A 57671-nucleotide genomic window follows, 5' to 3' on the forward strand; every position below is an offset into this window, starting at 1 on the left:
ATATGTAAGCTCGGTAATTCTGCCTCCACCTGCGATATTGATAAAGTATCGGTCATTCATCCTACCGATATCAACCGGAATGGTATCTCCTTTAACAATGATATCCGTCGCTTCTAAAATATCCCGTGAAATATGAAGAGCGCGGGCAAAATCATTGGTTGTTCCAACTGGAATAATACCAAGCTTTGGTCTGTATTCTTGCTCAGCAAGCCCATTCACTACTTCATTAATCGTCCCATCTCCACCGGCAGCGATGACTAAGTCATATTTTCGCTCAACTGCAATCCGTGCTGCAAACGTAGCATCTCCCGCTGCAGTGGTTGCATGACAGGAAGTTTCATAGCCAGCGTTTTCAAGTTTTTGCAATACTTCTGCCAGATGCTTTTTGAAGATTTCTCGACCAGAAGTAGGATTATAAATGATCCTTGCACGTTTCATATCCATCATCCTATTATAAAATAATTCATTCAAGTTAAGTTTGAAACTTTACCATCATTTAACATAATCTCTGCAATGAATTTCGTCAAGTATTTACGAAATAAAATTGTAAAGTAAGTTCAACAACCACATGCTATCTCATTCCAATTATGCCCTTTTGTTTTATAAAATCAACTTGGCATTTTATAAAAATGCACTCATAACACCCTACGTAACTTATCTCTATATGAAAAAACATATTCTGACAGTTCATCTAACATAGCCAGAATCCTTTTTCTAGGATAATTAAAGGACATTTAAAAAGATATAAATCATTACCAATAAATACTATTAAACTATTCGTTTCTTGGGATAAATTTAGATTGTATACAGTATTCATTAGATGATAAAATATTATTTAAAAATTGTTTATTTTTTTAATAAAGAGAAAGGTGGAAAACTATTGTCAAATGCAATTTTACAGCTAATTTCAATTTCCATATACATGATTGGAATGTTACTAATTGGCTGGTATGCCTATAACAAAACAAAGAATTTAACAGATTATATGCTTGGTGGACGTTCTTTAGGACCAGCTGTAACTGCTTTAAGCGCTGGAGCTGCAGACATGAGCGGCTGGCTCTTAATGGGCTTGCCCAGGAGGAATCTATGTAACAGGCTTAGCTGACGCCTGGATCGCAGTCGGACTAACGATTGGGGCCTATCTAAACTGGCTTTTAGTCGCACCGAGACTTCGTTCCTATACTCAGGTTGCGAATGATTCGATCACTATTCCAGGGTATTTAGAAAACCGCTTCAAAGACAGCTCCAATATGCTTCGTATCGTATCTGGTATTGTTATTCTCATTTTCTTTACATTCTATGTATCTTCAGGGATGGTATCTGGAGCCGTGTTCTTCGAAAACTCCTTTGATGTTGGCTATTATACAGGTTTATTAATCGTTTCAGCTGTCGTCGTTGCCTACACCCTTTTCGGTGGCTTTTTAGCCGTTAGCTGGACTGATTTTATCCAAGGGTTGATGATGGTTATTGCACTACTCCTCGTTCCTGGCTTAGCCATCTTCCATACAGGCGGTCCACAAGAAACGATTGAGACGATTAAAATGGTTGATCCTCATTTACTTGATTGGTTTAAAGGAACAACAACTGTTGGGATTATCTCAGCTATGGCGTGGGGTCTTGGCTATTTTGGGCAACCTCATATTATCGTGCGTTTCATGGCCATCACGACGATTAAAGAAACAAAAAATGCTCGGTTTATCGGGATGAGCTGGATGATATTCTCTCTTCTTGGAACCATTCTTATGGCTCTGATTGGGATTGCCTTCTTTGAAAAAAACACTCAATACACGCTTACAAATCCTGAAGCCATTTTCATTGAATTAGGACAAATCCTTTTCCATCCGTTATTTTCTGGATTCTTGCTTGCAGCTGTATTAGCAGCGATTATGAGCACGATTTCTTCCCAACTAATTGTTACGTCAAGTGCATTAGTCGAAGATTTGTACCGCGCTTTGATTCGCAAAAACGCTCCTGACCGCGCCTACATTTTTTGGGGTCGTGTCGCTGTGCTTGTCGTTTCCGTTGTGGCGGCATTGCTCGCATTAAACCAGGACAATACGATTCTTAATCTGGTTGCCTATGCATGGGCTGGTTTTGGTGCTTCGTTTGGTCCTGTCATTCTATTAAGCTTATATTGGAAAAAGATGACCAAGTGGGGTGCACTTTTTGGAATGATTGTCGGGGCAGTCACCGTTATTATTTGGAAAAATGTTGGTTTAGGAGAAACCCTGTATGAAATCGTACCCGGCTTCGTCTTAAACCTGCTTGTCATCGTTATTGTAAGTTTCCTAACCTACAAGCACAACGAGGAAATTGAAGCGGACTTCGCAGAAACGGTAAAGCTATTAAAGGATTAGGCTTTGTAAAATAAAAAAGAAAGCTGGTTGATCATCTCAACCAGCTTTTTCTATTTATCTTTTATTGATTTCTTCCACTAATAGCTTGTTTACCATTTGTGGATTGGCTTGTCCTTTTGTTGCTTTCATGATTTGCCCAACTAAAAAGCCCACTGCCTTTTGCTTACCATTTTTGAAATCATCAATCGATTGTGGATTAGCATCCAACACTTCGCCAATTACCTTCAAAAGCGCACCCTCATCAGAAATTTGAACAAGGCCTTTTGCTTTGACGATTTCCTCAGCATTGCCGCCGTTTTCAATTAACTCTTTAAAGACGGTCTTTGCGATTTTAGACGAAATGGTTCCATCGACAATCAGTTTGATTAACCCAGCAAGTCCAACTGGTGTTAAGGCTATTTCGTGAAGCTCCTTGCCTTCCGCTTTCAAATAGGCTGAAACCTCGCCCATAATCCAGTTTGATGCTTGCTTCGCATCCGCTCCAGCATGAACAGTTGCATCAAAGAAATCAGACATCTCTTTCGTAACCGTTAATACTGCCGCATCATACTCTGGTAACCCTAATTCTTCCGTATAACGCTTGATTCTCGCATCTGGAAGCTCAGGGATTTCAGCACGAATCCGTGCCTTCCATTCTTCATCAATATAAATATCCGGAAGATCCGGTTCAGGGAAATAGCGATAATCATCTGAACCTTCTTTCACACGCATTAGCAAGGTTGCACCTGTTGCTTCATCAAAACGTCGCGTTTCCTGATCAATCACTCCACCGGCAGACACGACTTCGCGCTGACGAACTTCTTCGTACTCTAAGCCTTTACGGACAAAGTTAAAGGAATTAAGGTTTTTTAGCTCCGTTTTCGTACCGAATTCCTCTTGTCCAACAGGGCGAATCGAAATGTTGGCATCACAACGTAAAGAGCCTTCCTCCATCTTACAATCAGACACGCCAGTGTATTGGATAATCGACTTTAATTTTTCAAGATAAGCATATGCCTCATTAGGTGTACGAATATCCGGCTCAGAAACGATTTCAATTAATGGCGTTCCTTGGCGATTGTAATCACATAATGAGTACCCGTTGCCGTGGTTAAGCTTGCCCGCATCCTCTTCTAAATGGATCCGCGTAATGCCGATTCTTTTTTTGTAGCCATCCACTTCAATGTCAATCCAGCCATGCTCACCAATAGGCTTATCAAATTGTGAGATTTGATAGGCCTTTGGATTATCTGGGTAAAAATAGTTTTTGCGGTCAAATTTCGTTTCAGTTGCGACTTGGCAATTTAGGGCCATACAAGCCTTCATCCCGAAATCTACAACTTTGCGGTTTAATACCGGCAAAACACCTGGATATCCTAGGTCAATGACACTTGTATTCATATTTGGCTCTGCGCCAAAATGGTTTGGGCTGGCTGAAAATATTTTTGAATCTGTTTTTAATTCTACGTGAACCTCTAATCCGATCACTGTTTCAAATTCCATTGTTTCTCACCCCTTACAGTTCAGGTTTTTGTTTATGAAAATCAGTTGCTTGTTCAAAAGCATGGGCAACACGATAGACCGTTGCTTCATCATAATGTTTACCGATAATTTGTAAGCCTAATGGCAGACCATTCGAGAATCCGCATGGGACCGAAATTCCCGGAACACCTGCTAAGTTTACAGGAATCGTTAAAATATCATTCGCATACATCGTTAATGGATCAGCTGTCTTTTCACCAAGCTTGAACGCAGGTGTTGGTGTTGTTGGACCAACAATTACATCATATTTTTCAAATACCTTTTCAAAATCCTGTTTAATTAATGTTCGTACCTTTTGTGCTTTTTTATAATAAGCATCATAATAACCTGAGCTTAACGCAAATGTTCCAAGCATAATTCGACGCTTCACTTCATCACCAAAGCCTTCAGCACGAGTATTCTTGTACATATCAATTAAATTCTCTGCGTTTGGTGTACGATAACCATAACGAACCCCATCAAAACGAGATAGGTTGGCTGATGCTTCAGAAGAAGACAATAAATAATAAGTTGCTAACGCATATTTTGAGTGTGGTAGAGATACTTCTTCCCAAGTTGCGCCTAGCTTTTCTAGTACTTTTAACGAAGCTAAAACAGACTCACGCACATCCTGTTGAACACCTTCTCCAAGGTATTCCTTTGGAACTGCTATTTTAAGCCCCTTCACATCACCCGTTAAGGCTCCTACGAAACTAGGAACAGCAAGGTTGGCTGATGTAGAATCCATTTGGTCATGTCCAGAAATCGCTTGTAATAAATATGCATTATCCTCAACGGTTCTAGTCACTGGACCAATTTGATCAAGCGAAGAAGCGAATGCTACAAGACCAAAGCGTGAAACTCGTCCATAGGTTGGCTTTAAGCCTACAACACCACAATAGGCAGCTGGCTGACGAATCGAGCCACCGGTATCAGATCCTAGTGAAAATAGGACTTCTCCTGCGGCAACGGCAGCTGCAGAACCACCTGAAGACCCACCTGGTACCGTTTCAAGATTCCATGGATTTTTTGTTTGCTGAAAACCTGAGTTTTCCGTTGATGAACCCATTGCAAATTCATCCATGTTTAATTTTCCGATTGTTACGGTTTCTGCTTGATGAAGCTTTTGCATAACCGTTGCATCATAAATCGGATCGAAGTTTTCAAGAATTTTACTCGCACAAGTCGTACGAAGGTTTTTTGTGACAATATTATCCTTTATTCCAATCGGCATTCCGAATAATAACCCCTTCGCGTCATCTGTACCAAGCTTCTCGTCTAATTGTTTAGCAATCTGACGAGCGTTTTCTTCATTTAATGTTAAAAATGCTTGTACTTGACCCTCCACTTTCGCAATCCGTTGATACGATTCTTCAACTAGATCTGAAACAGTCAATTCTTTTTTATGTAATAACTCATGAAGGTCAGCGATACTTTTATCAAATAAACTCATTGGTTTTCCCCTCCTTACTCAATAATGGCCGGTACCTTAATTTGTCCATCCTGATGTTTTGGTGCATTTTTCAATACTTCTTCTCGTGCTAGGCCTGGTTGCGGAACATCTTCACGTAAGACATTCTTTAATTCTAAAACGTGAGAGGTTGGTTCCACGTTTTCCGTATCTAGTTCGTTTAATTGTTCAGCGAAAGTAATAATAGCATCTAATTGCTTCGTGAATTTTTCAGCCTCTTCCTCTGTAATGGCAAGTCTCGCCAAATGGGCGACATGCTTTACTTGTTCCTCAGATATTCTTGACATATTCGTCACCTCCAAATAAGTTCGAGCAGTTACACAATACTAAGATGATAACAAACTTTTCCGCACTAAAGCAATATAGTTTGCCCATCTTTCCAGCTTTACCCTTTGCCTATTTTACCATGAAAAAAGCAAATATACTTTCCTTAATCAAACGTTTGATTACACACTAAAAAACAGACCTGCATTATTGTAGATCTGCTTTTTGTTGAGCTCCTATTTAAAAATATTTTTGATTGTAGATAAAAGCCCTTTTTCCTCTTGCTGTTGGACTGGTTTCGATATTTCCTTTTTCTGTCCAATGAAGATCTCTTCCTTATCAATCGCCGTTTCAGCAGCCAATACGAGTCCCAATTCCGATTGATAGTCTTTATTTGTCACAATCGTGTATTCCAGCTTAACATTTCTGGCAATTGTCATATACTTACTAAGATATGAATAATCCAAATGTCCATTTAAAAATAAATGGGCAGAGGTGTGTTCCTTCATTAATAACTCTACCTGCGGAAATACCTCTTTCTCCATCACCTGCTCCGTCGTTAAGGCGATAATTACCCGCTCTCTTAACGCAGTTAAAAATTTTCGTCGTTCATCAGGCTTTATCTCCTTTACTCCATGAATCCCCTGCAGCAGATAATCATCCATCTTTGAATTCGACACCCAAAACCCTCCCCTCATCCAATTACTACTATGTATGTAGCATTCCATAAAAAAGTGCAATTAACACTTTAAAGCGATGGGGGACTGTCCCCCATCGCTTTAAAAATTTTATGCTTTCAAAAAAAAATCCTTCTCCCCATTAACGGAGAGAAGGAACATATAGGAGAAATAGGAGTAAAAATCACAAGGTAAAAATCACAAGGCAAAGAATAAACTAAACGATTTAAGTATTACTTCGTTGCTTGGAATTGTTCTTCTTCAGTTGAGCCTTTAAGAGCTGTAGTAGAAGAAGTACCACCAGAAACGATCATAGAAACTTGGTCGAAGTAACCAGTTCCAACTTCGCGTTGGTGACGAGTAGCTGTGTAGCCATCTTTCTCGCTTGCAAACTCAGCTTGTTGAAGCTCAGAGTATGCAGCCATACCGCGATCTTTGTAACCTAACGCAAGGTTGAACATGCTGTGGTTTAATGCATGGAAACCTGCAAGTGTAACGAATTGGAATTTGTAACCCATTTTTCCAAGTTCGATTTGGAATTTAGCAATTGTTTCATCATCAAGCTTAGCTTTCCAGTTAAATGATGGTGAGCAGTTGTAAGCAAGTAATTTGCCAGGGAATTGCGCATGGATTGCATCAGCAAATTGCTTTGCTTCCTCAAGATTTGGCTCAGAAGTTTCACACCAGATCATATCAGCGTATGGAGCATAAGCAAGACCACGTGCGATTGCTTGGTCAATACCAGCTTTAGTGCGGAAGAAACCTTCTGGAGTCCGTTCGCCAGTGATGAAAGCTCCATCGTATTGGTCAACATCGCTAGTGATAAGGTCAGCTGCATTAGCATCTGTACGAGCGATTAATACAGTTGGAACACCCATTACGTCAGCTGCAAGACGAGCAGCAATTAAGTTTTTAACAGCCGTTTGAGTTGGAAGTAATACTTTTCCGCCTAAGTGACCGCATTTTTTCTCAGAAGAAAGTTGATCTTCAAAGTGAACGCCTGAAGCACCCGCTTCGATCATACCTTTCATTAATTCAAATACGTTTAATTGTCCGCCGAAACCAGCTTCAGCATCCGCAACGATTGGAGCGAACCAGTCAATTGAGTTGTCGCCTTCGCCGTGTGTGATTTGGTCTGCACGTTGTAATGCTTGGTTGATGCGTTTAACAACAGCTGGAACGCTGTTTGCTGGGTATAAGCTTTGGTCAGGATACATGTTACCAGAAAGGTTAGCATCCGCTGCTACTTGCCATCCGCTCAAGTAGATTGCTTTAAGACCAGCTTTAACTTGTTGAACAGCTTGGTTACCAGTTAATGCTCCAAGTGCATTAACGAAGTCCTCTTCGTTCACAAGCTTCCAAAGTTTTTCAGATCCACGACGAGCTAAAGTGTACTCGATATCGATTGAACCACGTAGTTTTAGAACTTCCTCAGCAGTATAAGGTCTAGTAACACCTTTCCAGCGTGCATCTAGTTCCCAGCTTTCTTGTAATTGTTTTGCTCTTTCGTTTGTCATGATTAAATCCTCCTTTGTTTTAAATACCCCTTTGTTTGTAAAACCTAGTAAACTATTAATCTTAAGATTTCACATATGAAAAATGAGAAATCTAACAAGACTTATTAAGAGTGTGATGGTCGAAAGCAAAGCCCTCCCAAATGGTCATCTGAACATCCGCTCAATCCACACTCAAAAATACTGTTCGATCATCCTTCAATGCTTGAAGCCTTGATTTCTCAATACTTCTATTCATAACTTTTCAAATGTTATAACACAGTGAATTCTTGATCTGTTTGTATTATATAACAGGATTTTTAGAAATGGAACCTCTTTTATTAGATTTTTCTGAATTTGTTTTCGACAAAATATTCTAAAGATTCGACACATTAACCAAGGCAGTTTTATTCATACATAAAGCAGTTTTTCTTTGATTAAAATAAAAAAGATCCTATCCCTTAATGAGATAAGATCTAATCTAAAAAATAAAACTCTACTAATTTATCCTTAAAAAAGTTCTGAGGTTGTCTTTGCTTGCATGTGGAGCAACAAGTAATCTGGACCGCCTGCCTTTGAATCCGTTCCAGACATATTAAAACCACCAAACGGCTGATACCCCACAATCGCACCGGTACAACCGCGATTAAAATAGAGATTGCCAACATGGAAATCTTCTCGTGCTTGTTCAATATGTTTCCGATTTTTAGTAATGACCGCACCTGGTTAACCCATATTCCGTATTATTGGCCAGTTCAATCGCATGGTCGAAATCCTTTGCTTTTGAAAAACCAACGACAGGTCCAAAAATCTCTTCCTGCATTAACCGAGCTTTTGGATCTAAGTCTGCAAAAACAGTAGGCTTTATGAAGAAGCCCTTTGAGCTGTCTCCAATTCCCCCTGCCACGAGTCTTCCTTCCTTCTTCCCAATTTCAATATATTCTATGATTTTATTAAATGCATTCTCATCGATAACTGGCCCCATAAAAGTATGAAAATCTTCAGGATTACCGACCGATAATTGATTGGTCAGCTCCACAACTCGGTTAAGGACAGTATCATAGATGTCCTCAACAACAATCGCTCGTGAGCATGCAGAGCATTTTTGGCCAGCAAAACCGAACGATGAAGCTACAATCGATTGTGCTGCTAATTCTATATCTGCCTCACTGTCGACCACTATCGTATCTTTACCGCCCATTTCCGCAATGACCCGTTTTAACCAAATTTGCCCATCATTTAAGACAGATGCTCTTTGATTTATCCGTAGCCCAACATCTCTTGAGCCAGTAAAACTAATAAATCGGGTATCTTTATGGTCAACCAAATAGTCACCCACCTCAGCACCACTTCCAGGGACAAAATTAAGAACGCCCTTTGGAAGTCCTGCAAGCTCCATTACCTCCACGAATTTAGCAGCCACAACAGGTGTCGTCGATGCAGGCTTCAACAAGACAGTATTTCCTGCAACAATAGCTGCGACAGTTGTACCAGCCATAATCGCCAATGGGAAATTCCATGGAGAAATAATAATTCCAACACCCAATGGGATGTAGTCATATCGATTATATTCGTTCGGACGGCTAGCTACCGGTACTCCATCTTTGATTCGGATCATTTGTCGTCCGTAAAATTCAAGAAAATCAATTGCTTCTGCTGTATCTGCATCCGCTTCTCGCCAGGGCTTGCCTGCCTCCTTGGTCAGTAGTGCAGAGAATTCATGCTTTCGGCGCCGTAAAATGGCTGCAGCTTTAAATAGGACATCCGCTCTCATTTCAGGCTTTGACTTGCGCCACGATTTAAATGTATCAACTGCTACTTTCATCGCTTTTTCCGCAAGCTCACGGTTTGTTTTGGAAACTCGTCCGATAACCTCTTGTTTGTTCGCTGGATTATAGGATACAATTTTCTCTTCCGTTGAAATGTATTCGCCCCCAATAATTAATGGATAATCCTGCCCTAAATAGCTGCCGACTGTCTGTAAACCTTGAAAATATGCCTCTTGATTTTCCTTATTCGTAAAATCTGTAAAAGGCTCATGTTTGTAAGGTTGTACCATTTTACCGCCTCCTATTTTAGCTGAATTCTCTCTTATTCTATCATTACTCTTACAAACCGCTCAAATATGGCCATAATTTATTTATAATGACTGGCTTAGATTTTGATTTCCGCTCCAGGCACTCAGCGCCGCGCGGGGCGGTCCGGGAGCCTCCTCCCATGCGGCAGCATTTTCGAGGAGTCTCGCGCCTTCCGCTCCAATCAACAGTATATTTACAATCAACAACAATCTTTAACACGCACACAAAAAGAAGGCAAACCCAACTCGGTCTGCCTTCCATTTTTATGCTAAGAGTATCATTTTTATGCACTATTTACTGATAAATATGGACAATTGGTTCGTTTTGATCCGCCTTGCGGATGATCAGCGCCTCAGGACCATTTACAGATGTAATCGAAACCTGCACCGTTACATAATTTGGAAAATGATCCATTACAAGTCCCGTTACATATTGCGTAAAACCAACGCCTTCTGCTTTTCCGTAAAATTGAATCGGAATGCTAATTGATAATTCATTCAGCTGGTTTCCAACATAAAATGCTTTGCCGATTACCCCATTAAAGTTAGGAAAATACGCTTCTACATCCTGCTTAAAGTTTTGGAAGAACGTCACATCATCTCGATGATCCTTCGTCGCTTCCTCTGAAGGGAACAAGTAATAATTTTCATCGATTGATTGCCAGCTACCTAGAGAGTTACTTCCCTTTGAGACATTTGCATAAGCGAAGAAATTCCCAGGTACAACAGAGGAAATGGCTTCTTGCTCAAATAGCGCAATGGTAACAGGTACTTCCTCAAGACCCTCAACACCGCGGATTCTCTTTGCCACCTCAGCAGCAATTTCTTTTCCCTTTCGCTCTAACTCTTCATGGGGGATTTTTCGTTCATAAGTCGCCCCATATTGAACCGTTTGGTAATAGTAAACTGAATTCAATGCAAGACCAAGTACGACCCCACCAAGTCGAACCTTGCCATCGTCATCCTTAATTAAATAATTATGCTCTAAAATATGAGCTAAATAAATCGGATTTTTTTCGTTTCGCTCTTTAATATCACCGACTCCATCATCTAGTGGATTTAACCCGATATTTTCTGTTTCCTTTAGTCCTTCAGCTGCTAGCTGTTCCGGAGTAAATTGTCGATTTAACCATAGACCAACCGTCTTTTTCTTTAAATATTGGCCTTCCTGGAACAAATACTTATCAGGGTCAAAATCCTTCAATGCGACCCGCATTAATCCAGTCTCAAACTCATTAATATCATATCGTGTATTAAGATTATTCACCACTAGCCCACGTGCTTCCCCGGGTTTGAACGGCAAGATCGTTCGATAATATTGATCAGAGATTTGATATTTTGGAATAATTGCTTCTTCTTTTGAGTCATCCTTGCTATTTTGAACTACTTCTTCTTGTTTTTTAAAATTAGGAGCACAAGCAGTCAGCAATAGAATGAGAGATAAAGCAACCATTGCTAGTTTTTTCATGGGTTTCCCTCTCTTACTTATTTAATTCTTCCAACATTCTCGCTTCATCCCAAATCTCGATGCCCAATTCCTCAGCCTTTGATAATTTTGAGCCAGCATCCTCACCTGCAATGACAAGATCAGTTTTTTTGCTTACACTGCCGGCTACATTTCCACCAAGAGATTCAATTTTTTCCTTTGCTTCATTTCGATTTAACCTTTCAAGCTTTCCTGTTAAAACGATTGTCTTTCCTGCAAATATGGAGGAAGAAGCTTCAGCCGCAACACGTTTAGGTCCCTTGTAGGTCATGTTCACAGAAGCAGCTGCTAATTCTTGTAACAGTTCCTTTACTTCATCCTGATTAAAATACGTGACAACAGAATCAGCCATTTTATCGCCAATTTCATTTATTGCCTTTAGTTCCTCATTGGATGCTAAAGCAAGATTGCCCATTGTTTCGAATTCTTGAGCAAGTGTTTTTGCTGCTTTTGCTCCAACATGGCGAATTCCTAGGCCAAACAACAGCTTTTCAAGTGAATTATCCTTCGACGACTCAATTGCTGCTAACATTTTTTGAATTGATTTTTCACCCATGCGTTCTAAACCAATAAGCTGATCACGTGAGAGCTTATAAATATCCGCAACATCATGAATGAGGTTTTCTGCAAATAATTGACTGATAACCTTTTCACCTAAACCCTCGATATTCATTGCGTTTCGAGATACAAAATGGATAAGACCCTCTCTTATTTGTGCAGGGCATTTCGGATTAATACAACGAAGTGCTACTTCATCCTCAAACCGTACCAAATCACTTTCACATTCTGGACAGTGTGTCGGCATGACAAACACCTGCTCCAAACCGGTACGGCGTTCTACTAACACATTCACAACCTCAGGAATAATGTCACCTGCTTTTTTAACAACCACCTGGTCACCAAGGCGGATATCCTTCTCCCGAATTAAATCCTCGTTATGCAAGGAGGCACGCTGCACCGTCGTCCCAGCGACACGCACCGGCTCTCAGAATCGCCGTTGGTGTAATCACGCCAGTTCGCCCAACATTCAGCTCAATATCCTTTAACGTTGTGACAACTTCTTCTGCCGGAAATTTGTAAGCAATGGCCCAGCGTGGACTTTTGGCCGTCGTTCCTAATACTTCTTGCTGCTCAAGCGAATCCACCTTTATCACGATACCGTCGATTTCATACGGTAGGTTCGGTCTTTTTTCAACCCATCCTTCAACAAAATCAATAACCGCTTCAATATCGCCGCATTTTTTCCGCTCCTGATTAGTCTTAAACCCAAGTGAATCAAGCTGGTCTAGTCCTTCACTATGCGAGGCAACCCCTAATTGCTCGGCTCCAGCTATTCCATATAAAAAGACATCTAAATTTCGCGATGCTGCGATTTTTGGATCTAACTGGCGTAATGAACCAGCAGCCGCATTCCGTGGATTGGCAAACGGCTCTTCTTCTCGTTCTGCTCGAATTTTGTTTAATGCTTCAAAGGAGCGCTTTGGCATATACGCCTCACCACGCACTTCAAGGGTAACAGCCTCCTTTAATCGAAGTGGAATGGAGCCAATGGTTTTAAGGTTGGCCGTAATATCTTCACCAATAGAACCATCGCCCCTCGTTGCCCCTTGAACAAAGATTCCATCTTGATAATAAAGCGATACAGCCAAGCCGTCGATTTTCAACTCACATACATAGGAAAAATCATCGCCAACAATTTGACGGATTCTCCGATCAAAATCACGTAAATCCTGGGCACCAAAAGCATTTCCTAAGCTTAGCATCGGTACACGATGGACTACCTTTGAAAACATTTCTAGTACTTCTCCACCCACTCTTTGCGACGGGGAGTCTGCACTCTTCAGCTCAGGATAGTGTGTCTCAAGCTCAATTAATTCCTGCATGAGCCTATCATATTCAGCATCTGGAACGGTAGGACGATCCAACACATAATACTCGTAATTGTATTCGTTTAATAATGTATGCAGCTCGTTAACACGTTTTTTTTCGTTTTGAAGGTCCATAAACGCAGCCCTTTCTCTATGCTTTTTTGATCGGTGCAAATTTAGCTAACAAACGTTTAATTCCTACTGGGCTTGGAAAGGCGATATCTAATTCCATTCCTTCTCCTTCACCCTTCACACTTACTACTGTGCCAATTCCCCATTTACCGTGCGAAGCTTTATCACCAACACGCCAGGAAACACTATCTCCACCAGATGCCGTCGGTGCCACATTCGGGCGCATAACAATTTTTCGCTGTGGTTGCTTCGCAAAAGATTGAAATGAAGAAATAGATTTACGTTCTGGTTCGATGCCTTCAATTAAATCCTCTGGGATTTCCTTTATAAATCTAGAAGGAGCATTCGAATTGGTGCGACCAAATAATGTTCGCATTTGCGCATTCGTAATAAACAATTGCTCCTCGGCACGGGTGATCCCAACATAGGCAAGACGGCGCTCCTCCTCCATTTCCGCTTCCTCTTGAAGCGAACGGCTATGCGGAAACACACCTTCCTCTAAGCCCATTAGGAAGACAACTGGATATTCTAAACCCTTGGCTGAATGAAGGGTCATTAATGTGACGGTATCCACTTTCTTTTGTCCCTCATCATCCAGACTATCAATATCCGCCACTAAAGCAAGGTCTGTTAAAAAGGCAATCAAACTCTTGTCATCATTTGAGTCTTCAAAATTCTTTGTAACGGACAATAGCTCGTCTAAGTTCTCTAGTCGGCTTTGCGACTCGAGCGATTTTTCTGCCTTCAACATCTCGCGATAGCCTGACTTATCTAATAGTTCCTCCACTAGCTCCGTCACCGATAAAAACTCCTGCATTCTCGTATAGCCACTAACTAAATCACGGAATTCTGCTGCAGCCTTAGTCACTTTTGGACTTAATCCAATCAATTCAACCGATTCTAACGCTTGAAATAGAGAAAGGTCATGAGTTTGTGCAAACTCTGCAATTTTATCAAATGAGCTTGAGCCAATTCCCCGCTTCGGAACATTGATCACACGTGTAAAAGCAATCTCATCATCCGGATTGGCAACAAGTTTTAAATAAGAAATGATATCCTTAATTTCTTTACGTTCATAGAACTTAATTCCGCCTACAATCGAGTAATCTATATTTGATTTTAGTAATACTTCCTCGATGACACGGGACTGAGCATTGGTTCGATATAAAATCGCAATATCTGAACGTTTATATTTGCTACTATCCACCAGCTCTTTGATCTTCCCAGCAACAAATTGCCCTTCACCCTTCTCGCTATCCGCACGGAAATAAGAAATTTTATTTCCATCTGGATTTTGTGTCCACAAGTTCTTAGGCTTTCGATTTAAGTTGTTCTTAATAACCTCATTTGCCGCCAACAGAATTTTCTTAGTTGAACGATAGTTCTGTTCAAGTAAAATGACCTTTGCGTTCGGATAGTCTTTTTCAAACGATAAAATGTTAGCGATATCCGCACCACGCCAACGATAAATCGATTGGTCAGAATCTCCGACCACACAGAGATTTTTAAACCGTGAGGCAAGCTGTTTAACCAGCATATACTGAGCTCTGTTTGTATCCTGATACTCATCTACATGAATATATTGAAACTTGCGCTGATAGTATTCAAGCACTTCAGGCACACGCTGAAATAATTGAATGGTCATCATAATCAAATCATCAAAATCTAACGCGCTATTTTTTCGCAGGCGTTTTTGATATTCTGTATAAACCTCAGCGACCTTTTGATCGAAATAACCCCCGGCATTTTTCGCGTAGCTTTCAGGGTCGATCAGTTCGTTTTTCGCAGAACTAATGGCTCCGAGCATGGCACGTGGGTCAAATTGCTTTGGATCAATATTTTTATCCTTTAAAATCGACTTCAGCACTGATAGCTGATCCGTTGTATCTAGAATCGTAAAGTTTCGATTAAAACCGATTCGGTCAATATCACGGCGCAAAATCCTTACACACATCGAGTGAAAGGTTGAAATCCAAACTTCATCTGCTGCACCACCCATCAAGCTTGAAATACGCTCTCTCATTTCCTTTGCAGCTTTATTGGTAAACGTAATCGCCAAGATATTATAGGGATTTACCCTTTTTTCCACAATTAAATAAGCAATTCGGTGCGTAAGCACTCTCGTTTTTCCACTTCCAGCGCCGGCCATAATCAGAAGGGGGCCATCTGTAGCTTTTACTGCATTTTTCTGTTCTGGGTTCATCCCATTTAACAATTTATCTGTTAAAAATTGCATCTACTATCTCACCACTCATCAATTGTTTTATTATCAGGCACTAGTAAAATTGCCTCTTATATAGTATTTCGCTCTATTTTAATCAAACGTTTGATTAACGCTTAATTACTTGTACTGTCGCCAAGGCTTCGTTCAAATCATCATATACGACATTTCCAACAACAATAACATCGGCATGTTCGGCCATTACCTTTGCCTGTTCGACGGATTTGATACCCCCACCATAAAAAAAGGTTGCCTTCTCTAAATGGCGTTTCACTTCCTTCACCCAATCAGGATTGCCATAAGTACCACTGTATTCTAAATAAAAAATTGGCATACTAAACATTTTGTCCGCCATCATTGCATATGCAACAACATCATCTAATTCTAGTGCCGTATTCGCATCTGTAACCTGAGCTGCTTTACAAGCTCCATTTAAAATACAATACCCTTCAACGAGAATTTCATCCCAATTCATTAGTTCGCCAAATTCCTTCAATGCCTGATGATGAAGTCCTGTAATCCATTTAGTATCCTTGCTATTTAAAACCGAAGGAATGAAATACAAATCGAACCCTGGCGTTACCGTTTCTATATCCGAGACCTCTAAACAACATGGTACATTATATCGACGAATGCGCACCATTAAATCCAGCACCTTATCAAGCGTAACCCCATCAGTGCCCCCCACTATAATTGCATCTGTTCCGGATTCACAAACTCTCTCTAGCGCTTCGTCGGTCATTTCTTTATCCGGATCAAGTTTAAATACATGGCGCCACTCGCGTACATCGTACATCCTTTAAAGCCCCCATTCTAATTTCCATTTCACCATTATATCATTTGTTCATATGTTTTAAAAAACAAAACTGGGAGCAAGTTAAACCGTATACCTTAACCCATAAAAAAACACCAAAGGGACTCCCCTTTGGTATTCTTTCATGTCTAATCTACTCTTCACTTGTTTCTGTTTCTGGCTCATTCACCCGGTCTAAAGCCATTTCATACGCGTCATTTCCATAGTTCAAGCATCGCTTTACACGAGAAATGGTCGCTGTACTTGCGCCTGTCTCCGTTTCAATCTTATGATAGGTTTTTCCTTCACGGAGCATACGTGCAACCTCTAGTCGTTGCGCTAATGATTGGATTTCATTAACTGTACACAAATCATCAAAGAAACGATAGCATTCTTCCACATCTTCTAGAGCAAGAATTGCCTTAAACAACTGATCAAGCTCTCTACCACGTAATTTATCAATTTGCATCATTGAGTACTCCTTTAATCATTCTCATTCATTTACTTCCATTTGGACTGAACCTGCTAGTCCAGGGCTTGAAGGAACAACATTAATCCAAGTTTTACCTGGGACAAAGCCAATCACCGTTCCATTTAGTGCAGGAACAATCCTGCCATTCTCACTTTTCCACTCAACTTCCCTTAATAAGCCCTTTTGTAGCAAATAGGCTCTCCCGCCAGATGTCAAATCGATTTTGCGTCTACCCGCATCATCAATCGTTTGATGGTCAGTCTCGACAATGAAAATATTGTCCAAAAGGACAGGTTCACCTGAGTCATTATTAACGGTTTGTTCACCAGCTGAAAAACGTTTATATTTACCAGTTGCATCATCATATTCGTAGGTTGCTGAAAAGGTTGGATTATTATAATAGGACACAGTAACCTTTTTTACCGCTTGGCCTTCTATACTTTTTTGCTCGTCTTTTGTTAGAAACTTCATTGGTTCTGGTGGGTTTTCCATTGAAAAATTATTCTTTTTTGCACCTTCAAGAATTTTCTCATATGTGATATACGAATTATGTGGCGCCACTCGATCCGATGACCGTTTAAATAGCGTACCATCATATTGCATCCCATTTAAGTTATCAATGAAGCCAGCATCAAGCATTTCCTTTGCATCAAAGCTATACCCGTGAGCGATAAAAAGACTATCATAAGCCTTCGCAAGCCTTATATAATATTCTCTAGCACTGCGAACAGGTCCGATTTTTTCAGGCATCTCACTTTGAAAGATAGCCAGAAACCTCGTTACATTGCCTTCAGCCAGGATTTCATAAACAATATCTGCCTGATTTAAACCAGTTTGCGGCCTTGCTTCAGAATGATTATTAACCATTACCGCAATAGACCTGCCTCCAATATCCTCATTCGTTGCCATACCGGTTAATGGAAAGTGGTTTGAAATTTCAACATTTTCCTTTTGTGCATTTTCAATGTCATTTTTTTTATGCTCTGTTACAGTTTTCACATTGGTTTGATTACATCCTGTAAGAAGAAGGAAAAGAGCTGCTATCACAGCAAAATATCTCCTTAGCATCCATTACACCTCAATCCACAAAAATGATGCGCACCTTTTATTGGTATTTCTTTGCTTTGCCACTTTTATATTTTAACGCATTATCGTTGGAAAGAGTATCATTTTATTCATGACATCGTACATTCCTTGCTGAGTCACTCTAATGTACGGCAAATGAGTGGCAGATAAAAACAACATTGAGTAGATTGGATCCGCAAATGTATAGCCACATTTCTGTAAATAGGCAAACAGCTTATTCTCCTCAAGAATCAACTCTTCAACATTTTTATCAGACATGATTCCCATTAGGTGCAGCGGTATTTCTTGAGTGATCTCACCATTTTCACAGCACACGATTCCTCCACCTAATTCTTTCATTCGTTTAAAGGCTGTAAACATATCTTGTTTGCTTTTCCCAATTAAGATAATATCACCTGTATTAGAAAAGGAACTTACTAAACCAGATAAATGGCTTGCAAATCCTTTTAATAATGTATTAATTCGCCATTTCCCATTCCGATCCACAAGCATAAAGAAGCACTCATCATGGTCCTTCGATAATTGATCTGGTGAACAATCAATACTAATGGAATACGGCTTCGTAATGACGGAATTCTCCATTTTAATTCCAAACGGCATCGAGAATTGCATATCATCCCATGTTAAATCCCAGTCAATGGTTAACGCCTTCATTCCAACCTGATTCCAATCAAAATGCTGAGGGATGACCACTTCTTCACCATTCCTCTTTACCCACTTCCCTTTAGCTAAAACGGATACAGGAGTTGGATTTTTTTCATCCTGAAGGAAGTTAATATTGGCAAGCCTTCCAGTCGCAATACTTCCATGCACATGGTCGATATTATAGTATCGAGCAACATTAATCGTAGCCATATTATATGCTTCGATAACCGGAACCCCGTGTTCAATCGCGATTGAAATCATTTGATCAATCATGCCGGTCTCATAAAAGCTTGCTGATGCTCCATCTGTTGTAAAAATAAAGCGGTCATAAAAATCTATTCCCAACTCATGAATCTCCGTCAACAGCTTTGGTAAATCCGGACGAATTGAGGAATGCCTCAATGACACCATATAACCTTGCATCAGACGATTATATACATCTTCTCCAGTCATCGCTTCATGGTCACAGTCTGTTCCCAATAGCATCATCTTTGCCAAAGTCTTTTCAGAAGCACCTGGAAAATGACCTTCAATTTTCTTCCGCATTCTTTTCGTTTCTTGAATCCAATGCAAGAGTAAGTCATCACCATCAAGCAACTTTGGCCATCCGGTCAGTTCTCCCCCTGTAATACGCAATCCTGTTCTAGCCACCACTTAATATTGGCTTGTGAGAATACATGATTTTCATTTAGGATTTCTGTCTGGGCATCAAACCGACACCACCAATACATGGAGGCTGGAAGCTGTTTCATTTCTTTTAAAAAGGCACATGCGTCCTTCATACTCAAATTAACAGACAGCATTAAATTATCATTGATCAAAGTCGTTGTACCAAATTGGCAAGCATACTGTGCTAACGAGTGGGGATTATATAATAAGAAAGGATGTGAATGAGGTTCAATGTATCCTGGAACAAGCAATTGGCCTGTGCAATCAATGACCTCGCACTGCCTCAAGTTTTCAGGTAAATTGGTACCTACATACACAATCCGATCCTTATAGATCCAAATATTTGCTGTAACCCATTTGCGAAATACTTGATTCAAATAGGTTGCATTTTTCAATAATATAGTCGGTGCGCATTTTCCATCAATAACAGAAACATGCTCACGTAAATGTTTATTTTTCCAACGATACCGCTGTTCCATCCCGTTTCCCTCCCTAAATCATGGGACAATCAATTAACAATGAAAACCCTTTCATTGTTATTATACTAACATATTTCGCAATTCACCGCATTAAAGAATGTGGTAATTATTTGTTAAATTTAAACAAAGGATGTGAACATTAAATGAAGGTGACACCGAATATCGGGATTGTCAATGCGCTAATCCGTATGACAATTGGCTTTACCTTGCTAGCATGGACAACAGCGAAAATGGTCAAACGACCATGGCGAGATTCCTACCTTTTCGTTACCATCCTTTCGGCGATGAAAATTGCGGAAGGAATGGTTCGTTATTGTCCGATGACTGCCCTTTTTGAAAAGCTTGGAGAAATGGAAGAAAATCATCGCGGCACCCAAGATTTAGCTCAAGAAGATGAGACCTTGTTCCCTTACAATCCGACCTGATTTTTGCAAAATAAAAAAGGGCTGTCTAACCCAGTATCTAGGTTAGACAGCCCTAAGAGATGGAGCGAAAGCAACATGATGTATGAATATATCTCACACATGTCATTTGTCATCGCCACATTAATTGGTAGTATCGTTGCTTTGTTTTATGTTTTCGGAAAAAAACCTAACAAAGAGAACTTGCGATAGCTCTTGCTCCGATATCGTTTCGATAAAAAACACCAACACGTGTTAACTTCTCTAATTCTTTATAAACGTTTTGTTGGGCGAGTTTTAAATCTTTTCCTTTTGCACCTGCAAGGAGGACTCGCCCTCCATTTGTTACAAATCGTCCCTGTTCATCTAATTTCGTTCCTGCATGGAATATATAGACTTCATCACTCATGTTATTCAACCCGTCAAGGACAGCTCCCTTTTGATACTCACCAGGATAACCCTCTGCTGCCACAACAACACCAATGACAAAATTGTCATCCCACTCGAGCTCAGGAGTTTGGCCGTCAAGAAGTGCTAGCAGAACTTCTACTAAATCTGATTTTAGTCTTGGCAGAATAACTTGTGTTTCTGGATCGCCAAAGCGTGCATTAAATTCAATCACCTTTGGTCCTTTTTCCGTTAAAATCAAGCCGGCATATAGAATTCCGCAAAAGCTTCTTCCTTCTTCAATCATGGCTTGTGCAGTAGGATGCAAAATCGTTTCAATCGCTATTTGCACTGCATCTTGTCCAATTTGTGGTACAGGAGAATACGCACCCATTCCACCGGTGTTTGGTCCTTGATCGCCATCGTATGCACGCTTATGATCCTGCGCAATTTCAAGCGGCACAACAATATCGCCATTAACAAAAGCCATTAGTGAAAACTCTTCACCTGCTAAAAATTCCTCAACCACAACAGTTGCCGATGCATCTCCAAATTTCTCATCCAATAGCATATCCTTTAAAGCAGCAAGGGCTTCTTCCATTGTCATAGCGACAACAACGCCTTTACCGGCTGCTAATCCATCTGCTTTAATGACAATTGGTGCTCCTAGCTTTTCAACATAATTTTTTGCTTCTTCATAATCGCTGAACACCGCGTATTCTGCAGTAGGAATGCTATATTTATGCATTAAATCCTTCGCAAACGATTTACTTCCTTCAATCAATGCTGCAACTTGTCTAGGTCCAAAAACCTTTAGACCTGCCTCTTGAAATTTATCAACGATCCCCTCAAGTAGCGGAATTTCAGGTCCAACAAAGGTTAAACCTACTTCATTCTCCTGCGCAAATTTCACAAGGGCATCTTGATTGCTCTCATCAATTGCCACAAGCTCTGCTACGTCCGTCATCCCATCATTACCTGGAGCGACAAACACCTTTTCCACCTTAGAGCTTTCTTTCATTTTTCGACAAATTGCATGCTCTCTGCCACCACGGCCGATGACTAAAACGTTCATTCGTTCTGCCCCCTCTTAATGTTTAAAATGACGGACGCCAGTAAATACCATGGCAATTCCATATTCGTCTGCCTTTTTAATCGAATCCTGATCACGAATCGAACCACCCGTTTGAATGATCGCTGTAATACCTGCTTGTGCAGCCGCTTCGACGGTATCGTCCATTGGGAAGAAAGCATCGGAAGCAAGACCTGCTCCTTTTGCAGCTTCTCCTGCTTGCTCAAGTGCAATTTTTGCAGAACCGACACGATTCATTTGTCCGGCACCAATTCCAAGAGTTTGTTCTTTATTTGCCACCACAATCGCATTGGACTTCACATGCTTGACAACCTTCCAGCCAAGCTTTAATGCTTCCCACTCTTCTTCAGTAGGCTGTCTTTTTGTTGGAACCGTGATATTGGCATCATCAAGCGAGTAGCGGTCTTGATCTTGAACAAGCAATCCGCCCTCAACTGAAGTCAACACGCGCTCAGGCTTTTGTTTTTCCCCAAACGGAATCGTTAACAAACGAAGATTTTTCTTTCCTGTTAACACTTCAATTGCTTCAGCAGAGAATGATGGAGCAATAATAATTTCTAAGAAGATTTCATAAAGCTTTTCTGCGGTTGCACGGTCTACTTCTCGATTTAATGCAACAATACCGCCAAAAATCGAAACAGGATCTGCTTCATAGGCTTTGGAATACGCATCAAAAACGTTTTCGCCAGTACCGACACCACAAGGGTTCATATGCTTCACAGCTACTGCAGCAGGCTCTGTAAATTCCTTAACAATTTGAAGTGCGGCATTCGCATCGTTAATGTTGTTATAGGATAATTCTTTACCGTGTACTTGTTCTGCATTTGCAATCGAAAATTTCGAACCAAGTGGCTTACGATAGAAAGCTGCCTCCTGATGCGGATTTTCACCGTAGCGAAGTGATTGCTTTAATTCAAATGTGACCGTTAAGTTCTCAGGATTTTCTTCACCGGATAATTCCGTCATATATTCTGCAATCATTGCATCATATGCTGCAGTATGACGGAATACCTTTGCCGCAAGTTTACGGCGTGTAGCTTGTTGAACCTGACCAGATAAATTAAGCTCCGTCAATACTCGAGGATAATCCTCAGGATCGACGACAACTGTTACATACTGATGGTTTTTCGCAGATGCGCGAAGCATCGTCGGACCACCGATATCAATATTTTCGATTGCATCATCCACTGTTACATCTGGTTTTGCAATCGTTTGTTGGAATGGATAAAGATTAACAATTACTAGTTCAATTGGATTGATTCCATGCTCTTCTAATTGTTGCTGATGCTCAGCAGAATCAAATTTTGCTAATAAACCACCATGAATGAGTGGGTTTAATGTTTTGACACGTCCTTCTAAAATCTCTGGAAAGCCAGTTACATCGCTAACTCCAATTACAGGTATACCTGCTTCCTGAAGTGCCTTTTTCGTACCGCCAGTAGAAATAAGCTCATAGCCTAATTCGCTTAACCCTTTAGCAAATTCAGCAATTCCTTGTTTATCAGAAACGCTAATAAGCGCTCGTTTTTTAGACATTTTCAACTTCCTCCTTAAACTTCGATACTAGCATTTGTAAAACCGCTGGATAAAGTTGATGTTCAACTTTATGTATTTTTTCCTGTAATGTTTCAATCGTTTCGTTTGCTGCAATTTCAACTGTTTCTTGCGCAATAATTGGACCTGAATCCATACCCGCATCAACATAATGCACCGTTACTCCACTGACCTCAACCTTCGCAGCTAACGCCTGACCCATCGCATCCTTGCCTGGAAAAGCAGGCAACAACGATGGGTGAATATTGACAATTCGGCCCTCATAGTCAGTTAATAAGTTTGGTCCTATTAACCTCATATACCCCGCTAAAACGACCAAATCAATGTTATACTCATGTAATTTTGCTAATATTTCCAATTCATATGCCTGTTTATCCGCATAATCCTTTGCCCGAAACTCAAAAAAGTCAATTCCTGCCGCTTTGGCCCGTTCAACAGCATAGGCACCCGGTTTATCGCAAACGAGAAGCTTGATTGTTGCATCCAGCTTCTGTTCAGAAACTGCATCAATAATCGCTTGAAAATTGCTCCCGTTTCCGGATGCAAAGACGGCGATGTTCTTCATCCATATCCCCCTAAACAATCGTAATTCCTTCGTTTTCCGTTACAACACCAATGATTGAGGCTGTTTCGCCAAGCTCATTAAAATGGCTTACAAGCTCACTAGCCTGGTCTTTTTCGACAATGACAACCATTCCAATTCCCATATTAAAAATATTAAACATTTCCTCATGCTTTACTTCTCCAAGCTTTTCAAGCAATGAGAACACAGCAGGAATATTCCAGCTGCCCGCTTTAACCTCTGCTCCTAGGCCAGTTGGGAAAATTCTCGGAATGTTTTCATGGAATCCGCCACCAGGTAATGTGCGCCATTCCTTTAATCGGGAACTTCTTCAACGCGGATAGAATGGATTTTACATAGATTCTGGTTGGCTTTAATAGTTCTTCACCCAATGTGCAGCCAAGCTCTTCAATATACTCATCCAATCCTAGCTTTGCTTTTTCAAAAAATACTTTTCTGACGAGCGAGAAACCATTGCTATGAACACCACTTGACGCTAATCCTACTAGCACATCGCCCGCCTTAATTGATTGACCGGTGATCAAGCTTGACTTCTCACATGCCCCAACCGCAAAGCCTGCAATATCATATTCCTCTTCATCATACATCCCTGGCATTTCTGCTGTTTCCCCGCCAATAAGCGCACATCCGGCCTGCTCACAGCCGTCTGCTACACCCTTTACAATCATTTCAATTTTGGCTGGGTCTGCTTGACCACAGCCGATGTAATCAAGAAAATAAAGTGGCTCTGCACCTTGAACAACGATATCATTGACGCACATCGCAACTGCATCAATTCCAATTGTATCGTGGCGGTCTGCCATAAAGGCCAGCATAAGCTTTGTTCCGACTCCATCCGTCCCTGAAACCAACACTGGCTCCTTAAGGTTTAATGCTGACAAATCAAACATCGCTCCAAAGCCGCCAAGACCGCCCATTACCCCTAATCTTGCAGTCTTTGCAACGTGACGCTTCATTCTTTCAACCGCTTGATATCCCGCTTCGATATTGACACCGGCTTCTTTATAAGCATTCGCCATTTCTAAATCTCCTTTAATCGCTTTTTTATTAAGAAAAGCAGCATAAGTTCTTATGCTGCTTATTTTTGATAGTAATATTGCAGTGTATCCGGATAAAGCTCTGTCGGATATTCCCCTGTAAAGCACGCTAAGCATTGTCCACAATTTTTATCTTTATCCACTCTGCCAACTGCTTCAAGCATACCTTCAACACTAATGAAAGTTAGTGAGTCAGCACCGATTAGTTCCCGGATTTCTTCAACGGAATTAGAGGAAGCAATTAGCTCTTCCTTTGTTGACGTATCAATCCCGTAAAAGCACGGATTTTTGATTGGTGGTGAACTAATCACAACATGTACCTCTGTCGCACCGGCATCCTTTAACATCGTCACGATTCTTCGACTTGTTGTCCCCGAACAATCGAGTCATCAACCATAATCACACGTTTCCCTTCAACCACACCCCGAACAGGAGAGAGCTTCATCTTAACTCCTTGCTCTCTTAATGATTGTGAAGGCTGAATAAAGGTCCGACCAACATAACGATTTTTCACTAAGCCCATTTCATACGGAATTCCTGATGCTTCAGCATACCCGATTGCTGCTGAAATGCTTGAGTCAGGAACACCTGTCACCACATCCGCTTCAATCTTTGCTTCCGCAGCCAGTCTTTTCCCCATTTTCTTACGGGCTGTATGAACATTAATTCCATGGATATCACTATCCAGGTCTTGAAAAATAAATATATTCCATTGCACAAATTGCACTTTGCTTGTCTTCCGAGAAGAATTCAGTCGTAATCCCCTCATCATTTATAACAAGCAATTCCCCTGGAACAATGTCGCGTACAAACTCTGCCCCAACGACATCGAATGCGCATGTTTCAGACGCGACAATATAGGCATCCCCAAGGCGCGCTAAGGAAAGCGGTCTTAAACCATGTGGGTCTAATGCCACCATCATTTCTGATTCCGTTAAAATCACATAGGCAAATGCACCTTCGATTTGCTTCAATGCACTCTTTACTTGATCCTTCAAGTGACGCTCGCCACTACGACGGATCAAATGAGCCAATACTTCCGTATCTGAGCTTGTTTGAAAAATACTACCTTGCTGCTCAAGGATTGATTTTATCAAACTGGCATTAACCAAATTCCCATTATGAGCAAGCGCAATACTGCCAGTTTGGGAGTGGAAAAGAAGTGGCTGAACATTTTCATATCCACTTCCACCAGCCGTTGCATAACGAACATGACCAATTGCTGCTTTTCCAGATAGCTCTGACATCACGTCAGAAGTAAATACCTCTGTAACTAGACCTTCCCCTTTAGCGATATCTAACTTTTTACCATCCGTAGTAACAATTCCTGTCCCCTCTTGTCCGCGGTGCTGAAGGCTATGAAGGCCATAATAGGTAATGCTGGCAGCGTCACAATGTCCCCAAACGCCGAAAACTCCGCACTCTTCATTCAAGCCTCTTAATTCAGCAAGCATGGAATAGCTCCTTTCCAAGCCTTCTCTAAATTCTCAACTTGTTCTTTTATTACATTTACACCGTCAACAGCGATAGATAAAACAGGTGCAGCTGTTACTTCACCGATTAATGTGGCACCAACTGCTGCTTCAAATGCTTGTTGATTTTCCTTTTTCACTGTTAATAAAAAGCGTGATTGGCTTTCACTAAATAAAGCAGCTACTGGATTTCCAGTTACGGTAATATCCGCACCAAGCCCCGTTCCAATTGCACTTTCTGCAACTGCAACCGCAAGACCACCTTCAGCTAAATCATGAGCAGATTCAACTAATCCAGCGCGAATCGCTGCTAACACTTTTTGTTGATAGTCTTTTTCAATTGCTAAGTCAAGTTCCGGAGATTTTCCGTAAATTTTTCCGTTCAGCATTTTTTGAAGCTCACTGCCGCCAAATTCATCCTTTGTTTCACCTAAAAGATATACAAGGTCGAGCGCTTCTTTAAAACTTTGAGTCGTAATGTGTTTTAAATCTGTGATCAATCCAACCATTCCAATAACAGGTGTTGGATAAATCGCTGTTCCATTTGTTTCGTTATACATCGATACATTTCCACCGATTACAGGGGTATTTAGTTCCCGGCACGCTTCGGAAATACCATCAGCAGATTTCTCGATTTGCCAGAAGATTTCCGGTTTCTCTGGATTTCCGAAATTCAGGTTATCTGTAACTGCAAGCGGCTCTGCTCCAGAACAAACAATGTTTCGCGCAGCTTCTGCCACAGCAATTTTTCCGCCAGTTTCAGGGTCCAAATAGAGATAGCGCGAATTACAATCAGTCGTCATCGCCAACGCTTTTTCTGTCCCTCTGATACGAAGAACAGCTGCATCAGAGCCTGGCGCTACAACTGTATTGGTACGAACCATATAATCATATTGGTCGTAAACCCACTCTTTAGAAGCGATTGTAGGCTGTTGTAATAATTGCACTAATGTTTCACCGTAGTTCTCAATCGCCGGCACTTCATTTTCCATCGCCTGGAAGTCACGGAAGTATTGCGGTTCTGCAGATGGCATATTGTAAACAGGTGCATCCTCTGCCAACGCATCAACCGGAACATTCGCGACAACTTCACCTTTATGAATCAAGCGGTACATTTTATCATCGGTTACAACCCCAATAGCAACCGCTTCAAGATCATATTTAGAGAAAATATCAACAATCTCTTGTTCTCTGCCTTTTTGGACAACAATCAGCATCCGCTCTTGCGATTCAGACAGCATCATTTCATATGGAGTCATTCCAGTTTCACGCTGTGGGACAAAATCCAGATTCAATTCCATTCCTGATCCGGCTTTACTTGCCATCTCCGAGCTTGAGCTAGTTAACCCAGCTGCTCCCATATCCTGAATCCCAACGAGGGCATCACAATGAATCAATTCTAAACATGCTTCCAATAATAGCTTTTCCATAAACGGATCGCCGACTTGAACCGCTGGACGATCCTCATCAGAAGCATCATGTAACTCCTCGGAAGCGAATGTTGCACCATGGATTCCGTCACGACCTGTTTTCGCACCTACATACATAACCGTGTTTCCAACGCCATGGGCCTGACCTTTTTTAATATCCTTATGGTCGATTAAACCGACACACATTGCATTAACTAACGGATTTCCATCATAGGAAGGATCAAATTGAACCTCACCACCAACGGTTGGAATTCCAATACAGTTTCCGTAACCAGCAATACCTGCGACAACTTCTTTAAACAAATAACGAACTCGTGCAGAATCAGAAAGTTCACCGAAGCGTAAAGAGTTCAGCATCGCAATTGGTCTAGCCCCCATAGAAAAGATATCACGGATAATACCGCCTACACCTGTCGCTGCCCCTTGATATGGTTCAATTGCCGACGGATGATTATGACTCTCAATTTTAAATACAACCGCTTGATTATCACCGATATCAACGACTCCAGCACCTTCTCCAGGCCCTTGAAGTACTCTTTCCCCTGTAATTGGAAATCTCTTCAATATAGGCTTTGAGGTTTTATAGCTACAATGCTCAGACCACATAACCGAAAATAGTCCGGTTTCGGTGTAATTAGGCGTGCGGCCGAGGATTTTTTCAACCATAGCAAATTCCGCATCGGACATACCCATTTCCGCATAGACTCGTTCTGACTTAATTTGCTCCAGGAGTTGGTTCAAGCTTTAACGACATATGATTCCCTCCATTGTTTCACGATCGATTTAAAAAGTTTAAGACCATCAGCACCACCGAGTAGTTCATCGACCGCTCTTTCAGGATGCGGCATCATCCCTAACACATTTCCGCGCTCATTTATGATACCCGCGATATTTTCAAGACTTCCATTTGGATTATCTACATACGTAAAGACAATCTGTTTATTCTCCTGCATTTGCTTTAATGTTGCTTCATCACAATAGTAATTCCCTTCGCCATGGGCGACTGGAATCGAAATCAATTCACCAGCTGCATAGTCATTTGTAAACAATGTTGCATTGTTCTCGACCTTTAACTGTACTGGACGACAAATGAATTTCAAGCTCTCATTTCGGCGCAATGCCCCTGGAAGTAAACCAGCCTCTAATAAAATTTGGAATCCGTTACAAACCCCTAATACCGGTTTGCCAGCTTCTGCAGCCTTTTTAATTTCATTCATAATATTGCTGAAACGGGCAATCGCCCCGCATCTTAAATAGTCTCCATATGAAAAGCCACCAGGGAGTAAAATCGCATCAAAACGATCTAAATCCTTCTCCGCATGCCAAACATACTCAACATCGGAACCTAGTTCATCCTTAATAGCAGAGAACATGTCGACGTCACAATTTGAACCAGGAAATACGATTACCGCAAATTTCATTGGGTGACACTCTCCTCTATTTCATAGCGGAAATCCTCAATTACCGGATTAGCTAACAGCTTTTCACAAGCTTCTTTCACAACCTCTTCTACATCACGACCTGTAGGATCAACATACAGCTCCATAAATTTACCAATACGTACATCCTTAATTTCGTTATAGCCTAAAGAGTGAAGGGCATGATTAACTGCTTTCCCTTGTGGATCCAATACACTTTCTCTTAACGTTACATAAACTTTAACCTTAACCAAGCTGAACGCCTCCTAAGCGAGCCAAAATATTTTCATAAGCATCCGTAAGATTTCCTAAATCACGGCGGAATACATCCTTATCGAGCTTTTCATTCGTTTTTGCATCCCATAATCTGCACGTATCAGGTGAAATTTCATCTGCCAAAACAATATTTCCTAAATTATCTTTCCCGAATTCTAGCTTAAAATCGATTAATCGAATTCCTAATTCTGCAAAAAAGCTTGATAAAACTGCATTTACCTTAAGCGCTTTTTCCTTTAATGTCTCAACCTCTTCCACTGTGGCAAGGTCAAGCTCAAGGATATGATCAATCGTCACCAACGGATCCCCTAAATTATCATCCTTATAATAAAACTCGACTAACGGCTTGGATAATGCTTGCCCTTCTTCAAATCCTAATCGCTTTGCAAGACTACCTGCAGCTACATTCCGTGTAACGACTTCAAGCGGCACAATGCTAACCTTCTTAACTAACTGCTCAATTTCAGAAATCTGCTTAATAAAATGAGTCTCAATCCCTTGTTCATGAAGCTTTAAAAATAGCAAACTAGTAATGGCATTATTTAAACGGCCTTTACCGCTAATATCCGCCTTCTTTTCACCATTAAAGGCTGTGGCAGAATCCTTGTACTCCACTAATACTACATTCTCATCATCAGTTGAATAAATTTTCTTTGCCTTTCCCTCATAAAGAAGCTCTTTCATCCATTGCGGGCAGAATCTCTACTCCGTCACCAAGACGGGGACCAGCCCTTCTCTCCTTTCGGCTAACCAATTAAATGGTTTCAATTACGAATATTGGGATATTTCGAATGTTCAGTCTGGAGCATTTGTAAGAAGGTAAGATCATGCACTTCACTTACCTTCTTATTTATTTCAGTTTTTCTTTTGCCGGTATATCCGCTTTAGGACTCGCTTTCCGCTTGAATCGTCCTAAGTGAACAATACTTCCAAAGAAAATTCTTATTCAGTTAATCCTACGCGGTCAAAAATCGTATCCACGTGCTGAAGGTGATAGCTGTAATCGAAACAGTTTGCAATTTCTTCAGCAGTAAGATTAGAGGTAATTTTTTCATCCGCTTCAATTAAGCTACGGAACGGAACCTGTAACTCCCATGCTTTCATTGCATTCGGTTGAACGGTATCATACGCCTCTTCACGTGCAAAGCCTTTGTCAATTAACGCAAGTAGAACGCGTTGAGAGTAAATCAACCCAAGTGTACGGTCCATGTTACGTTTCATATTTTCTGGGTAAACCGTTAAGTTTTTAATAATATTAGCGAAACGGTTTAACATGTAATTTAACGCTATTGTTGCATCTGGGATAATAACCCGTTCTGCAGAGGAATGTGAGATATCACGTTCATGCCATAACGGAACATTTTCATACGCCGTTAACATATATCCACGAATGACACGAGCCATTCCAGTCATGTTCTCAGAACCAATTGGATTACGCTTATGTGGCATAGCAGAAGATCCCTTTTGACCTTTTGCGAAAAATTCCTCAACCTCACGTGTCTCACTCTTCTGTAAGCCACGAACCTCAACCGAAAACTTCTCAATTGAAGTCGCAATCAATGCTAAAGTAGACATATAATGTGCATGTCGATCACGTTGTAGAGTTTGTGTAGAATTTGGTGCAGCTTGCAAGCCTAATTTTTCACAAACATACTTTTCAACAAATGGATCGATATTCGCATACGTACCTACCGCACCAGAAATCTTTCCGAATTCAATCCCTTCAGCAGCAGCTTTGAATCGCTCCAAATTCCGTTTCATTTCCTCATACCATAGAGCTAGCTTCAAACCAAAAGTAGTCGGCTCAGCGTGAACCCCATGAGTACGACCCATCATAACAGTGTACTTATGCTCAATCGCTTTATTTTTCAAAATCTCAATGAAATTCTCGATATCTTTTAACAAAATTTCATTAGCCTGTCTAATTAAGTAAGAAAGTGCAGTGTCAACAACATCTGTTGAAGTTAAACCGTAATGAACCCATTTCCGTTCTTCACCTAGCGTTTCAGAAACGGCACGAGTGAAAGCAACTACATCATGTCTTGTATCCTTTTCAATTTCATAAATTCGGTTAATATCAAATGAAGCATTTTCACGAAGCTTCTTCACATCTTCCTTTGGAATATCACCAAGCTCAGCCCATGCTTCACAAGCTAAAATCTCCACTTCCAACCATGCTTTAAAACGGTTTTCCTCTGTCCAAATTGCACCCATTTCAGGTCTTGTATAACGATCAATCATGTTTTATCCTCCGATCAAAATAAAGCTATCCCAGATTTTACTATCATCTGCCGCTAAAATTGCCTCTTCTACGGAATCTCGCAAAAGAGTGACATGACCCATTTTCCGGCCATTTTTTGCTTCCTTTTTACCATACAAATGAATTTTCCAGTTAGATAATGTTGGAATACATTCTAATAATGCAGCTTGATGTTCCCCTAAAATATTCACCATAACCGCTGGCTTTAACAGCTTTGTGCTTCCTAACGGCCAATTACAAATTGCCCGTATATGCTGTTCAAACTGCGACGTCTCACAAGCATCAATCGTATAATGCCCAGAGTTATGCGGTCTTGGTGCTAACTCATTAATAAAAATCGATTCATCCTCCATCACAAACATTTCGACAGCAAGAGTACCGACCATTCCCAAAGATTCGACAAGTTGAAGCGCTGCTTTTAAAGCATTGTCTCGAGCAGCCTCACCTATCCGAGCTGGAACAATGGTTTGATGCAATATATTGTTCACATGGATATTCTCTGCCACCTGGAAAAATTGCCGTTTCACCCTTTACACTTCGCGATACAATTACCGAAATCTCCGTTGTAAATGGCATCCATTTTTCCAGTACACACTCACCATGTGTTAAAAGCGCATCGGCCCGATCAATATCGGCTTCACACTTTATCACGAGTTGACCTTTTCCATCATAACCGCCACGAGCAGTTTTCAATACAGCAGGGTAACCAAGCACCTCTATGTTATCATAAATAGCCTGTTTCGTCTGAATCACAGCGGATGGGGCAACCTCAATTCCTGCCGCCTGAATCGCCTTTTTCTCATTAATCCGATCCTTTGTAATCTCAAGCAACTCTGTCCCTTGAGGTACAAAAGCCCGATCACTAACCGACTTCAACGCTTCTGCATCTATATTTTCAAACTCATACGTAAGCACATCACTAATCGCTGCCAAGCGCTCAATCGCACTAAAATCATCATAATCCGCAACAATCTTATAATCAGCTACCTGACCACAAGGAGAATCCTCTGCTGGATCTAACACCGCAATCCGAAACCCTTGCGCCTTAGCCGCGAGTGCCATCATTCTACCCAGCTGGCCACCACCAATAATCCCAATCGTCTGTCCAGGCAACACAACCATATTAGACAAGCTCATCACTGCTTTCCATCGCTTGTAATTTCGTTTCCTGCCTCAATGTTTCAATTCGATCAGCGAGCTCTGCATCCGTAATCGCCAAAATCTGTGCCGCCAATAACCCGGCATTGGTTGCTCCACTCGTCCCAATCGCTACCGTTGCCACCGGAACTCCCCAGGCATCTGCACAATCGATAACAACGAATCAAGCCCATTCAACGCGCGTGATTGTACTGGCACACCTATAACCGGCAACGTCGTCTTAGCCGCTACCATCCCTGGCAAATGGGCAGCGCCCCCAGCACCTGCGATAATCACCTGAATGCCGCGTTCCCTTGCTGACTCCGCATATTCAAACATCAAATCAGGAGTACGGTGGGCAGACACAACCTTCTTCTCAAACGGAACCCCTAAACGCTCCAAACTCAGACAAGCATGTTTCATCGTCTCCCAGTCAGACTTACTCCCCATAATCACGCCAACCTTCGCTTCCACCAAATCCCTCCTAAACTCTTTTGCAAAATTCCCCTTTTATTAAAATAAACCAAATATCACTAGCAGCCAGTACTCCGATAGCCCATTGAGCATCAGAACCCAACAAGTCTATCCATTCGCCCAAAAGACAATAAATCTCCTAGACAACAAAAAAGCCCCAACAGAAATGTTTCCCTTCATAAAAATAAGAGAAAGCAGTCTGTCCGGGCCTAAGATGCATAAAAAATACCATCCTAAAGAAGAAGTGAATGTACCCACTCCTAAACGGTTACCACTTTCCCTCATAGTCCAATTTTTTACGGCAATTGGGTAGAAACTCATGGGCCATATTCCCATTATTATACGAGGGCGATGTCACTATCTATAATGTTACATTTATCATACCAACAATAATGTTTTCCTGTCAATAAATATATCGAACATTTACTGTTGGCAACTTGTTAATGTTCGTGTTTTACTCCAACTTTTTCGCTTCAAAGACGATATAACGCCCCATTGGCTCATAAGTGACCGAAGACCCCAGCTTTACTTCCTTGAAGATTGGCTTTTCAATTCTTCTGATGGGAGTATACCCCTCATCCTTCATACGATTTAAGCATGCTTCTATCGACTCATTCTCTTGAACTTCAAATTGTTTTTTTGAGCTCATTTTTCAAAATTTTCCTTTCTAATCTATGTTTACTAGAATTAAATTAAAATTAACTTTTTTTGATTATAACAGAAGGAATAACACAACGCTAAGAAATTAAAAATCTGAAACCAAACATTTTATCAGAATAATTATTTTTTATTTTATCAAAGTCGGATATAATAATTTTTATGATTAAAAAATTACACATAAAGGATATGAATAATGATTGGACTATTGGTTATTTTAGTTTTAGTTTTATTATTACCATTCTCAGTAAAAAAAGTTGAAGAAAATTTAGAAGTATTTTTATTCGCTATGGGGGTTGCTGCAGCTGCCTTCAGTGGATTGCTAAATGGGCACTTAATAGAAAAAGCTTTAATTGATCCAATAAATATTACACTGGCTGTCCTACTTGCCGGATTAGTGACTAAATGGGCACAGCGTCCATTAGAACGTTCGATTTTAACGATGAGTAAACTTCTTTCACCAAGAATTTTCCTTGCTTTAACAGTCATTTTTTTAGGATTAGCATCCAGCATTATTACGGCTATTATTGCTGCGATTGTGCTCGTCATAATCATCAATGTCCTTCCGCTTGACCGGCAATCAGAAATCCGCTTTGCTGTACTAGCATGTTTCTCTATCGGCCTTGGTGCCGCACTCACACCAATTGGTGAACCTTTATCAACTATAACAGTCAGCAAACTTAATGAGGGATTCTTTTACCTATTAGACTTGATCGGTTGGGAAGTAATTCCTGCCGTTGTCCTTTTTGGTTTATTAACAATCATATTTGTAAAGCCACATGAAAGCACGTCAAGTTTAGAATCAGCTCAAAAAACGGAAAGCTATAAAGAAATCTTAATTCGTTCATTAAAAATCTATTTATTCGTAATGGGATTAACCTTCCTTGGGCATGGTTTTGAACCACTAATTAATGAGTATATTTTAGGACTCCATCCTATGCTTTTATACTGGATTAATATTATCTCAGCTATTTTAGATAACGCAACCCTTGCAGCAGCCGAAATTAGCCCAGCAATGAATGGAGAAACCATACAGGCAATCCTTTTAGGACTTCTTATTAGCGGAGGGATGTTAATCCCAGGCAATATTCCCAATATCATTTCGGCAAGCAAATTAAACATTACAAGTAAAGAATGGGCACAGTTTGGAGTCCCTGTTGGTTTAATAACGATGTTAGTTTATTTCATTGTGATATTTGCCTTTTAATACGTCCTGATTCCATAAAAACACATATTAGACCTTGAGGAATTTCCTTCAGGGTCTCTTTCTATTATTTATCTTCGTACTTGCAGGGTCACAGGGGCATATTGTGCATTCTTGAAACAATTGATTCAGGAAGGATTTATCCAGTTAATGAAGAACTTAAGAAATTAATAGATTCAGATTCATTATTTTCAAAAACCATGTTCCAATAATATTTTTTTGCATAAAAAAAACAGCCTAATCGGCTGTTTTTTATCTTTTGCCCAGGCAACGTCCTACTCTCACAGGGGGAGAGCCCCCAACTACCATTGGCGCTGAGAAGCTTAACTTCCGTGTTCGGTATGGGAACGGGTGTGACCTTCTCGCTATCGCCACCAGACAAATGAACTTGAGGAATTTCATTCCCTCAAAACTAGATAATGCAGAAGAAGAAAAACGTTTTTGGTTAAGTCCTCGATCGATTAGTATCAGTCAGCTCCACATGTCGCCACGCTTCCACCTCTGACCTATCAACCTGATCATCTTTCAGGGATCTTACTAGCTTGCGCTATGGGAAATCTCATCTTGAGGGGGGCTTCATGCTTAGATGCTTTCAGCACTTATCCCGTCCGCACATAGCTACCCAGCTATGCCTTTGGCAAGACAACTGGTACACCAGCGGTGCGTCCATCCAGGTCCTCTCGTACTAAGGACAGCTCCTCTCAAATTTCCTGCGCCCACGACGGATAGGGACCGAACTGTCTCACGACGTTCTGAACCCAGCTCGCGTACCGCTTTAATGGGCGAACAGCCCAACCCTTGGGACCGACTACAGCCCCAGGATGCGATGAGCCGACATCGAGGTGCCAAACCTCCCCGTCGATGTGGACTCTTGGGGGAGATAAGCCTGTTATCCCAGGGGTAGCTTTTATCCGTTGAGCGATGGCCCTTCCATGCGGAACCACCGGATCACTAAGCCCGACTTTCGTCCCTGCTCGACTTGTAGGTCTCGCAGTCAAGCTCCCTTGTGCCTTTACACTCTACGAATGATTTCCAACCATTCTGAGGGAACCTTTGGGCGCCTCCGTTACTTTTTAGGAGGCGACCGCCCCAGTCAAACTGCCCACCTGACACTGTCTCCTACCCCGATCAGGGGTATGGGTTAGAATTTCAATACAGCCAGGGTAGTATCCCACCGATGCCTCCACCGAAGCTGGCGCTCCGGTTTCTACGGCTCCTACCTATCCTGTACAAGCTGTACCAAAATTCAATATCAGGCTACAGTAAAGCTCCACGGGGTCTTTCCGTCCTGTCGCGGGTAACCTGCATCTTCACAGGTACTATAATTTCACCGAGTCTCTCGTTGAGACAGTGCCCAGATCGTTACGCCTTTCGTGCGGGTCGGAACTTACCCGACAAGGAATTTCGCTACCTTAGGACCGTTATAGTTACGGCCGCCGTTTACTGGGGCTTCGGTTCAAAGCTTCGCTTGCGCTAACCTCTCCCCTTAACCTTCCAGCACCGGGCAGGCGTCAGCCCCTATACTTCGCCTTGCGGCTTTGCAGAGACCTGTGTTTTTGCTAAACAGTCGCCTGGGCCTATTCACTGCGGCTCTTCTAGGCTTTAACACCCAAAAGAGCACCCCTTCTCCCGAAGTTACGGGGTCATTTTGCCGAGTTCCTTAACGAGAGTTCTCTCGCTCACCTTAGGATTCTCTCCTCGACTACCTGTGTCGGTTTGCGGTACGGGCACCTTTTATCTCGCTAGAGGCTTTTCTTGGCAGTGTGGAATCAGGAACTTCGGTACTATATTTCCCTCGGCATCACAGCTCAGCCTTCTCGGAAATGGGATTTGCCTCATTTCCAGCCTAACTGCTTACACGCACATATCCAGCAGTGCGCTTACCCTATCCTCCTGCGTCCCCCCGTTGCTCAAACGATAATGAGGTGGTACAGGAATATCAACCTGTTATCCATCGCCTACGCCTTTCGGCCTCGGCTTAGGTCCCGACTAACCCTGAGCGGACGAGCCTTCCTCAGGAAACCTTAGTCATTCGGTGGATGGGATTCTCACCCATCTTTCGCTACTCATACCGGCATTCTCACTTCTAAGCGCTCCACCAGTCCTTACGGTCTAGCTTCAACGCCCTTAGAACGCTCTCCTACCACTGACATCGTAGATGTCAATCCACAGCTTCGGTGATACGTTTAGCCCAGGTACATTTTCGGCGCAGAGTCACTCGACCAGTGAGCTATTACGCACTCTTTAAATGGTGGCTGCTTCTAAGCCAACATCCTGGTTGTCTAAGCAACTCCACATCCTTTTCCACTTAACGTATACTTTGGGACCTTAGCTGGTGGTCTGGGCTGTTTCCCTTTTGACTACGGATCTTATCACTCGCAGTCTGACTCCCACGGATAAGTCTTTGGCATTCGGAGTTTGTCTGAATTCGGTAACCCGATGAGGGCCCCTAGTCCAAACAGTGCTCTACCTCCAAGACTCTTACTACGTGAGGCTAGCCCTAAAGCTATTTCGGAGAGAACCAGCTATCTCCAAGTTCGATTGGAATTTCTCCGCTACCCACACCTCATCCCCGCACTTTTCAACGTGCGTGGGTTCGGGCCTCCAGTTGGTGTTACCCAACCTTCACCCTGGACATGGGTAGATCACCTGGTTTCGGGTCTACGACCACATACTAATACGCCCTATTCAGACTCGCTTTCGCTGCGGCTCCGTCTTCTCAACTTAACCTTGCATGTAATCGTAACTCGCCGGTTCATTCTACAAAAGGCACGCCATCACCCATTAACGGGCTCTGACTACTTGTAGGCACACGGTTTCAGGATCTCTTTCACTCCCCTTCCAGGGGTGCTTTTCACCTTTCCCTCACGGTACTGGTTCACTATCGGTCACTAGGGAGTATTTAGCCTTGGGAGATGGTCCTCCCTGCTTCCGACCGGATTTCACGTGTCCGGCCGTACTCAGGATCCACTCAGGAGGGAACGAAGTTTCAACTACAGGGTTTTTACCTTCTTTGACGGACCTTTCCAGATCTCTTCATTTACCCCGTTCCTTTGTAACTCCATGTTGAGTGTCCTACAACCCCAAGAGGCAAGCCTCTTGGTTTGGGCTATGTCCCGTTTCGCTCGCCGCTACTCAGGGAATCGCGTTTGCTTTCTCTTCCTCCGGGTACTTAGATGTTTCAGTTCCCAGGGTGTGCCTTCAATACCCTATGTATTCAGGTAAAGATACTACTCCATTACGAGTAGTGGGTTCCCCCATTCGGAAATCTCCGGATCAAAGCTTACTTACAGCTCCCCGAAGCATATCGGTGTTAGTACCGTCCTTCATCGGCTCCTAGTGCCAAGGCATCCACCGTGCGCCCTTTCTAACTTAACCTAAAGGTTAATTCTCTTATTATTAAGAGAGAAAAAACTAATGTGGTGTTTCTTGTTTTCTTCTTCTTACGATTATCTAGTTTTCAAAGAACGAAATGATACAGAGGAATTGCTCCCTCAAAACTAAACAAACAAAGCGGTCAACAGTACAGACCAGAAGGTCTGCATTCCGATTGTCTTTACGACAATATCCTTAGAAAGGAGGTGATCCAGCCGCACCTTCCGATACGGCTACCTTGTTACGACTTCACCCCAATCATCTGTCCCACCTTAGGCGGCTGGCTCCTTACGGTTACCCCACCGACTTCGGGTGTTACAAACTCTCGTGGTGTGACGGGCGGTGTGTACAAGGCCCGGGAACGTATTCACCGCGGCATGCTGATCCGCGATTACTAGCGATTCCAGCTTCATGTAGGCGAGTTGCAGCCTACAATCCGAACTGAGAATGGTTTTATGGGATTGGCTCGACCTCGCGGTTTCGCGACCCTTTGTACCATCCATTGTAGCACGTGTGTAGCCCAGGTCATAAGGGGCATGATGATTTGACGTCATCCCCACCTTCCTCCGGTTTGTCACCGGCAGTCACCTTAGAGTGCCCAACTAAATGCTGGCAACTAAGATCAAGGGTTGCGCTCGTTGCGGGACTTAACCCAACATCTCACGACACGAGCTGACGACAACCATGCACCACCTGTCACTCTGTCCCCCGAAGGGGAACGTCCTATCTCTAGGAGTGTCAGAGGATGTCAAGACCTGGTAAGGTTCTTCGCGTTGCTTCGAATTAAACCACATGCTCCACCGCTTGTGCGGGCCCCCGTCAATTCCTTTGAGTTTCAGCCTTGCGGCCGTACTCCCCAGGCGGAGTGCTTAATGCGTTTGCTGCAGCACTAAAGGGCGGAAACCCTCTAACACTTAGCACTCATCGTTTACGGCGTGGACTACCAGGGTATCTAATCCTGTTCGCTCCCCACGCTTTCGCGCCTCAGCGTCAGTTACAGACCAAAGAGCCGCCTTCGCCACTGGTGTTCCTCCACATCTCTACGCATTTCACCGCTACACGTGGAATTCCGCTCTTCTCTTCTGCACTCAAGTTCCCCAGTTTCCAATGACCCTCCCAGGTTCAGCCGGGGGCTTTCACATCAGACTTAAGGAACCGCCTGCGCGCGCTTTACGCCCAATAATTCCGGACAACGCTTGCCACCTACGTATTACCGCGGCTGCTGGCACGTAGTTAGCCGTGGCTTTCTGGTTAGGTACCGTCAAGGTACCGGCAGTTACTCCGATACTTGTTCTTCCCTAACAACAGAGCTTTACGACCCGAAGGCCTTCTTCGCTCACGCGGCGTTGCTCCGTCAGACTTTCGTCCATTGCGGAAGATTCCCTACTGCTGCCTCCCGTAGGAGTCTGGGCCGTGTCTCAGTCCCAGTGTGGCCGATCACCCTCTCAGGTCGGCTACGCATCGTCGCCTTGGTGAGCCGTTACCTCACCAACTAGCTAATGCGCCGCGGGCCCATCTGTAAGTGACAGCCGAAACCGTCTTTCAGCTTTCCCTCATGAGAGGGAAAGGATTATCCGGTATTAGCTCCGGTTTCCCGAAGTTATCCCAGTCTTACAGGCAGGTTGCCCACGTGTTACTCACCCGTCCGCCGCTGATATCAGGGAGCAAGCTCCCATCAATCCGCTCGACTTGCATGTATTAGGCACGCCGCCAGCGTTCGTCCTGAGCCAGGATCAAACTCTCCAAGAAAGTTGATTTAGCTCGTTTTAAAACGTTGGCTCATGTTTTCTATTATTATAGAAGAAACATGATTATTATTGTTTGTTGACGTTTGTTTGTTTAGTTTTCAAAGAACAATCTGCTAAAACATCAGCTTTAATATAGTAACATTTCCATTTAGAAATGTCAACACATTAATTTCGATTGATATCTGTATTAAGTTAAGAATTAGTATTCTATCAATCTATTAATAATTTAAAGAAACATTAAGTTTCTTTGCCCGGCAACGTCCTACTCTCACAGGGGAGAGCCCCCAACTACCATCGGCGCTGAGAAGCTTAACTTCCGTGTTCGGTATGGGAACGGGTGTGACCTTCTCGCTATCGCCACCAGACAAATGAACTTGAGGAATTTCATTCCCTCAAAACTAGATAATGCAGAAGAAGAAAAACGTTTTTGGTTAAGTCCTCGATCGATTAGTATCAGTCAGCTCCACATGTCGCCACGCTTCCACCTCTGACCTATCAACCTGATCATCTTTCAGGGATCTTACTAGCTTGCGCTATGGGAAATCTCATCTTGAGGGGGGCTTCATGCTTAGATGCTTTCAGCACTTATCCCGTCCGCACATAGCTACCCAGCTATGCCTTTGGCAAGACAACTGGTACACCAGCGGTGCGTCCATCCCGGTCCTCTCGTACTAAGGACAGCTCCTCTCAAATTTCCTGCGCCCACGACGGATAGGGACCGAACTGTCTCACGACGTTCTGAACCCAGCTCGCGTACCGCTTTAATGGGCGAACAGCCCAACCCTTGGGACCGACTACAGCCCCAGGATGCGATGAGCCGACATCGAGGTGCCAAACCTCCCCGTCGATGTGGACTCTTGGGGGAGATAAGCCTGTTATCCCAGGGGTAGCTTTTATCCGTTGAGCGATGGCCCTTCCATGCGGAACCACCGGATCACTAAGCCCGACTTTCGTCCCTGCTCGACTTGTAGGTCTCGCAGTCAAGCTCCCTTGTGCCTTTACACTCTACGAATGATTTCCAACCATTCTGAGGGAACCTTTGGGCGCCTCCGTTACTTTTTAGGAGGCGACCGCCCCAGTCAAACTGCCCACCTGACACTGTCTCCTACCCCGATTAGGGGTATGGGTTAGAATTTCAATACAGCCAGGGTAGTATCCCACCGATGCCTCCACCGAAGCTGGCGCTCCGGTTTCTACGGCTCCTACCTATCCTGTACAAGCTGTACCAAAATTCAATATCAGGCTACAGTAAAGCTCCACGGGGTCTTTCCGTCCTGTCGCGGGTAACCTGCATCTTCACAGGTACTATAATTTCACCGAGTCTCTCGTTGAGACAGTGCCCAGATCGTTACGCCTTTCGTGCGGGTCGGAACTTACCCGACAAGGAATTTCGCTACCTTAGGACCGTTATAGTTACGGCCGCCGTTTACTGGGGCTTCGGTTCAAAGCTTCGCTTGCGCTAACCTCTCCCCTTAACCTTCCAGCACCGGGCAGGCGTCAGCCCCTATACTTCGCCTTGCGGCTTTGCAGAGACCTGTGTTTTTGCTAAACAGTCGCCTGGGCCTATTCACTGCGGCTCTTCTAGGCTTTAACACCCAAAAGAGCACCCCTTCTCCCGAAGTTACGGGGTCATTTTGCCGAGTTCCTTAACGAGAGTTCTCTCGCTCACCTTAGGATTCTCTCCTCGACTACCTGTGTCGGTTTGCGGTACGGGCACCTTTTATCTCGCTAGAGGCTTTTCTTGGCAGTGTGGAATCAGGAACTTCGGTACTATATTTCCCTCGGCATCACAGCTCAGCCTTCGCGGAAATGGGATTTGCCTCATTTCCAGCCTAACTGCTTACACGCACATATCCAGCAGTGCGCTTACCCTATCCTCCTGCGTCCCCCCGTTGCTCAAACGATAATGAGGTGGTACAGGAATATCAACCTGTTATCCATCGCCTACGCCTTTCGGCCTCGGCTTAGGTCCCGACTAACCCTGAGCGGACGAGCCTTCCTCAGGAAACCTTAGTCATTCGGTGGATGGGATTCTCACCCATCTTTCGCTACTCATACCGGCATTCTCACTTCTAAGCGCTCCACCAGTCCTTACGGTCTAGCTTCAACGCCCTTAGAACGCTCTCCTACCACTGACATCGTAGATGTCAATCCACAGCTTCGGTGATACGTTTAGCCCAGGTACATTTTCGGCGCAGAGTCACTCGACCAGTGAGCTATTACGCACTCTTTAAATGGTGGCTGCTTCTAAGCCAACATCCTGGTTGTCTAAGCAACTCCACATCCTTTTCCACTTAACGTATACTTTGGGACCTTAGCTGGTGGTCTGGGCTGTTTCCCTTTTGACTACGGATCTTATCACTCGCAGTCTGACTCCCACGGATAAGTCTTTGGCATTCGGAGTTTGTCTGAATTCGGTAACCCGATGAGGGCCCCTAGTCCAAACAGTGCTCTACCTCCAAGACTCTTACTACGTGAGGCTAGCCCTAAAGCTATTTCGGAGAGAACCAGCTATCTCCAAGTTCGATTGGAATTTCTCCGCTACCCACACCTCATCCCCGCACTTTTCAACGTGCGTGGGTTCGGGCCTCCAGTTGGTGTTACCCAACCTTCACCCTGGACATGGGTAGATCACCTGGTTTCGGGTCTACGACCACATACTCATACGCCCTATTCAGACTCGCTTTCGCTGCGGCTCCGTCTTCTCAACTTAACCTTGCATGTAATCGTAACTCGCCGGTTCATTCTACAAAAGGCACGCCATCACCCATTAACGGGCTCTGACTACTTGTAGGCACACGGTTTCAGGATCTCTTTCACTCCCCTTCCAGGGGTGCTTTTCACCTTTCCCTCACGGTACTGGTTCACTATCGGTCACTAGGGAGTATTTAGCCTTGGGAGATGGTCCTCCCTGCTTCCGACCGGATTTCACGTGTCCAGGCCGTACTCAGGATCCACTCAGGAGGGAACGAAGTTTCAACTACAGGGTTTTTACCTTCTTTGACGGACCTTTCCAGATCTCTTCATTTACCCCGTTCCTTTGTAACTCCATGTTGAGTGTCCTACAACCCCAAGAGGCAAGCCTCTTGGTTTGGGCTATGTCCCGTTTCGCTCGCCGCTACTCAGGGAATCGCGTTTGCTTTCTCTTCCTCCGGGTACTTAGATGTTTCAGTTCCCAGGGTGTGCCTTCAATACCCTATGTATTCAGGTAAAGATACTACTCCATTACGAGTAGTGGGTTCCCCCATTCGGAAATCTCCGGATCAAAGCTTACTTACAGCTCCCCGAAGCATATCGGTGTTAGTACCGTCCTTCATCGGCTCCTAGTGCCAAGGCATCCACCGTGCGCCCTTTCTAACTTAACCTAAAGGTTAATTCTCTTATTATTAAGAGAGAAAAAACTAATGTGGTGTTTCTTGTTTTCTTCTTCTTACGATTATCTAGTTTTCAAAGAACGAAATGATACAGAGGAATTGCTCCCTCAAAACTAAACAAACAAAGCGGTCAACAGTACAGACCAGAAGGTCTGCATTCCGATTGTCTTTACGACAATATCCTTAGAAAGGAGGTGATCCAGCCGCACCTTCCGATACGGCTACCTTGTTACGACTTCACCCCAATCATCTGTCCCACCTTAGGCGGCTGGCTCCTTACGGTTACCCCACCGACTTCGGGTGTTACAAACTCTCGTGGTGTGACGGGCGGTGTGTACAAGGCCCGGGAACGTATTCACCGCGGCATGCTGATCCGCGATTACTAGCGATTCCAGCTTCATGTAGGCGAGTTGCAGCCTACAATCCGAACTGAGAATGGTTTTATGGGATTGGCTCGACCTCGCGGTTTCGCGACCCTTTGTACCATCCATTGTAGCACGTGTGTAGCCCAGGTCATAAGGGGCATGATGATTTGACGTCATCCCCACCTTCCTCCGGTTTGTCACCGGCAGTCACCTTAGAGTGCCCAACTAAATGCTGGCAACTAAGATCAAGGGTTGCGCTCGTTGCGGGACTTAACCCAACATCTCACGACACGAGCTGACGACAACCATGCACCACCTGTCACTCTGTCCCCCGAAGGGGAACGTCCTATCTCTAGGAGTGTCAGAGGATGTCAAGACCTGGTAAGGTTCTTCGCGTTGCTTCGAATTAAACCACATGCTCCACCGCTTGTGCGGGCCCCCGTCAATTCCTTTGAGTTTCAGCCTTGCGGCCGTACTCCCCAGGCGGAGTGCTTAATGCGTTTGCTGCAGCACTAAAGGGCGGAAACCCTCTAACACTTAGCACTCATCGTTTACGGCGTGGACTACCAGGGTATCTAATCCTGTTCGCTCCCCACGCTTTCGCGCCTCAGCGTCAGTTACAGACCAAAGAGCCGCCTTCGCCACTGGTGTTCCTCCACATCTCTACGCATTTCACCGCTACACGTGGAATTCCGCTCTTCTCTTCTGCACTCAAGTTCCCCAGTTTCCAATGACCCTCCCAGGTTCAGCCGGGGGCTTTCACATCAGACTTAAGGAACCGCCTGCGCGCGCTTTACGCCCAATAATTCCGGACAACGCTTGCCACCTACGTATTACCGCGGCTGCTGGCACGTAGTTAGCCGTGGCTTTCTGGTTAGGTACCGTCAAGGTACCGGCAGTTACTCCGATACTTGTTCTTCCCTAACAACAGAGCTTTACGACCCGAAGGCCTTCTTCGCTCACGCGGCGTTGCTCCGTCAGACTTTCGTCCATTGCGGAAGATTCCCTACTGCTGCCTCCCGTAGGAGTCTGGGCCGTGTCTCAGTCCCAGTGTGGCCGATCACCCTCTCAGGTCGGCTACGCATCGTCGCCTTGGTGAGCCGTTACCTCACCAACTAGCTAATGCGCCGCGGGCCCATCTGTAAGTGACAGCCGAAACCGTCTTTCAGCTTTCCCTCATGAGAGGGAAAGGATTATCCGGTATTAGCTCCGGTTTCCCGAAGTTATCCCAGTCTTACAGGCAGGTTGCCCACGTGTTACTCACCCGTCCGCCGCTGATATCAGGGAGCAAGCTCCCATCAATCCGCTCGACTTGCATGTATTAGGCACGCCGCCAGCGTTCGTCCTGAGCCAGGATCAAACTCTCCAAGAAAGTTGATTTAGCTCGTTTTAAAACGTTGGCTCATGTTTTCTATTATTATAGAAGAAACATGATTATTATTGTTTGTTGACGTTTGTTTGTTTAGTTTTCAAAGAACAATCTGCTAAAACATCAGCTTTAATATAGTAACATTTCCATTTAGAAATGTCAACACATTAATTTCGATTGATATCTGTATTAAGTTAAGAATTAGTATTCTATCAATCTATTAATAATTTAAAGAAACATTAAGTTTCTTTGCCCGGCAACGTCCTACTCTCACAGGGGGAGAGCCCCCAACTACCATCGGCGCTGAGAAGCTTAACTTCCGTGTTCGGTATGGGAACGGGTGTGACCTTCTCGCTATCGCCACCAGACAAATGAACTTGAGGAATTTCATTCCCTCAAAACTAGATAATGCAGAAGAAGAAAAACGTTTTTGGTTAAGTCCTCGATCGATTAGTATCAGTCAGCTCCACATGTCGCCACGCTTCCACCTCTGACCTATCAACCTGATCATCTTTCAGGGATCTTACTAGCTTGCGCTATGGGAAATCTCATCTTGAGGGGGGCTTCATGCTTAGATGCTTTCAGCACTTATCCCGTCCGCACATAGCTACCCAGCTATGCCTTTGGCAAGACAACTGGTACACCAGCGGTGCGTCCATCCCGGTCCTCTCGTACTAAGGACAGCTCCTCTCAAATTTCCTGCGCCCACGACGGATAGGGACCGAACTGTCTCACGACGTTCTGAACCCAGCTCGCGTACCGCTTTAATGGGCGAACAGCCCAACCCTTGGGACCGACTACAGCCCCAGGATGCGATGAGCCGACATCGAGGTGCCAAACCTCCCCGTCGATGTGGACTCTTGGGGGAGATAAGCCTGTTATCCCAGGGGTAGCTTTTATCCGTTGAGCGATGGCCCTTCCATGCGGAACCACCGGATCACTAAGCCCGACTTTCGTCCCTGCTCGACTTGTAGGTCTCGCAGTCAAGCTCCCTTGTGCCTTTACACTCTACGAATGATTTCCAACCATTCTGAGGGAACCTTTGGGCGCCTCCGTTACTTTTTAGGAGGCGACCGCCCCAGTCAAACTGCCCACCTGACACTGTCTCCTACCCCGATTAGGGGTATGGGTTAGAATTTCAATACAGCCAGGGTAGTATCCCACCGATGCCTCCACCGAAGCTGGCGCTCCGGCTTCTACGGCTCCTACCTATCCTGTACAAGCTGTACCAAAATTCAATATCAGGCTACAGTAAAGCTCCACGGGGTCTTTCCGTCCTGTCGCGGGTAACCTGCATCTTCACAGGTACTATAATTTCACCGAGTCTCTCGTTGAGACAGTGCCCAGATCGTTACGCCTTTCGTGCGGGTCGGAACTTACCCGACAAGGAATTTCGCTACCTTAGGACCGTTATAGTTACGGCCGCCGTTTACTGGGGCTTCGGTTCAAAGCTTCGCTTGCGCTAACCTCTCCCCTTAACCTTCCAGCACCGGGCAGGCGTCAGCCCCTATACTTCGCCTTGCGGCTTTGCAGAGACCTGTGTTTTTGCTAAACAGTCGCCTGGGCCTATTCACTGCGGCTCTTCTAGGCTTTAACACCCAAAAGAGCACCCCTTCTCCCGAAGTTACGGGGTCATTTTGCCGAGTTCCTTAACGAGAGTTCTCTCGCTCACCTTAGGATTCTCTCCTCGACTACCTGTGTCGGTTTGCGGTACGGGCACCTTTTATCTCGCTAGAGGCTTTTCTTGGCAGTGTGGAATCAGGAACTTCGGTACTATATTTCCCTCGGCATCACAGCTCAGCCTTCGCGGAAATGGGATTTGCCTCATTTCCAGCCTAACTGCTTACACGCACATATCCAGCAGTGCGCTTACCCTATCCTCCTGCGTCCCCCCGTTGCTCAAACGATAATGAGGTGGTACAGGAATATCAACCTGTTATCCATCGCCTACGCCTTTCGGCCTCGGCTTAGGTCCCGACTAACCCTGAGCGGACGAGCCTTCCTCAGGAAACCTTAGTCATTCGGTGGATGGGATTCTCACCCATCTTTCGCTACTCATACCGGCATTCTCACTTCTAAGCGCTCCACCAGTCCTTACGGTCTAGCTTCAACGCCCTTAGAACGCTCTCCTACCACTGACATCGTAGATGTCAATCCACAGCTTCGGTGATACGTTTAGCCCCGGTACATTTTCGGCGCAGAGTCACTCGACCAGTGAGCTATTACGCACTCTTTAAATGGTGGCTGCTTCTAAGCCAACATCCTGGTTGTCTAAGCAACTCCACATCCTTTTCCACTTAACGTATACTTTGGGACCTTAGCTGGTGGTCTGGGCTGTTTCCCTTTTGACTACGGATCTTATCACTCGCAGTCTGACTCCCACGGATAAGTCTTTGGCATTCGGAGTTTGTCTGAATTCGGTAACCCGATGAGGGCCCCTAGTCCAAACAGTGCTCTACCTCCAAGACTCTTACTACGTGAGGCTAGCCCTAAAGCTATTTCGGAGAGAACCAGCTATCTCCAAGTTCGATTGGAATTTCTCCGCTACCCACACCTCATCCCCGCACTTTTCAACGTGCGTGGGTTCGGGCCTCCAGTTGGTGTTACCCAACCTTCACCCTGGACATGGGTAGATCACCTGGTTTCGGGTCTACGACCACATACTAATACGCCCTATTCAGACTCGCTTTCGCTGCGGCTCCGTCTTCTCAACTTAACCTTGCATGTAATCGTAACTCGCCGGTTCATTCTACAAAAGGCACGCCATCACCCATTAACGGGCTCTGACTACTTGTAGGCACACGGTTTCAGGATCTCTTTCACTCCCCTTCCAGGGTGCTTTTCACCTTTCCCTCACGGTACTGGTTCACTATCGGTCACTAGGGAGTATTTAGCCTTGGGAGATGGTCCTCCCTGCTTCCGACCGGATTTCACGTGTCCTGGCCGTACTCAGGATCCACTCAGGAGGGAACGAAGTTTCAACTACAGGGTTTTTACCTTCTTTGACGGACCTTTCCAGATCTCTTCATTTACCCCGTTCCTTTGTAACTCCATGTTGAGTGTCCTACAACCCCAAGAGGCAAGCCTCTTGGTTTGGGCTATGTCCCGTTTCGCTCGCCGCTACTCAGGGAATCGCGTTTGCTTTCTCTTCCTCCGGGTACTTAGATGTTTCAGTTCCCCGGGTGTGCCTTCAATACCCTATGTATTCAGGTAAAGATACTACTCCATTACGAGTAGTGGGTTCCCCCATTCGGAAATCTCCGGATCAAAGCTTACTTACAGCTCCCCGAAGCATATCGGTGTTAGTACCGTCCTTCATCGGCTCCTAGTGCCAAGGCATCCACCGTGCGCCCTTTCTAACTTAACCTAAAGGTTAATTCTCTTATTATTAAGAGAGAAAAAACTAATGTGGTGTTTCTTGTTTTCTTCTTCTTACGATTATCTAGTTTTCAAAGAACGAAATGATACAGAGGAATTGCTCCCTCAAAACTAAACAAACAAAGCGGTCAACAGTACAGACCAGAAGGTCTGCATTCCGATTGTCTTTACGACAATATCCTTAGAAAGGAGGTGATCCAGCCGCACCTTCCGATACGGCTACCTTGTTACGACTTCACCCCAATCATCTGTCCCACCTTAGGCGGCTGGCTCCTTACGGTTACCCCACCGACTTCGGGTGTTACAAACTCTCGTGGTGTGACGGGCGGTGTGTACAAGGCCCGGGAACGTATTCACCGCGGCATGCTGATCCGCGATTACTAGCGATTCCAGCTTCATGTAGGCGAGTTGCAGCCTACAATCCGAACTGAGAATGGTTTTATGGGATTGGCTCGACCTCGCGGTTTCGCGACCCTTTGTACCATCCATTGTAGCACGTGTGTAGCCCAGGTCATAAGGGGCATGATGATTTGACGTCATCCCCACCTTCCTCCGGTTTGTCACCGGCAGTCACCTTAGAGTGCCCAACTAAATGCTGGCAACTAAGATCAAGGGTTGCGCTCGTTGCGGGACTTAACCCAACATCTCACGACACGAGCTGACGACAACCATGCACCACCTGTCACTCTGTCCCCCGAAGGGGAACGTCCTATCTCTAGGAGTGTCAGAGGATGTCAAGACCTGGTAAGGTTCTTCGCGTTGCTTCGAATTAAACCACATGCTCCACCGCTTGTGCGGGCCCCCGTCAATTCCTTTGAGTTTCAGCCTTGCGGCCGTACTCCCCAGGCGGAGTGCTTAATGCGTTTGCTGCAGCACTAAAGGGCGGAAACCCTCTAACACTTAGCACTCATCGTTTACGGCGTGGACTACCAGGGTATCTAATCCTGTTCGCTCCCCACGCTTTCGCGCCTCAGCGTCAGTTACAGACCAAAGAGCCGCCTTCGCCACTGGTGTTCCTCCACATCTCTACGCATTTCACCGCTACACGTGGAATTCCGCTCTTCTCTTCTGCACTCAAGTTCCCCAGTTTCCAATGACCCTCCCGGTCTAGCCGGGGGCTTTCACATCAGACTTAAGGAACCGCCTGCGCGCGCTTTACGCCCAATAATTCCTGGACAACGCTTGCCACCTACGTATTACCGCGGCTGCTGGCACGTAGTTAGCCGTGGCTTTCTGGTTAGGTACCGTCAAGGTACCGGCAGTTACTCCGGTACTTGTTCTTCCCTAACAACAGAGCTTTACGACCCGAAGGCCTTCTTCGCTCACGCGGCGTTGCTCCGTCAGACTTTCGTCCATTGCGGAAGATTCCCTACTGCTGCCTCCCGTAGGAGTCTGGGCCGTGTCTCAGTCCCAGTGTGGCCGATCACCCTCTCAGGTCGGCTACGCATCGTCGCCTTGGTGAGCCGTTACCTCACCAACTAGCTAATGCGCCGCGGGCCCATCTGTAAGCGACAGCCGAAACCGTCTTTCAGCTTTCCCTCATGAGAGGGAAAGGATTATCCGGTATTAGCTCCGGTTTCCCGAAGTTATCCCAGTCTTACAGGCAGGTTGCCCACGTGTTACTCACCCGTCCGCCGCTGATATCAGGGAGCAAGCTCCCATCAATCCGCTCGACTTGCATGTATTAGGCACGCCGCCAGCGTTCGTCCTGAGCCAGGATCAAACTCTCCAAGAAAGTTGATTTAGCTCGTTTTAAAACGTTGGCTCATGTTTTCTATTATTATAGAAGAAACATGATTATTATTGTTTGTTGACGTTTGTTTGTTTAGTTTTCAAAGAACAATTTATTATGTCCGTCAGAAGCGAACTTTACTAGTATACCTTGCTAACAAATCAATGTCAACAACTTTTTTAAGTTATTAATAATTGTTAATTGTTTCGTAAGGCTGTTTTTCTATAATACCTTCATAACCAAAATAAATCAACATGTTTTTCAATATTTTTTTCCTCTAATTTTTTCCATTTGTTCATAATAAATATGTCTGTTGAGCTATAGTAATAAGCTTCGCACAATTTGCCCTGTCACTTCAAAAAACTTCCCGTGACTGGCAACTTCACAGAATCACACTATTTTCACCCAACTTTAATACAACCAAGCGTTCTTTAATAAACCACATCCACCTTCTTACTACTATATAATAGAAAAAACCGAACTCAGTTTGAAATGAGTTCGGTCTTAGTTGAATGATTACTTAGTAATCGAAATGATATTTTCTTCTTTTAAGTTTACTGTTCCTTGTTTTTTAACAACAACTGTTTCACCTGCATCAAGGTTTGTGAAAACAATTGGTGTAATGATCGAAGGAGCATTTTGTTTTATAAACTCTAAATCAACCTTCAATAACGGTTGGCCTTTTACAACACGGTCATTTTCTGAAACCAATGCCTCGAAACCTTGACCTTTTAGATTAACTGTATCAATACCAACATGGATAAGGATTTCTCTTCCACCATCAGAAAGAATACCAATCGCATGCTTTGTAGGGAATAGGTTTACAATTTTACCATCAACAGGTGATACGATTGTACCTTCTGAAGGGATAATTGCAAATCCATCACCCATCATTTTACCAGAGAATACTGCATCAGGAACTTCAGTTATTGGTTTAATTTCACCTTTGATTGGAGAAATAATTGTATCTTCTTTTTTTGCACCAGTTTGAGCAGTTGCTTGTGCTGTTGGAGCTGCTGTAGCTGGTTTCGGTTTTTTACCACTAATGATATCTTTCATTTGACCTTTTATTGTTTCAGATCGAGGTCCGAAAATTGCCTGAATGTTATTACCTACTTCAAGAACACCTGCAGCACCTAGTTTTTTCAAACGATCTTTATCAACATTTTTTACATCTTTTACAGATACACGAAGACGTGTAATACAAGCATCTAAGTGAGCAATATTTTCTTGTCCACCCATAGCCTCAAGAATGTTGTAAGGAAGATCACTTGTTTGTCCAGTTGCCGGGCCTTCTTCTTCTTCAGTTAGTTCACGACCTGGAGTTTTAAGATCAAATTTACGGATTGCAAAACGGAATCCGAAGTAATAAACAACCGCAAATGCTAAACCTACTGGAATAACTAACCAAGCATGTGTTTGTGGGTTAATTAGACCAAATAGAATATAGTCAATTAAACCACCAGAGAATGTCATACCAATTTTAACATCTAAAAGATGCATGATCATGAATGAGAATCCAGCAAAAACAGCATGAATTCCAAAAAGGATTGGAGCTACGAATAAGAATGAAAACTCGATTGGCTCAGTAATACCAGTAAGGAATGATGTTAAACCAGCTGAAGCCATTAAACCACCAACAAAAACCTTCTTTTCTGGACGAGCTTCGTGGTAGATCGCTAATGCTGCTGCTGGTAATCCGAACATCATGAATGGGAATTTACCAGTCATGAATGTACCTGCTGTTAAGTTTTGAACATTATCAGAGATTTGCGCCATGAATATACGCTGATCACCGCGAACAACTTCTCCTGCTTTTGTTACATATTCACCAAATTCATACCAGAATGGTGAGTAGAAAATGTGATGTAAACCAAATGGGATTAATGAACGCTCAATAACACCAAAGATAAAAGCAGATAGTGTTAAGTTTGCGTGTACCATGTTATGAGAAAATGCATTTAGGCCTGATTGAATCGGCGGCCAAATAACTAACATTACAAGACCTAATAAAACTGCAGATCCAGCAGTTACGATTGGAACAAAACGTTTCCCTGCAAAGAATCCTAAATAAGATGGTAATTCAATTTCATAGAAACGATTGTACAAGGATGCTGCGACGATACCGACGATAATACCACCAAACACACCAGTTTGTAATGTTGAAATACCTAGTACAGTTGCATGACCAACATCGCCTTCTTGAATACCTAAAACTGTACCCATTGTAACGTTCATAATGAGGTATCCAATAATAGCAGCTAGTCCAGCTGTTCCTTCACCGCCAGCTAAACCAACAGCAACTCCCACCGCAAATAGCAATGCCAAGTTTCCGAATACAATGTCCCCAGCGTTTTGCATGACAGAAGCAACCATTTCGACGCCGCCGTTTCCTAAAAACGGAGCTAATTCAATTAAGGTTGGATTTCGAAGCGCTGCACCAAGTGCAAGCAGGATACCAGCTGCTGGTAGAAGTGCAACCTGGCAACATTAATGCTTTACCAACTTTTTGTAATACACCAAAAGCCTTTTTAAACATAATATAACCTCCAATTTTGTTTATTTACTCATTAACCGCTTACAAGCATTGCAAAATAAAAAGGCATGAGGAAAGGAGTGTAAAAGAAAACAAAAGCTTAAGGATAGGTTACCCAAAAACTCTTATTTCAATTACCCTTCTTTACTCATGCCTGATCGAATCAGTAACACGTAAAAAAATGATAATGACAGTATTATTTAATTTTCTTTTGTAGTCGCTGCAAATGCATTGTTAAATAGACTGCTTCTGCATCGAATACTGGTTTTGATAATGCTTGTTGTAAAACTTTAATGAGCTTCCAAGAGAGATTGTAACACACTGGATACTCCTCTTTCAAGAGGGAAGATATTTTTTCTGGTTCTTCAACCCGTTCTCCATTTTTTACACGTTCAATTGTGTAACGAAGATGGCGGACCAGTCTGGTGTAATCAATGCTATCTTTATTTATTTTTATTTTTAATTGTTCCTCAATCATATTGACTAATTTAGTCACGACCTGTGAGTCATAATTTACCTCTGAGAGTTCCCGATTCATTACAGAGCTGTGAATATGGAGTGCTATAAAACCCATTTCACCCTCGGGTAAGCGAATACCTGTTTTTGAGGAAATATGGTCTACTACTTCCTGTGCAATTCTATATTCAAATGGATAGAGAGTCTTTGTCTCAACTAAGAAGGGATTTCTTATTTCCATACCACTTGAAATTCGATTGAAAGTAAACATAAGGTGATCAGTTAATGCGACATGAATATGCTCATTAAGGGGGGCATTGGCTTTTGTTTTAATTAAATCAATTGCCGAGATAATAACTTCATGCATTTCACTATCAATAAACGGAAGGAGCTTTATATAGTCTTCCTGTTCCTTCTCATTTTTTAAAACAAAGAGTTTTTCAACAGAATTCGTATCAATCAAATCGCCTTGCTTTCGGTTAAAGCCAACCCCCTTGCCGATAATTACTACTTCACCAAAGGAGGAGTGTGACGCAATTAGAACATTGTTATTAAGAATCTTTCCTACCTCTACCCTCATTACCTCTCCTCTTTTCGACATAATACGACTCGTATTAACATATTAACCGCGGCTTAATTTTTAGTCAATGAAAAGATGCAAGCGAATACAATTAGAATAAATCCTTTTAGTTATGATGTCCATAATAAAAAAAGACCATGAATAATCATGGCCTTCTACAGTCAAACTACCTATTCTTTTAAGAAAATAAAGTATAAAACAAAGATGACGAAGAACATGTACATGATTGGGTGAATGTCTTTTCTTTTACCGCTCATGATCATAGTGATTGGATAGAAAATAAATCCTACCGCAATACCTGTTGCAATACTATAAGTAAGTGGCATTGCAATCATTGTTAAGAATGAAGGGACTGCTATTTCAAAACGAGACCATTTAATTTCTGCAAGTGATGATACCATCAATACCCCAACGATCACTAAAGCGGCTGATGTAACTGGAGCAGTAATAACTGATAGTAACGGGAAGAAGAACAGTGAAAGCAAGAAAAATCCAGCTGTAACCAATGCCGCAAATCCTGATCTTGCACCAGCAGCAACCCCTGCAGATGATTCAATATATGAAGTAGTTGTCGATGTACCAAATATTGAACCTACAAGTGATGCAATCGAGTCTGCTAACAAAGCTTTACCAGCATTCGGAAGCTTGTTGTCTTTCATCAAGCCTGCTTGATTTGCAACAGCCACTAATGTACCAGCATTATCAAAGAAATCAACAAATAGGAAAGTAAGAATAATCACCAGCATTTCAGAGGTATAGAAAGAGCTATCTCCAAACGATGTAAAAACAGCACCAAAAGTAGGTTTAATACTTGGAATTGTATCCACCACTTTAGTTGGGATTTCAATTAAATTGAAAATCATCCCCACAATTGCCGTAATGATCATCCCGTAAAAGACACCGCCATTAATTCGACGCGTCATAAAAATAACTGTAATCACGATACCAAAGATTGCTAGCAATGTATTACCGTTTGTTAAATCACCTAAACCAACTAAAGTTGCATCGTTATTAACAATAATTCCAGCATTTTTTAGTCCGATAAATGTTATAAATAAACCGATACCAGCTCCAACCGCATGCTTTAATTCAACTGGTATAGCATTAATTAATTTTTCACGAAGACCTGTTAAGGTTAAAAGCAAGAAGAATACACTTGAAATTAGAACTGCACCCAGTGCATGCTGCCAAGGGATACCGCTACCTAAAACGACTGTGTATGCAAAAAACGCATTTAAACCCATACCTGGTGCTAGTGCAATTGGGAATCTTCCTAAAAGCCCCATCATTATCGAACCAACCGCAGCAGCAAGTGCTGTTGCTACAAAGACCGCTCCATGGTCCATTCTTAATGCATCAGGTAAATCAGGAATAGTTGAAAGTGTTAAAGTAATCGGGTTAACGACCAAAATATAAGCCATTGCTAAAAATGTTGTAAGTCCACCTAAAAACTCACGGCGATAATTCGTACCAAGCTCTTCAAACTGAAAAAACTTTTTCAATTGTTTTCCTCCTCATAATCTTTTCAGAAAAATAAAAAATGCTCCGAGAGCGTCCTGGGAGCATTGACATGAGGTAGGTAAACAGGATAAGGAAAAAAGGATAGAATGATGACATTAAACCCAATCCCTTATTACTCTTCCCTCGTAGTCAAGCTATTTACGGCAGCTCGGTAGAAACTCTTGGGCCTTATCCCCAATATTATACGATGGTAAATCATTTGTATTCTAAGCACTTTTTAATATTACTATACCAACATAACAACAGTCAATAAAAAAAGCGAACATTTTATATGTCCGCTTTTTTATTGTTCGTATTTGTATTTTTTCGATTAAAGACCTATTCCCACTCAATTGTTGCAGGTGGCTTGCTAGTAATATCGTAAACAACACGGTTAATATGGGCAACTTCATTGACAATTCTTGTCGAAATTGTTTCTAACACATCCCATGGAATGCGCGCCCAGTCTGATGTCATCCCGTCAATTGATGTTACGGCACGAATCCCGATTGTGTAATCATACGTACGAGCATCGCCCATTACTCCGACGCTACGAATGTCAGGAAGCACAGTGAAGTACTGCCAAATATCACGGTCTAAGCCAGCCTTTTTAATTTCTTCTCGTAAAATCCAATCTGATTCACGAACAATCTCCAATTTATCTTCTGTGATAGCTCCTAAAACACGGATCCTAAACCAGGACCAGGGAATGGCTGTCTCCATACAATATCATCTGGAATTCCTAGTTCAGTACCCAATGCACGAACTTCATCTTTAAACAAGGTATTTAATGGCTCAATCAAAGTGAACTGCATATCTTCTGGAAGTCCGCCCACATTGTGGTGAGACTTAATCGTTTGTGCAGTAGCCGTTCCACTTTCAATGATATCTGTATAAAGTGTACCTTGTGCTAAGAAATCGATTCCCTTGAGCTTATGTGCTTCATCATCGAATACATAAATGAATTCGTTACCGATAATTTTCCGTTTCTGCTCAGGATCGGATACACCTTCTAATTTTGACATAAAGCGATCTCTTGCATCGACTTTGATAACGTTCATGTGGAAGCCTTCAGCAAAAGTTTTCATTACACTATCTGCTTCACCTTTCCGTAATAGACCGTGATCCACGAAAATACATGTTAATTGGTCCCCAATTGCTTTATGGATTAGCACAGCAACAACAGATGAATCAACGCCGCCACTCAATGCACATAAAACTTTTTTGTCGCCTACTAGTTCACGGATTTTTGTCATTTCGATATCAATGAAGTTTTCCATTGACCAGTTTGCTTCACAATTACAAACTCCAAATACAAAGTTCTTTAATAATTCATTTCCATACACTGAATGGCGAACTTCTGGATGGAATTGAACACCGTAAAATTTCCGATCTTCATTACTCATTGATGAAATTGGGCAGCTAGGGCTCGTTACATCCACTGTAAATCCAGCAGGTGCTTCTGTTACCAGGTCTCCATGGCTCATCCAGACAACTTGCTCCTCTGGTAACTTAGTGAATAAACGACTTTGTCTTTCTACCTTAATTTCTGCTTTTCCGTATTCTCTTTGCTTTGCTTGCTCTACTTTTCCACCTAAACTTACCGTCATTAACTGCATCCCGTAACAAATACCGAGGATTGGTAAGCCTAATTCAAAAATTTTCTCATCGCAACGGAATGAATTTTCATCGTAAACACTGTTTGGTCCACCAGAGAAAATAATTCCCTTTGGATTCATTGCTTTAATTTCCTCGGCTGTAATCGTATGTGGATGTAGTTCACTAAATACACCAAACTCACGAATACGGCGTGTAATCAATTGGTTATATTGGCTCCCGAAATCAAGCACAACAATTTTCTCTAAATCCTTAAACTCCGATTTTTTTACCACGATTGGACACCTCTTTAAACTAAAGTAATCTTGCCTTTATATTTCCCCTAAATACTAAAAAAACCAGAATTCTCTCCCCTCGTTTTTCACAAAAAGCAGAATTCTAGTATAGGTGCAAATATACTGTTTAATCTGCCTTCATAGTCAAATCATTTACGGTGATCTGGTAGAAACGTTCGAACCATATTTTCGAGTGTATATGAAGGTATAATAATTAGTTCCCAGATTATTTTATCAGTACAATATTTTTCAGGTCAAGCAATTGTCAACTATATTAATTTTTTCCATACTTA

Annotated in this window: 25 protein-coding genes, 9 rRNA genes, 10 pseudogenes and 3 riboswitches (1 of these 47 only partly in view); of the genes and pseudogenes, 4 read left to right on the plus strand and 40 right to left on the minus strand. The window is 43.1% G+C overall.

What is annotated here, in order from left to right; translation table 11 throughout:
- Positions 1-438: the beginning of a diacylglycerol kinase gene (locus RGF10_RS22815; protein WP_318506012.1), read on the minus strand. The gene continues 504 nt to the left of window position 1, outside the view; only the first 438 of its 942 coding nucleotides appear in the window; its start codon is at positions 436-438; its stop codon lies beyond the left edge, outside the window.
- Between the two features lie 442 nt (positions 439-880).
- Between RGF10_RS22815 and putP the strand changes: the two are divergent.
- Positions 881-2357: pseudogene (putP, locus tag RGF10_RS22820) on the plus strand (sodium/proline symporter PutP).
- A 54-nt stretch (positions 2358-2411) separates the two neighbouring features.
- Here the strand turns inward: putP and gatB are convergent.
- The 13 genes and pseudogenes from gatB to RGF10_RS22885 all read right to left on the minus strand — a co-directional run bounded on the left by gatB (position 2412) and on the right by RGF10_RS22885 (position 19690).
- Entirely contained in the window at positions 2412-3839 is a 1428-nt protein-coding gene (gene gatB, locus RGF10_RS22825) for an Asp-tRNA(Asn)/Glu-tRNA(Gln) amidotransferase subunit GatB (RefSeq protein WP_318506015.1), read from the minus strand.
- Between the two features lie 13 nt (positions 3840-3852).
- A complete protein-coding gene (gene gatA, locus RGF10_RS22830; protein ID WP_318506017.1) occupies positions 3853-5310 on the minus strand; it encodes an Asp-tRNA(Asn)/Glu-tRNA(Gln) amidotransferase subunit GatA in 1458 nt (485 codons plus the stop codon).
- A gap of 14 nt (positions 5311-5324) precedes the next feature.
- Positions 5325-5615, minus strand: coding sequence for an Asp-tRNA(Asn)/Glu-tRNA(Gln) amidotransferase subunit GatC (gatC, locus tag RGF10_RS22835; protein ID WP_318506019.1), 291 nt, complete (start codon positions 5613-5615; stop codon positions 5325-5327).
- 213 nt (positions 5616-5828) lie between these two features.
- The gene (locus tag RGF10_RS22840; RefSeq protein ID WP_318506021.1) at positions 5829-6272 is read right to left on the minus strand and encodes a YueI family protein; all 444 of its coding nucleotides are present in this window, start codon (positions 6270-6272) and stop codon (positions 5829-5831) included.
- Between the two features lie 230 nt (positions 6273-6502).
- Positions 6503-7786: an isocitrate lyase gene (aceA, locus tag RGF10_RS22845; protein WP_318506023.1), complete on the minus strand. Its 1284-nt coding sequence runs from the start codon at positions 7784-7786 to the stop codon at positions 6503-6505.
- A gap of 486 nt (positions 7787-8272) precedes the next feature.
- Positions 8273-9821, minus strand: a pseudogene (gene pruA / locus RGF10_RS22850) (L-glutamate gamma-semialdehyde dehydrogenase).
- 313 nt (positions 9822-10134) lie between these two features.
- The gene (locus RGF10_RS22855; protein WP_318506026.1) at positions 10135-11307 is read right to left on the minus strand and encodes a CamS family sex pheromone protein; all 1173 of its coding nucleotides are present in this window, start codon (positions 11305-11307) and stop codon (positions 10135-10137) included.
- A 13-nt stretch (positions 11308-11320) separates the two neighbouring features.
- A pseudogene (gene ligA, locus RGF10_RS22860) lies at positions 11321-13328 on the minus strand (NAD-dependent DNA ligase LigA).
- 16 nt (positions 13329-13344) lie between these two features.
- Positions 13345-15561, minus strand: a complete 2217-nt coding sequence (gene pcrA, locus RGF10_RS22865; protein ID WP_318506028.1) for a DNA helicase PcrA — start codon at positions 15559-15561, stop codon at positions 13345-13347.
- A 94-nt stretch (positions 15562-15655) separates the two neighbouring features.
- Positions 15656-16342: a heptaprenylglyceryl phosphate synthase gene (locus RGF10_RS22870; protein WP_318506030.1), complete on the minus strand. Its 687-nt coding sequence runs from the start codon at positions 16340-16342 to the stop codon at positions 15656-15658.
- Between the two features lie 151 nt (positions 16343-16493).
- On the minus strand, positions 16494-16808 hold the full coding sequence (locus tag RGF10_RS22875) for a YerC/YecD family TrpR-related protein (RefSeq protein ID WP_318509670.1): 315 nt from the start codon (positions 16806-16808) through the stop codon (positions 16494-16496).
- A 24-nt stretch (positions 16809-16832) separates the two neighbouring features.
- Entirely contained in the window at positions 16833-17858 is a 1026-nt protein-coding gene (locus RGF10_RS22880; protein WP_318506033.1) for a DUF3048 domain-containing protein, read from the minus strand.
- Between the two features lie 93 nt (positions 17859-17951).
- Positions 17952-19690 (minus strand): annotated as a pseudogene (locus tag RGF10_RS22885) (adenine deaminase C-terminal domain-containing protein).
- Positions 19691-19833: 143 nt separating this feature from the next.
- Between RGF10_RS22885 and RGF10_RS22890 the strand changes: the two are divergent.
- Both RGF10_RS22890 and RGF10_RS24000 read left to right on the plus strand, forming a co-directional pair.
- A complete protein-coding gene (locus RGF10_RS22890) occupies positions 19834-20115 on the plus strand; it encodes a YgaP family membrane protein (RefSeq protein ID WP_318506036.1) in 282 nt (93 codons plus the stop codon).
- Positions 20116-20193: 78 nt separating this feature from the next.
- Positions 20194-20304, plus strand: a complete 111-nt coding sequence (locus tag RGF10_RS24000) for an EYxxD motif small membrane protein (RefSeq protein ID WP_412176761.1) — start codon at positions 20194-20196, stop codon at positions 20302-20304.
- Here the strand turns inward: RGF10_RS24000 and purD are convergent.
- The 13 genes and pseudogenes from purD to RGF10_RS22955 all read right to left on the minus strand — a co-directional run bounded on the left by purD (position 20282) and on the right by RGF10_RS22955 (position 33861).
- Positions 20282-21553, minus strand: coding sequence for a phosphoribosylamine--glycine ligase (purD, locus tag RGF10_RS22895; protein ID WP_318506038.1), 1272 nt, complete (start codon positions 21551-21553; stop codon positions 20282-20284). The two genes, RGF10_RS24000 and purD, sit on opposite strands and share 23 nt — an antisense overlap.
- Positions 21554-21568: 15 nt before the next feature.
- Positions 21569-23107 (minus strand): bifunctional phosphoribosylaminoimidazolecarboxamide formyltransferase/IMP cyclohydrolase, encoded by a 1539-nt coding sequence (gene purH, locus RGF10_RS22900; protein WP_318506040.1) that lies wholly within the window; start codon positions 23105-23107, stop codon positions 21569-21571.
- Positions 23100-23690 carry a phosphoribosylglycinamide formyltransferase gene (purN, locus tag RGF10_RS22905; RefSeq protein WP_318506042.1) on the minus strand — a complete coding sequence of 197 codons (591 nt, stop codon included), beginning with the start codon at positions 23688-23690 and terminating at the stop codon, positions 23100-23102. The genes purH and purN overlap by 8 nt, the downstream gene beginning before the upstream one ends.
- Positions 23691-23700: 10 nt before the next feature.
- Positions 23701-24727 (minus strand): annotated as a pseudogene (gene purM, locus RGF10_RS22910) (phosphoribosylformylglycinamidine cyclo-ligase).
- A 59-nt stretch (positions 24728-24786) separates the two neighbouring features.
- Positions 24787-26199: pseudogene (gene purF, locus RGF10_RS22915) on the minus strand (amidophosphoribosyltransferase).
- Positions 26184-28401: pseudogene (purL, locus tag RGF10_RS22920) on the minus strand (phosphoribosylformylglycinamidine synthase subunit PurL). The pseudogenes purF and purL overlap by 16 nt, the downstream one beginning before the upstream one ends.
- Positions 28385-29068 carry a phosphoribosylformylglycinamidine synthase subunit PurQ gene (gene purQ, locus RGF10_RS22925; protein WP_318506044.1) on the minus strand — a complete coding sequence of 228 codons (684 nt, stop codon included), beginning with the start codon at positions 29066-29068 and terminating at the stop codon, positions 28385-28387. Before purQ ends, purL begins: the two are co-directional and overlap by 17 nt.
- Positions 29065-29319: a phosphoribosylformylglycinamidine synthase subunit PurS gene (purS, locus tag RGF10_RS22930; protein ID WP_318506045.1), complete on the minus strand. Its 255-nt coding sequence runs from the start codon at positions 29317-29319 to the stop codon at positions 29065-29067. The genes purQ and purS overlap by 4 nt, the downstream gene beginning before the upstream one ends.
- Positions 29312-30025: a phosphoribosylaminoimidazolesuccinocarboxamide synthase gene (gene purC, locus RGF10_RS22935; RefSeq protein ID WP_318506048.1), complete on the minus strand. Its 714-nt coding sequence runs from the start codon at positions 30023-30025 to the stop codon at positions 29312-29314. The genes purS and purC overlap by 8 nt, the downstream gene beginning before the upstream one ends.
- A gap of 258 nt (positions 30026-30283) precedes the next feature.
- Positions 30284-31582: an adenylosuccinate lyase gene (gene purB / locus RGF10_RS22940; protein ID WP_318506051.1), complete on the minus strand. Its 1299-nt coding sequence runs from the start codon at positions 31580-31582 to the stop codon at positions 30284-30286.
- 3 nt (positions 31583-31585) lie between these two features.
- Positions 31586-32738, minus strand: a pseudogene (gene purK, locus RGF10_RS22945) (5-(carboxyamino)imidazole ribonucleotide synthase).
- A pseudogene (gene purE, locus RGF10_RS22950) lies at positions 32725-33212 on the minus strand (5-(carboxyamino)imidazole ribonucleotide mutase). Before purE ends, purK begins: the two co-directional pseudogenes overlap by 14 nt.
- Before the next feature lie 264 nt (positions 33213-33476).
- Positions 33477-33578, minus strand: a riboswitch (purine riboswitch).
- Positions 33579-33666: 88 nt separating this feature from the next.
- Positions 33667-33861 (minus strand): NETI motif-containing protein, encoded by a 195-nt coding sequence (locus RGF10_RS22955; RefSeq protein WP_318506053.1) that lies wholly within the window; start codon positions 33859-33861, stop codon positions 33667-33669.
- A gap of 201 nt (positions 33862-34062) precedes the next feature.
- On the opposite strand from RGF10_RS22955, the gene RGF10_RS22960 reads away from it, so the two are divergent.
- Positions 34063-35076, plus strand: coding sequence for a DUF1646 family protein (locus RGF10_RS22960; protein ID WP_318509672.1), 1014 nt, complete (start codon positions 34063-34065; stop codon positions 35074-35076).
- A 259-nt stretch (positions 35077-35335) separates the two neighbouring features.
- Here the strand turns inward: RGF10_RS22960 and rrf (RGF10_RS22965) are convergent.
- From rrf (RGF10_RS22965) to guaA, 13 genes and pseudogenes are all read right to left on the minus strand, one after another.
- A 5S ribosomal RNA gene (gene rrf, locus RGF10_RS22965) occupies positions 35336-35452 on the minus strand.
- Between the two features lie 62 nt (positions 35453-35514).
- A 23S ribosomal RNA gene (locus RGF10_RS22970) occupies positions 35515-38451 on the minus strand.
- A gap of 196 nt (positions 38452-38647) precedes the next feature.
- Positions 38648-40197: ribosomal RNA gene (locus RGF10_RS22975) — 16S ribosomal RNA — on the minus strand.
- A gap of 248 nt (positions 40198-40445) precedes the next feature.
- A 5S ribosomal RNA gene (gene rrf / locus RGF10_RS22980) occupies positions 40446-40561 on the minus strand.
- A gap of 62 nt (positions 40562-40623) precedes the next feature.
- A 23S ribosomal RNA gene (locus tag RGF10_RS22985) occupies positions 40624-43561 on the minus strand.
- 196 nt (positions 43562-43757) lie between these two features.
- Positions 43758-45307, minus strand: a 16S ribosomal RNA gene (locus RGF10_RS22990).
- A 248-nt stretch (positions 45308-45555) separates the two neighbouring features.
- Positions 45556-45672, minus strand: a 5S ribosomal RNA gene (gene rrf, locus RGF10_RS22995).
- Positions 45673-45734: 62 nt separating this feature from the next.
- A 23S ribosomal RNA gene (locus tag RGF10_RS23000) occupies positions 45735-48671 on the minus strand.
- A 196-nt stretch (positions 48672-48867) separates the two neighbouring features.
- Positions 48868-50417: ribosomal RNA gene (locus RGF10_RS23005) — 16S ribosomal RNA — on the minus strand.
- Together the 16S, 23S and 5S rRNA genes form the textbook arrangement of a ribosomal RNA operon.
- A 513-nt stretch (positions 50418-50930) precedes the next feature.
- Positions 50931-52871 (minus strand): glucose-specific PTS transporter subunit IIBC, encoded by a 1941-nt coding sequence (gene ptsG / locus RGF10_RS23010; protein ID WP_412176762.1) that lies wholly within the window; start codon positions 52869-52871, stop codon positions 50931-50933.
- A 275-nt stretch (positions 52872-53146) separates the two neighbouring features.
- Positions 53147-53986, minus strand: a complete 840-nt coding sequence (gene glcT, locus RGF10_RS23015) for a glucose PTS transporter transcription antiterminator GlcT (RefSeq protein ID WP_318506055.1) — start codon at positions 53984-53986, stop codon at positions 53147-53149.
- Between the two features lie 170 nt (positions 53987-54156).
- On the minus strand, positions 54157-55488 hold the full coding sequence (locus RGF10_RS23020; protein WP_318506057.1) for an NCS2 family permease: 1332 nt from the start codon (positions 55486-55488) through the stop codon (positions 54157-54159).
- A gap of 125 nt (positions 55489-55613) precedes the next feature.
- Positions 55614-55715, minus strand: a riboswitch (purine riboswitch).
- Between the two features lie 110 nt (positions 55716-55825).
- Positions 55826-57378 (minus strand): annotated as a pseudogene (gene guaA / locus RGF10_RS23025) (glutamine-hydrolyzing GMP synthase).
- A 121-nt stretch (positions 57379-57499) separates the two neighbouring features.
- A riboswitch (purine riboswitch) is annotated at positions 57500-57601 on the minus strand.
- Positions 57602-57671: the final 70 nt, after the last annotated feature.

It is taken from the genome of Bacillus sp. T3 (assembly GCF_033449965.1).
Taxonomy (GTDB): domain Bacteria; phylum Bacillota; class Bacilli; order Bacillales; family Cytobacillaceae; genus Bacillus_BU.

Excerpts from the sequence above, each read along its gene's own strand:
- RGF10_RS22855 (WP_318506026.1), bottom strand. The coding sequence starts at position 11,307 with ATGAAAAAACTAGCAATGGTTGCTTTATCTCTCATTCTATTGCTGACT.
- pcrA (WP_318506028.1), bottom strand. The coding sequence starts at position 15,561 with ATGCAATTTTTAACAGATAAATTGTTAAATGGGATGAACCCAGAACAG.
- RGF10_RS22955 (WP_318506053.1), bottom strand. The coding sequence starts at position 33,861 with ATGAGCTCAAAAAAACAATTTGAAGTTCAAGAGAATGAGTCGATAGAA.
- RGF10_RS24000 (WP_412176761.1), top strand. The coding sequence starts at position 20,194 with ATGTATGAATATATCTCACACATGTCATTTGTCATCGCCACATTAATT.
- gatA (WP_318506017.1), bottom strand. The coding sequence starts at position 5,310 with ATGAGTTTATTTGATAAAAGTATCGCTGACCTTCATGAGTTATTACAT.
- purD (WP_318506038.1), bottom strand. The coding sequence starts at position 21,553 with ATGAACGTTTTAGTCATCGGCCGTGGTGGCAGAGAGCATGCAATTTGT.
- purQ (WP_318506044.1), bottom strand. The coding sequence starts at position 29,068 with ATGAAATTTGCGGTAATCGTATTTCCTGGTTCAAATTGTGACGTCGAC.
- purN (WP_318506042.1), bottom strand. The coding sequence starts at position 23,690 with ATGAAGAACATCGCCGTCTTTGCATCCGGAAACGGGAGCAATTTTCAA.
- RGF10_RS22870 (WP_318506030.1), bottom strand. The coding sequence starts at position 16,342 with ATGTACGATGTACGCGAGTGGCGCCATGTATTTAAACTTGATCCGGAT.
- purC (WP_318506048.1), bottom strand. The coding sequence starts at position 30,025 with ATGAAAGAGCTTCTTTATGAGGGAAAGGCAAAGAAAATTTATTCAACT.
- purH (WP_318506040.1), bottom strand. The coding sequence starts at position 23,107 with ATGTCTAAAAAACGAGCGCTTATTAGCGTTTCTGATAAACAAGGAATT.
- aceA (WP_318506023.1), bottom strand. The coding sequence starts at position 7,786 with ATGACAAACGAAAGAGCAAAACAATTACAAGAAAGCTGGGAACTAGAT.
- RGF10_RS22890 (WP_318506036.1), top strand. The coding sequence starts at position 19,834 with ATGAAGGTGACACCGAATATCGGGATTGTCAATGCGCTAATCCGTATG.
- purB (WP_318506051.1), bottom strand. The coding sequence starts at position 31,582 with ATGATTGATCGTTATACAAGACCTGAAATGGGTGCAATTTGGACAGAG.
- glcT (WP_318506055.1), bottom strand. The coding sequence starts at position 53,986 with ATGAGGGTAGAGGTAGGAAAGATTCTTAATAACAATGTTCTAATTGCG.
- gatC (WP_318506019.1), bottom strand. The coding sequence starts at position 5,615 with ATGTCAAGAATATCTGAGGAACAAGTAAAGCATGTCGCCCATTTGGCG.
- gatB (WP_318506015.1), bottom strand. The coding sequence starts at position 3,839 with ATGGAATTTGAAACAGTGATCGGATTAGAGGTTCACGTAGAATTAAAA.
- RGF10_RS22875 (WP_318509670.1), bottom strand. The coding sequence starts at position 16,808 with ATGCAAATTGATAAATTACGTGGTAGAGAGCTTGATCAGTTGTTTAAG.